The organism is Streptomyces sp. NPDC002680, from assembly GCF_042889145.1.
GTDB classification, from domain to species: Bacteria; Actinomycetota; Actinomycetes; order Streptomycetales; family Streptomycetaceae; genus Streptomyces; species Streptomyces adonidis.
In genome coordinates this window covers 112,042-169,712 of the sequence record NZ_JBIAQP010000025.1, presented here as the reverse complement: position 1 = coordinate 169,712, position 57,671 = coordinate 112,042, and the positions used below count along the sequence as shown (strand labels likewise).

Annotated in this window: 52 protein-coding genes (2 of these 52 only partly in view); 12 read left to right on the top strand and 40 right to left on the bottom strand. The window is 69.7% G+C overall.

What is annotated here, in order from left to right; translation table 11 throughout:
- Together ACFYXF_RS46170 and ACFYXF_RS46165 are read left to right on the top strand one after the other, a co-directional pair.
- Positions 1 to 2,067, top strand: the 3' portion of a protein-coding gene (locus ACFYXF_RS46170) for an MMPL family transporter (RefSeq protein ID WP_389359286.1). The gene continues 78 nt to the left of window position 1, outside the view; 2,067 of the gene's 2,145 nt are visible here — the last part of the coding sequence; its start codon lies beyond the left edge, outside the window; it ends in the stop codon at positions 2,065 to 2,067.
- Between the two features lie 27 nt (positions 2,068 to 2,094).
- Positions 2,095 to 2,580 (top strand): MarR family winged helix-turn-helix transcriptional regulator, encoded by a 486-nt coding sequence (locus ACFYXF_RS46165; RefSeq protein WP_389359284.1) that lies wholly within the window; start codon positions 2,095 to 2,097, stop codon positions 2,578 to 2,580.
- A gap of 28 nt (positions 2,581 to 2,608) precedes the next feature.
- On the opposite strand, the gene ACFYXF_RS46160 is transcribed toward ACFYXF_RS46165, so the two are convergent.
- Positions 2,609 to 3,391: a dioxygenase gene (locus ACFYXF_RS46160; RefSeq protein ID WP_389359282.1), complete on the bottom strand. Its 783-nt coding sequence runs from the start codon at positions 3,389 to 3,391 to the stop codon at positions 2,609 to 2,611.
- Between the two features lie 204 nt (positions 3,392 to 3,595).
- On the opposite strand from ACFYXF_RS46160, the gene ACFYXF_RS46155 reads away from it, so the two are divergent.
- Positions 3,596 to 4,261, top strand: a complete 666-nt coding sequence (locus ACFYXF_RS46155; RefSeq protein WP_389359280.1) for a hypothetical protein — start codon at positions 3,596 to 3,598, stop codon at positions 4,259 to 4,261.
- Positions 4,262 to 4,347: 86 nt separating this feature from the next.
- Positions 4,348 to 5,295, top strand: a complete 948-nt coding sequence (locus ACFYXF_RS46150) for an AraC family transcriptional regulator (RefSeq protein WP_389359278.1) — start codon at positions 4,348 to 4,350, stop codon at positions 5,293 to 5,295.
- 14 nt (positions 5,296 to 5,309) lie between these two features.
- Here the strand turns inward: ACFYXF_RS46150 and ACFYXF_RS46145 are convergent, their stop codons facing one another.
- Positions 5,310 to 6,737 (bottom strand): RsmB/NOP family class I SAM-dependent RNA methyltransferase, encoded by a 1,428-nt coding sequence (locus ACFYXF_RS46145; protein ID WP_389359276.1) that lies wholly within the window; start codon positions 6,735 to 6,737, stop codon positions 5,310 to 5,312.
- Between the two features lie 108 nt (positions 6,738 to 6,845).
- Positions 6,846 to 7,781 (bottom strand): methionyl-tRNA formyltransferase, encoded by a 936-nt coding sequence (fmt, locus tag ACFYXF_RS46140; RefSeq protein ID WP_389359274.1) that lies wholly within the window; start codon positions 7,779 to 7,781, stop codon positions 6,846 to 6,848.
- 213 nt (positions 7,782 to 7,994) lie between these two features.
- On the opposite strand from fmt, the gene ACFYXF_RS46135 reads away from it, so the two are divergent.
- Positions 7,995 to 8,555 (top strand): hypothetical protein, encoded by a 561-nt coding sequence (locus ACFYXF_RS46135; RefSeq protein ID WP_389359272.1) that lies wholly within the window; start codon positions 7,995 to 7,997, stop codon positions 8,553 to 8,555.
- A 259-nt stretch (positions 8,556 to 8,814) separates the two neighbouring features.
- Here the strand turns inward: ACFYXF_RS46135 and ACFYXF_RS46130 are convergent, their stop codons facing one another.
- The 14 genes from ACFYXF_RS46130 to pyrR all read right to left on the bottom strand — a co-directional run bounded on the left by ACFYXF_RS46130 (position 8,815) and on the right by pyrR (position 25,602).
- Complete coding sequence (locus ACFYXF_RS46130; protein WP_389359270.1) at positions 8,815 to 11,007, bottom strand: primosomal protein N'; 2,193 nt, start codon at positions 11,005 to 11,007, stop codon at positions 8,815 to 8,817.
- 255 nt (positions 11,008 to 11,262) lie between these two features.
- A complete protein-coding gene (gene metK / locus ACFYXF_RS46125) occupies positions 11,263 to 12,471 on the bottom strand; it encodes a methionine adenosyltransferase (protein WP_389359268.1) in 1,209 nt (402 codons plus the stop codon).
- 292 nt (positions 12,472 to 12,763) lie between these two features.
- Entirely contained in the window at positions 12,764 to 13,966 is a 1,203-nt protein-coding gene (gene coaBC, locus ACFYXF_RS46120) for a bifunctional phosphopantothenoylcysteine decarboxylase/phosphopantothenate--cysteine ligase CoaBC (RefSeq protein WP_389359266.1), read from the bottom strand.
- A gap of 108 nt (positions 13,967 to 14,074) precedes the next feature.
- Complete coding sequence (gene rpoZ / locus ACFYXF_RS46115) at positions 14,075 to 14,347, bottom strand: DNA-directed RNA polymerase subunit omega (protein WP_006382157.1); 273 nt, start codon at positions 14,345 to 14,347, stop codon at positions 14,075 to 14,077.
- A 38-nt stretch (positions 14,348 to 14,385) separates the two neighbouring features.
- Entirely contained in the window at positions 14,386 to 14,979 is a 594-nt protein-coding gene (gene gmk / locus ACFYXF_RS46110) for a guanylate kinase (RefSeq protein ID WP_389359263.1), read from the bottom strand.
- A 36-nt stretch (positions 14,980 to 15,015) separates the two neighbouring features.
- Positions 15,016 to 15,339, bottom strand: coding sequence for an integration host factor (locus ACFYXF_RS46105; RefSeq protein ID WP_003977346.1), 324 nt, complete (start codon positions 15,337 to 15,339; stop codon positions 15,016 to 15,018).
- Positions 15,340 to 15,615: 276 nt separating this feature from the next.
- Positions 15,616 to 16,461 (bottom strand): orotidine-5'-phosphate decarboxylase, encoded by an 846-nt coding sequence (pyrF, locus tag ACFYXF_RS46100; RefSeq protein ID WP_389359261.1) that lies wholly within the window; start codon positions 16,459 to 16,461, stop codon positions 15,616 to 15,618.
- Entirely contained in the window at positions 16,458 to 17,564 is a 1,107-nt protein-coding gene (locus ACFYXF_RS46095) for a quinone-dependent dihydroorotate dehydrogenase (RefSeq protein ID WP_389359259.1), read from the bottom strand. The genes pyrF and ACFYXF_RS46095 overlap by 4 nt, the downstream gene beginning before the upstream one ends.
- A gap of 54 nt (positions 17,565 to 17,618) precedes the next feature.
- Positions 17,619 to 20,927, bottom strand: a complete 3,309-nt coding sequence (gene carB / locus ACFYXF_RS46090; protein ID WP_389359257.1) for a carbamoyl-phosphate synthase large subunit — start codon at positions 20,925 to 20,927, stop codon at positions 17,619 to 17,621.
- Positions 20,920 to 22,077 carry a glutamine-hydrolyzing carbamoyl-phosphate synthase small subunit gene (gene carA, locus ACFYXF_RS46085; RefSeq protein ID WP_389359255.1) on the bottom strand — a complete coding sequence of 386 codons (1,158 nt, stop codon included), beginning with the start codon at positions 22,075 to 22,077 and terminating at the stop codon, positions 20,920 to 20,922. The genes carB and carA overlap by 8 nt, the downstream gene beginning before the upstream one ends.
- Positions 22,074 to 22,649: a hypothetical protein gene (locus tag ACFYXF_RS46080; RefSeq protein ID WP_389359253.1), complete on the bottom strand. Its 576-nt coding sequence runs from the start codon at positions 22,647 to 22,649 to the stop codon at positions 22,074 to 22,076. The genes carA and ACFYXF_RS46080 overlap by 4 nt, the downstream gene beginning before the upstream one ends.
- Complete coding sequence (locus tag ACFYXF_RS46075; protein ID WP_389359251.1) at positions 22,646 to 23,932, bottom strand: dihydroorotase; 1,287 nt, start codon at positions 23,930 to 23,932, stop codon at positions 22,646 to 22,648. Before ACFYXF_RS46075 ends, ACFYXF_RS46080 begins: the two co-directional genes overlap by 4 nt.
- A gap of 5 nt (positions 23,933 to 23,937) precedes the next feature.
- Positions 23,938 to 24,915, bottom strand: coding sequence for an aspartate carbamoyltransferase catalytic subunit (locus ACFYXF_RS46070; RefSeq protein ID WP_105975475.1), 978 nt, complete (start codon positions 24,913 to 24,915; stop codon positions 23,938 to 23,940).
- Positions 24,916 to 25,020: 105 nt separating this feature from the next.
- Positions 25,021 to 25,602 carry a bifunctional pyr operon transcriptional regulator/uracil phosphoribosyltransferase PyrR gene (gene pyrR / locus ACFYXF_RS46065; protein ID WP_389359249.1) on the bottom strand — a complete coding sequence of 194 codons (582 nt, stop codon included), beginning with the start codon at positions 25,600 to 25,602 and terminating at the stop codon, positions 25,021 to 25,023.
- Between the two features lie 265 nt (positions 25,603 to 25,867).
- Here pyrR and bldD point away from each other — a divergent pair, with 265 nt between their 5' ends.
- Positions 25,868 to 26,368 carry a transcriptional regulator BldD gene (gene bldD, locus ACFYXF_RS46060; protein ID WP_019059743.1) on the top strand — a complete coding sequence of 167 codons (501 nt, stop codon included), beginning with the start codon at positions 25,868 to 25,870 and terminating at the stop codon, positions 26,366 to 26,368.
- A gap of 244 nt (positions 26,369 to 26,612) precedes the next feature.
- Here the strand turns inward: bldD and nusB are convergent, their stop codons facing one another.
- From nusB to ACFYXF_RS45980, 16 genes are all read right to left on the bottom strand, one after another.
- Positions 26,613 to 27,053 carry a transcription antitermination factor NusB gene (nusB, locus tag ACFYXF_RS46055; RefSeq protein WP_389359246.1) on the bottom strand — a complete coding sequence of 147 codons (441 nt, stop codon included), beginning with the start codon at positions 27,051 to 27,053 and terminating at the stop codon, positions 26,613 to 26,615.
- Between the two features lie 2 nt (positions 27,054 to 27,055).
- A complete protein-coding gene (efp, locus tag ACFYXF_RS46050) occupies positions 27,056 to 27,622 on the bottom strand; it encodes an elongation factor P (protein WP_053744664.1) in 567 nt (188 codons plus the stop codon).
- A 60-nt stretch (positions 27,623 to 27,682) separates the two neighbouring features.
- A complete protein-coding gene (locus ACFYXF_RS46045) occupies positions 27,683 to 28,777 on the bottom strand; it encodes a M24 family metallopeptidase (RefSeq protein ID WP_389359244.1) in 1,095 nt (364 codons plus the stop codon).
- A 357-nt stretch (positions 28,778 to 29,134) separates the two neighbouring features.
- Positions 29,135 to 30,013, bottom strand: a complete 879-nt coding sequence (locus ACFYXF_RS46040) for a Pro-rich N-terminal domain-containing protein (RefSeq protein ID WP_389359242.1) — start codon at positions 30,011 to 30,013, stop codon at positions 29,135 to 29,137.
- A 165-nt stretch (positions 30,014 to 30,178) separates the two neighbouring features.
- Positions 30,179 to 31,273, bottom strand: a complete 1,095-nt coding sequence (gene aroB / locus ACFYXF_RS46035; protein ID WP_369032024.1) for a 3-dehydroquinate synthase — start codon at positions 31,271 to 31,273, stop codon at positions 30,179 to 30,181.
- Positions 31,270 to 31,752, bottom strand: coding sequence for a shikimate kinase (locus ACFYXF_RS46030; protein ID WP_369032127.1), 483 nt, complete (start codon positions 31,750 to 31,752; stop codon positions 31,270 to 31,272). The genes aroB and ACFYXF_RS46030 overlap by 4 nt, the downstream gene beginning before the upstream one ends.
- Before the next feature lie 29 nt (positions 31,753 to 31,781).
- On the bottom strand, positions 31,782 to 32,966 hold the full coding sequence (gene aroC, locus ACFYXF_RS46025) for a chorismate synthase (RefSeq protein ID WP_389359239.1): 1,185 nt from the start codon (positions 32,964 to 32,966) through the stop codon (positions 31,782 to 31,784).
- 167 nt (positions 32,967 to 33,133) lie between these two features.
- Positions 33,134 to 33,973, bottom strand: coding sequence for a shikimate dehydrogenase (locus tag ACFYXF_RS46020; protein ID WP_389359237.1), 840 nt, complete (start codon positions 33,971 to 33,973; stop codon positions 33,134 to 33,136).
- The gene (gene mltG / locus ACFYXF_RS46015) at positions 33,954 to 35,732 is read right to left on the bottom strand and encodes an endolytic transglycosylase MltG (RefSeq protein WP_389359235.1); all 1,779 of its coding nucleotides are present in this window, start codon (positions 35,730 to 35,732) and stop codon (positions 33,954 to 33,956) included. The genes ACFYXF_RS46020 and mltG overlap by 20 nt, the downstream gene beginning before the upstream one ends.
- 125 nt (positions 35,733 to 35,857) lie before the next feature.
- Positions 35,858 to 36,322: a Holliday junction resolvase RuvX gene (ruvX, locus tag ACFYXF_RS46010; protein ID WP_389359318.1), complete on the bottom strand. Its 465-nt coding sequence runs from the start codon at positions 36,320 to 36,322 to the stop codon at positions 35,858 to 35,860.
- A gap of 17 nt (positions 36,323 to 36,339) precedes the next feature.
- Complete coding sequence (gene alaS, locus ACFYXF_RS46005; protein WP_389359233.1) at positions 36,340 to 39,012, bottom strand: alanine--tRNA ligase; 2,673 nt, start codon at positions 39,010 to 39,012, stop codon at positions 36,340 to 36,342.
- Complete coding sequence (locus ACFYXF_RS46000) at positions 39,012 to 39,371, bottom strand: hypothetical protein (RefSeq protein ID WP_389359231.1); 360 nt, start codon at positions 39,369 to 39,371, stop codon at positions 39,012 to 39,014. Before ACFYXF_RS46000 ends, alaS begins: the two co-directional genes overlap by 1 nt.
- Positions 39,372 to 39,379: 8 nt before the next feature.
- A complete protein-coding gene (locus ACFYXF_RS45995; protein WP_369032018.1) occupies positions 39,380 to 39,826 on the bottom strand; it encodes a DUF948 domain-containing protein in 447 nt (148 codons plus the stop codon).
- A gap of 216 nt (positions 39,827 to 40,042) precedes the next feature.
- Complete coding sequence (rpsD, locus tag ACFYXF_RS45990) at positions 40,043 to 40,657, bottom strand: 30S ribosomal protein S4 (RefSeq protein ID WP_153291663.1); 615 nt, start codon at positions 40,655 to 40,657, stop codon at positions 40,043 to 40,045.
- 279 nt (positions 40,658 to 40,936) lie between these two features.
- The gene (locus ACFYXF_RS45985) at positions 40,937 to 42,292 is read right to left on the bottom strand and encodes a replication-associated recombination protein A (protein ID WP_369032017.1); all 1,356 of its coding nucleotides are present in this window, start codon (positions 42,290 to 42,292) and stop codon (positions 40,937 to 40,939) included.
- Positions 42,293 to 42,336: 44 nt separating this feature from the next.
- Complete coding sequence (locus tag ACFYXF_RS45980) at positions 42,337 to 42,993, bottom strand: vitamin K epoxide reductase family protein (protein WP_389359228.1); 657 nt, start codon at positions 42,991 to 42,993, stop codon at positions 42,337 to 42,339.
- 139 nt (positions 42,994 to 43,132) lie between these two features.
- Here ACFYXF_RS45980 and ACFYXF_RS45975 point away from each other — a divergent pair, with 139 nt between their 5' ends.
- The 4 genes from ACFYXF_RS45975 to ACFYXF_RS45960 are packed head-to-tail and all read left to right on the top strand — an operon-like array spanning position 43,133 to position 46,675.
- Positions 43,133 to 43,999 (top strand): ABC transporter ATP-binding protein, encoded by an 867-nt coding sequence (locus tag ACFYXF_RS45975; RefSeq protein ID WP_389359226.1) that lies wholly within the window; start codon positions 43,133 to 43,135, stop codon positions 43,997 to 43,999.
- Positions 43,996 to 44,844, top strand: coding sequence for an ABC transporter permease (locus ACFYXF_RS45970; RefSeq protein WP_389359224.1), 849 nt, complete (start codon positions 43,996 to 43,998; stop codon positions 44,842 to 44,844). The genes ACFYXF_RS45975 and ACFYXF_RS45970 overlap by 4 nt, the downstream gene beginning before the upstream one ends.
- Entirely contained in the window at positions 44,802 to 46,055 is a 1,254-nt protein-coding gene (locus tag ACFYXF_RS45965; RefSeq protein ID WP_389359222.1) for a sensor histidine kinase, read from the top strand. Before ACFYXF_RS45970 ends, ACFYXF_RS45965 begins: the two co-directional genes overlap by 43 nt.
- Positions 46,052 to 46,675 carry a response regulator gene (locus tag ACFYXF_RS45960; RefSeq protein WP_389359220.1) on the top strand — a complete coding sequence of 208 codons (624 nt, stop codon included), beginning with the start codon at positions 46,052 to 46,054 and terminating at the stop codon, positions 46,673 to 46,675. Before ACFYXF_RS45965 ends, ACFYXF_RS45960 begins: the two co-directional genes overlap by 4 nt.
- Before the next feature lie 203 nt (positions 46,676 to 46,878).
- Here the strand turns inward: ACFYXF_RS45960 and hisS are convergent, their stop codons facing one another.
- Positions 46,879 to 48,141, bottom strand: a complete 1,263-nt coding sequence (hisS, locus tag ACFYXF_RS45955; RefSeq protein ID WP_389359218.1) for a histidine--tRNA ligase — start codon at positions 48,139 to 48,141, stop codon at positions 46,879 to 46,881.
- A gap of 11 nt (positions 48,142 to 48,152) precedes the next feature.
- Positions 48,153 to 48,875, bottom strand: a complete 723-nt coding sequence (locus tag ACFYXF_RS45950; protein WP_369037677.1) for an MBL fold metallo-hydrolase — start codon at positions 48,873 to 48,875, stop codon at positions 48,153 to 48,155.
- A gap of 179 nt (positions 48,876 to 49,054) precedes the next feature.
- Here ACFYXF_RS45950 and ACFYXF_RS45945 point away from each other — a divergent pair, with 179 nt between their 5' ends.
- Both ACFYXF_RS45945 and ACFYXF_RS45940 read left to right on the top strand, forming a co-directional pair.
- Complete coding sequence (locus tag ACFYXF_RS45945; RefSeq protein WP_389359215.1) at positions 49,055 to 49,873, top strand: peptidylprolyl isomerase; 819 nt, start codon at positions 49,055 to 49,057, stop codon at positions 49,871 to 49,873.
- 134 nt (positions 49,874 to 50,007) lie between these two features.
- On the top strand, positions 50,008 to 51,237 hold the full coding sequence (locus ACFYXF_RS45940) for a DUF349 domain-containing protein (RefSeq protein WP_389359213.1): 1,230 nt from the start codon (positions 50,008 to 50,010) through the stop codon (positions 51,235 to 51,237).
- Positions 51,238 to 51,305: 68 nt separating this feature from the next.
- Here ACFYXF_RS45940 and ACFYXF_RS45935 read toward each other — a convergent pair whose 3' ends face one another.
- The 5 genes from ACFYXF_RS45935 to secD form a co-directional block, all read right to left on the bottom strand.
- Positions 51,306 to 53,837 carry a RelA/SpoT family protein gene (locus ACFYXF_RS45935; RefSeq protein WP_389359211.1) on the bottom strand — a complete coding sequence of 844 codons (2,532 nt, stop codon included), beginning with the start codon at positions 53,835 to 53,837 and terminating at the stop codon, positions 51,306 to 51,308.
- A gap of 233 nt (positions 53,838 to 54,070) precedes the next feature.
- Entirely contained in the window at positions 54,071 to 54,475 is a 405-nt protein-coding gene (locus ACFYXF_RS45930) for a hypothetical protein (protein WP_389359209.1), read from the bottom strand.
- A gap of 209 nt (positions 54,476 to 54,684) precedes the next feature.
- Positions 54,685 to 55,224: an adenine phosphoribosyltransferase gene (locus ACFYXF_RS45925; protein WP_389359207.1), complete on the bottom strand. Its 540-nt coding sequence runs from the start codon at positions 55,222 to 55,224 to the stop codon at positions 54,685 to 54,687.
- Positions 55,221 to 56,330 (bottom strand): protein translocase subunit SecF, encoded by a 1,110-nt coding sequence (gene secF, locus ACFYXF_RS45920; RefSeq protein WP_389359205.1) that lies wholly within the window; start codon positions 56,328 to 56,330, stop codon positions 55,221 to 55,223. The genes ACFYXF_RS45925 and secF overlap by 4 nt, the downstream gene beginning before the upstream one ends.
- A 1-nt stretch (position 56,331) precedes the next feature.
- Positions 56,332 to 57,671, bottom strand: partial view of a protein translocase subunit SecD gene (gene secD / locus ACFYXF_RS45915; protein WP_389359203.1) — the 3' portion only. It continues 421 nt past the right edge of the window; only the last 1,340 of its 1,761 coding nucleotides appear in the window; the start codon falls outside the window, past its right edge; its stop codon occupies positions 56,332 to 56,334.

Below are 57,671 nucleotides of genomic sequence, written 5' to 3'. Positions count from 1 at the left end.
GTGCTGTTTTTGACTGCGCCCTTTGCGCAGAAGCTCACCGATGCGCAGGACAATGACGCCGCCTCCTGGCTGCCTGGGTCTGCTGAGTCCACCCAGGTTCTGCATCTCTCCGAGGATTTCAGGCCGGAGCAGATTCCCGCAGTCGTCGTCTACGCGCGGGAGAGTGGGCTCACGGCGGCGGATCGGGCTCGTATCACCGAGGCCAAGGCGGAGATCGAGACGCTGCGGGACCATGGCATCCGGGGTGCGGAGACTCGGGGGCCGGTGTACGACCGGGCCGTCGATCCGCGGGCCGCGCAGATCTACGTACCCATCACGATGGACGAGAAGGGCTGGGAGCGGATCGCGCCCGCCGTCGACTCCATCCGGGACGCCGCCGGTACGGGTGCGGCGGGGCTGGCCGTGCACATCACGGGGCCCGGCGGTACGTCGGCCGACTTCTCGGAGGCCTTCGAGGGCATCGACTCGACGCTGCTGCTCTCGGCGATGGCCGTGGTCATCGTCATGCTCCTGCTCACCTACCGCAGTCCGACCCTGATCCTGGTGCCACTGCTCGGCGTGGTCGTGGCCCTGTTCACGGCGCAGGCACTCATCTACTTCCTCGCCGAACACGCGGGCCTGACGGTGAACGGCCAGAGCGCCGGCATTCTCACCGTGCTGGTGTTCGGCGCGGGGACGGACTACGCCCTGCTCCTGGTCGCTCGTTACCGGGAGGAGCTGCGCCGGCACGAGGACCGTCACGAGGCGATGGCGCTTGCCCTGCACCGTGCGGGGCCGGCCGTCATCGCGTCCGGCGCCACGGTCGTGCTGAGCATGCTGGTGCTGCTGGCCGCCGAGATGAACTCCACGAGCGGCCTGGGCCCGGTGGCGGCGATCGGGGTGGCGGTGGCCCTGCTGGTCATGATCACGCTCTTCCCCGCCCTGCTGGTGATCTGCGGGCGCTGGATCTTCTGGCCGGTGATCCCGCACAACGGCTCGCCCGATCCGACCGAACGCGGCCTGTGGGCCCGGATAGGCCGGAGCATCACCCCTCGCCCGCGCATGGTCTGGGGTGTCACGACGGCGGCGCTGATCGCCTGCTCGTTCGGCCTGATGCAGCTGCGCGCCGAGGGCCTGAGCAACGCCGACGCGTTCACCGACAAACCGGACTCGATCGTCGGCCAGGAGGTGTCCGCACAGTACTTCCCGGCGGGCAGCGGTGACCCGCTCGTCATCATCAGCAACCAGGAACAGGCCCGTCAGGTGGGCCAGGCGGTCGCGGAGACACGCGGGGTGGTGCCCACCTCCCTCGGCCTGCCGGAGGGCACGAAGCCCGCCTTCGAGGGCAAGGTCCTGTTCGAGGCCACGATGACCGCCCCGGCCGACAGCGAGGCCGCGAAACAGACGGTCGAGCGGGTCCGGGACGCCGTCCACGCGGTGCCGGACGCGGACGCCCAGGTGGGCGGCGGTACGGCGGCCCTCCTGGACATGGACAAGGCGACCACGCACGACAACATCCTGATCATCCCGCTGGTCCTGCTGGTGGTCCTGCTGATCCTGTGTGCGCTGCTCCGCGCCCTGGTCGCACCCCTCCTGCTCATCGGCACGGTGGTGCTGTCCTTCGCGGCGGCGCTGGGCATCAGCGCGCTCGCCTTCCGTCACCTGTTCGACTACGCGGGCGAGTCGACGGACTTCCCACTGTTCGTCTTCGTGTTCCTGGTGGCGCTGGGCATCGACTACAACATCTTCCTGACCACCCGTATCCGCGAGGAGGCGACCCACCAGGGCACCCGCAAGGGCGTGGTGACGGGCCTGTCAACGACAGGCGCGGTCATCACCTCGGCGGGCCTGGTCCTGGCCGGCACGTTCGCGGCCCTGGGCACGCTGCCCATGGTGGCGTTCGCGGAGATCGGCTTCGCGGTGGCCCTGGGCGTGGTCCTGGACACGTTCGTGGTCAGGTCGGTGCTGGTCCCGGCCCTGTTCCTGGACGTGGGCCCGAAGGTGTGGTGGCCCCACCGGCTGGCCCGGGAGGACGGCACACCGACGGCACCGGACTCCGCGGTGGGTTCAGGAGCCGACCGACCTTGACTTGATGTCTCAAGTTATGGTGCGGGGATGAGCGACGACGAACCCCGCTGGCTGAACACGGAGGAGAGCGAGGCCTGGTTCGCCCTCGCCCATGCACTTGTGCGGCTCCCGACCGCGCTGGACACCCAGCTCCAGCGGGACGAGGGGATCAGTCACTTCGAGTACCAGGTGCTGGCCGGGCTCTCCATGGCGCCGGAGGGCAACCTGCGGATGAGCGAACTGGCTCTCTTCGCGGACGGGTCGCTCTCCCGTCTGTCCCATGTGGTCAAGCGGCTGGAGCAGCGGGAGTGGGTCTGTCGCGTCCCGGATCCCGACGACGGCCGCTACACCCGCGCGATCCTCACCGACAAGGGCCGGCAGAAGGTCGTCGAGGCCGCCCCCGGCCATGTCGCCGAGGTGCGCCGCCTGGTCTTCGACCCGCTGACCAAGGGCCAGCAGAGGCAGCTGCGGGACATCGGCCGCCGCATCAACAACGCCATCGGCCCCGAGGACACCTGCCCCGGTCAGAGCTGAGCCCTGAGGGGCGAGGCCCGAGAGTCGTTCAGCCGATCTGCACGGATCGCTTCGCCATGCCGAGCCAGAAGCCCTCGATGACGCTTCGCTGGGTCTCCAGTTCGTCGAGTCCGGCTCCAAGGGTGACGAACAGCGGAGCCAGGTGGTCGCTGCGCGGGTGGGCGAGCCTACTCGACGGTGCCTTGCGCTCGAAGTCCAGCAGGCCGTCGATGTCGTGGGCGCCCAGGACCTCGCGGCCCCAGTCGTCGAACTCGGCCATCGCGGAGTGGACCCGGTTCTCCATGCTCATGGCACGCAGATTGTGGGTGAAGAATCCGCTGCCCATGATGAGCACACCCTCGTCGCGCAGCGGAGCGAGCCTGCGGCCCATGTCCAGCAGCCGGCGCGGGTCGAGAGTGGGCAGGGAGATCTGCAGGACCGGGACGTCGGCGTCGGGGTACATCTCCCTCAGCGGCACATAGGCCCCGTGGTCGAGTCCGCGATCGGGAAAGTCCTGCGTCGGCGCACCCGTGGTGCGCAGCAACCTGCGGACCCGCTCCGCCAGTTCCGGGGCACCGGGCGCGGGATAGGTGACCTGGTAGTAGTGCTGGGGGAAGCCGTAGAAATCGTAGATCAACGGGACGGTGACGGTGGCGCCGATCGCGAGCGGTGCGTCCTCCCAGTGCGCCGAGATCATCAGAACGGCCTTCGGCCTCGGCAGCTCGCCCGACCACGCGGCCAGCTGGGCGGGCCAGATGGGGTCGTCCGCCAGCAGCGGGGCGCCGTGGGACACATAGATCGCGGGCATTCGTTCGTCGATTGTGCCGGTCATGGGCTGAAAAGTAGAACCAATCACTTGAAGCGTCAAGTTAGATGACTTGACCCTTCAAGTGATTAGGCAGGAGGAAGAAACGTCCATGCATCGGCGATCCTCGTCCATGGCGGGCCGGACCCGACCGGCTGAGGCTGGGCCAGGACGAGGGCCGAGGGGCGGTTCCTGGCCCTTCGGCACACATTCGACACCCAGGAGAAGGCCATGGCAGACATCACTCGCAGGGGACTGATCGGCGCCGCGGCGGTCGGCGTTCCCGCGCTCGCCGCCCCCGCGCTCGTCACTCCGGCGGCCGCCGCATCACCCACGTCGTCGAGCGGCTGGAGCCGGTTCCAGCTGGAGCTGGCGAACACGAAGGACTTCCACATCGCGGACTTCGTCGCCTGGAACAACAAGGACATGGACATGCAGCGGCACTACCACGCCGCCGATGTCGTCGTGGAGTGGGGCGGGGTACGCACCGAGGGCGTCGAGCCGCACATCGAGGCCATGCACCAGTTCCAGGTGGAGGCCCCCGACGCCCTGGTCGTCACCCACCGGCCCAATGTGGCGCGGGGCGACTGGACGGCCACCATCGGCGGCATCCCCAGCATGGGGGTCCGGATGGCGACCGTCGCGCAGTGGCGGGGCGGCCAGATCGTCCGCGAGATCCTCTTCATGCGGGAGCTGTCCGCCGAGGAGGCACCCCGGCCGGCCGCGCGCCCCTCGCTCACGCTGTCCAACCCCGACGACGAGGGTCTCCGCCGCGCCGCAGGCGTGTACCCGGGCTGGAGCTGCGTCGTCCACGGCACCGCCCTCGGCGGGCGGACGGTCACCTTCGCCAGGCGGGACAGGGGCCTGGTCGTCGAGCGGTACGTCTTCGCGGAGTGAGCCCCGTCGGCACCGAGGCGTGGCGCCGTACCGTGGTCGTACCGTCGGCCACCGCGGCCGACGGCCGATCGCAGGAGCGTCCCGTCTTGACCGCCGAGTCGCAGTCCGCCGTATCCCCCGCGCCCGCCGTACTCGCCGCGCCTTCGCACAGCCGTTCCAGCAGCCGTCACGTCCGCCAACTGCCGGTCGACCACATGCCGGTGACACACCCGACGCTCCACGTGACGCTGTTCGAGAACGCCAGCTTCGTCTGCACGGCGTGTCCGGTCCCCAGCCCGCATCGGCACGCGTTCCACGAGCTGATCTGGACGGAGAGCGGAACCGGCCATCACCTCCTGGACGGCGAGCGCTCGGTCGTCGGCCCGAACACGGTGATGCTCGTCGAACGCGGCCAGATCCACCACTTCGAGCAGGGGCAGAACCTGTCAGGCGCGATCGTCTGCTTCGGCGACGAACTGCTGCACGACGGACCGGCCTCCTCCGCCAACCTCAAGTGGCTGTTCACGGGGAGCGCCGTCCCGGCCATCGAGGTACCCGCCGAAGACGCCGCACGCGTCGGCGCCGTGATCCACGCACTCGCCGAGGAGACCCGACGGCCCACGGACACCCGCAGTGCCGACGTGTACCGCCATCTGCTGTTGTCCCTGCTCCTGTGGGTCGAGCGCTGGCACGAACACAGCCGGCCGCACGAGCACGGACAGGACGAGTCCGACGTCGTGTTCCACCGGCGCTTCAGGAAGGTGCTCGAACGCGACTTCACACGGCATCACGAAGTCGGCCACTACGCCGACGAGTTGGGGGTCACACCCGGCGCGCTGTGGCGCACGCTGTCACGCGCCACGGGCAGCCCGCCAAGGGTGCTGATCACCGAGCGGGTGATGCTGGAGGCCGCACGCCTCCTGCGCTTCACCGAGCTGACCGTCGGCGAGATCGCCGCCCGGATCGGCGTCAACGACCCGCTCTATCTGTCGCGCGCCTTCAAACGCCACTACGGCGAATCACCACTCGCCTACCGCGACCGGCTCCCCCGGTAGCCCTCCCGGCCAGGTCACCCGGTCCGACGGATGAGCGCCAGATACATGGCGTCGGTCCCGTGCAGATGCGGCCACAGCTGTACGTCGGGACCGTCGCCGAGGTCGGTCACGCCCTCCAACAGGGGCCGGGCGTCGAGGAGTTCGGCGCGCGGGTGCTGCTTGAGCACGTCGTCGACGACGGCCCGGGTCTCGGCGAGGTGGGGCGAGCAGGTGGCGTAACCGACGACTCCGCCGACGCGGACCGACTCCAGCGCTGTGGTGAGCAGCGCGCGCTGGAGCGGCGCGAAGCCGTCCAGGTCCTCGGGCCGCCGCCGCCAGCGCGCCTCGGGCCGTCTGCGCAGCGCCCCGAGCCCGGTGCACGGCACGTCCATCAGCACCCGGTCGAAACTCCCGGCCCGCCACGGCGGCCGGGTCCCGTCCCCGACGACGACCTGGTACGGCCCGGGATTGCCGGCCAGCGCCTTCGCGACCAGCCCGGCCCGGTGCGGCTGTTTCTCGGAGGCGAGCAGCAGCGCGCCCCGCTCGGCGGCGAGGGCGGCGAGCAGCGCGGCCTTGCCCCCGGGCCCCGCACACCCGTCGAGCCAGGCACGGTCGGGCCCGTCGATCGGAGCGTTGGCGAGGGCCAGTGCGACAAGCTGACTGCCCTCGTCCTGCACACCCGCACGCCCGTCCCGTACGGCGTCGATGGCCCCGGGTTCCCCGCCTTCGGCGAGCCGCACGGCGTACGGCGACCAGGTCCCCGGCACCGCGGCCTCCTCGCGGAGCAGCTCCTCGGTGGTGGACCGCCCGGGCCGGGCGACCAGGGTGACCTCGGGCCGCTCGTTGTCGGCGGCGAGGAGTTCCTCGATGCCGCTCCGCCCGCCTCCGAGGGAGTCCCAGAGGGCGGAGACGACCCACCGGGGGTGCGAGTGCACGACGGCGAGGTGATCCTCAGGGTCCTCGTCGTAGGGCGGCGCGACGCGCTCGATCCAGCCGTCGAGATCGTGCTGGGCGACCTTGCGCAGCACGGCGTTCACGAACTTGGCCCGCCCGTCGCCGAGCACGACCCGGGCCAGCTCGACCGAAGCGGACACGGCGGCGTGCGTGGGAATCCGCGTCCCGAGGAGCTGGTGCACACCGAGGCTCAGCACATCGAGCACCGGCGGATCGACTTCCCTCAACGGCCGGTCGACGCACTCACTGATGACGGCGTCGTACGTCCCCTGCCGGCGCAGCGTCCCGTACACCAGCTCGGTCGCGAGGGCCGCGTCCCGCCCGTCGAAGTCCCCCTTCGCCCGGGCCGCCCGCAGCAGCGGCGGCAGCACCAGGTTGGCGTACGCGTCCCGCTCGTCCACGGCCCGCAACGCCTCGAAGGCGAGGATGCGGACGGGGTCCTTCTGGGGCCGACGGTAGGGCTTGCCTGGCTTGCCGGACCTCTGAGGCCGACGGGGCTGCTCGCTCACGAAAAAGGTGCTCCGGATATGGGAAAAGGGTGCGGTTTCCAGCGTACGTCGTGCGGGGCGGGCCCGGATCTCGCACGCGATGCGTGGGAACGGGCGGGGGGTGTCGGCTCAGGCGCCGCCGAGCACCTCGCCGTCGGCGATCCGCACGCCGCGTGCCCAGTCGGCGGCGCGCATCGGCTTCTTCCCCTGGGCCTGCACCCACAGCAGCTCGACGGCGTACGACCCGGTACCGACGTACACGTTGTTCTTGCCGACGGAGAGGACGCCGGGCGCGAGATCGGTGCGGTCGGGCACGGGCGTGACGTGGATGAGCTTGAGCCGCTCGCCCCGGAACACCGTCCAGGCGCCGGGCGCGGGAGTGCATCCGCGCACGACCCGGTCGACCCGCAGCGCGGGCGCGGACCAGTCGATGTGGGCGTCCTCGACGGTGATCTTCGGCGCGAGGGTGATGCCGTCGGCGGGCTGCGGTACGGCCTTCAGGGTGCCGTCCTCGATACCGTCCATGGTCGCGGCCAGCAGCCCGGAGCCGGCGAAGGCGAGGCGGGTCAGCAGGTCGCCGCTGGTGTCGGTGGGCCGGATCGTCTCGGTCACGGTGCCGTAGACGGGCCCGGAGTCGAGGCCCTCCTCGATGAGGAAGGTGGAGGCGCCGGTGATCTCGTCGCCGGCCATGATCGAGTGCTGCACGGGCGCGGCGCCGCGCCAGGCGGGCAGCAGCGAGAAGTGCAGGTTGACCCAGCCGTGGGCGGGGATGTCGAGGGCGACGCGGGGCAGCAGCGCGCCGTACGCGACGACGGGACAGCAGTCGGGCTCGATCTCCGTCAAGCGCGCGAGAAACGCCTCGTCCCGCGGCTTGGCGGGCTTCAGCACCTCGATCCCGGCCTCCTCGGCCCGCTGGGCCACGGGACTGGCGACCAGCCTCCGGCCGCGCCCGGCAGGAGCGTCGGGCCGCGTGACGACGGCGACCACTTCATGCCGTTCCGACCCGATCAGGGCATCCAGAGCGGGAACGGCGACCTCGGGGGTACCAGCGAAGACGAGCTTCATGGGTGGGCGTGGGCCTCTCGGACGGGGGTCGTGCGTGCAGCGCACCAGTCTATGACCGCACGTCGTAAAGCCCTGGGGGGCGTACGCATATGCCCCTACGCCCCCGCAGCGTGACCACTCACGCAAAATCGCGTTGGTCAAGAAAGAGTTGACCACAACGGGCCGCACACCGCGCGGCCCTTCCTTTTCAACGCCGGTTCGAGAGGCTTGTTCATGGCCGACCACGCAACCCACGACGCCCAGGCTCGGGCCAGCCTGCACTTGCTGGTGCGGGACATCGAGCGGGTCCGCCGGCAGGTGGACGCACTGCGCACCCTCACCGCCCAGTTGGGCAATGTCTACCGCCCGCGCCGCTCCGGCCCCTCCACGGGCTTCGTCGTCTACGGGCGCGCCCCCGCCCCGACCGTCCGCCTCGCCCAGGAGCTGCGGGACAGCGTCGAAACCCTGGTCACGGCCGCCGTGGACTTCGACCGCTCACTCGGCTTCTCGTGGGACGCGGTGGGCTCGGCGCTCGGGGTCACCAAGCAGGCCGTCCACCGCCGTTACGGCGCCCGCCGCGCCGCCGCCCAGGCAGCGGCCGACGCCGAACGCGCCACGGAGACCTCGGGCACCCGCCCGGTGGGCGTCGCCACGGTCACCGGCGTGGGCACCGCCCTCCCCACGGTCCCGACGGTCCCCGCGGCCCGCTCCATGCCGACCCAGCCGACGGCAGGCAGCCCAACCCTGCGCGACGAGGTACGCCCCACAGCTTTCCCGGGCCCACGAAACGGCTGACCGAAACCACCACCCCACCCCCGACCTCTGCCCTCCCGACCGCACCCGGGAGGGCAGAGGCATGCGTGCATGTGCTTGAAATCACCGAGGGCATTCACAGGGACGCACTCTTAAAACACCGGGCAACCTCAGGTCTTTCAGGGGCACGAGGATCCGCACTGGCTTCGAAACACCGGAACCGCAGATCCCTTAGGGGCGCGGGGAACTGCGCGACAAGCCCCCACCGGCCCGCAGCCAAAGAACCCAAAGAACAGACCCCTCACCCGATATCAGGCGGATCGATCCGCACCCACACACCCTCCTCCCCACCCCGCCCCGCCCGAGCCATCCGCGCAGCCTGAGCAGCCTTCAACGCAGCGGCCAACGCAGCCCCACTCCCGGGCGGCACCCGCACCAGCGCCCGCTCCCACCGCTCCCCCGCCGGCGGCGCCCCCACCCGCCGAGGCCGCCCCGCCGCAGTCACCGGCAACGGCACCGGCCCCAACACCTCGGCGTCCCCCGGTAGTTCGGCCGCTGCCAGGAACCCGGCGACGGCCTCCGCCGTCCCGGCCACGGACGCCATCCGCGACACCGGCGGAAACCCCAGCTCGGCCCGCTCCGCCAGCTCCCGCACGGCATGCCCCACGGGATCCCACCGCACGAGCGCCTGCACCGGCCGCAGGGTGGGCTCGGCGACCACGACGACCGTTCCCCCCGGCGCCCCCTCCCCCCGTACCCCCTGCCCCCGTACGAGCGCCGCAGCGGCCATCCAGCGACGCAGCGCGTCCTCCCCGGCCCGCAGATCGGGCCGCCCGAGCATCGCCCAGCCGTCCAGCAGCAGGGCAGCCGCATACCCGCCCTCGGCGACCGGCTCCGCGCCGGGCGTGCTGACGACAAGCGCCGGCGCCCCCGGCACCGTGTCCAGCACATGCTCACGCCCGGACGTCCGCACCGGCACGGCCGGAAACGCCCTCCCCAACTCCTCGGCGGTCCGCCGCGCACCCACGATCTGCGCCCGCAGCCGGAACCCGCCGCACTCCGGACAGTGCCAGCCGGTCTCCTCCCGCCCGCACCACACGCACCACGGCGCCCCGGCGTCCCGCGCCTCCATCGGCCCGGCACAGTGCCGGCACCGAGCGGGCTCCCGGCAGCGAGCACAGGCCAACCGAGGTACGTACCCCCGCCGGGGCACCTGCACCAACACCGGCCCGTGTTTCAGCCCGTCCCGCACGACCTGCCAGGCGAGGGTCGGCAGCCGCGCGGCCCGGGCGGCCTCGTCCCGGGCGAGATCCCCGTCCCCCACGGTCCGTACGAGCGGAGCGACCCCCCGAACCTGCTCCCGCCCCGCAACCAACGGCCGGGCCCACCCACTCTCGACGAGTTGCGCGGCCTCGACCGTGCAACTCCAGCTCCCCAGCAGAAACCCGCACTTGTCCTGCGCGGCCCGCAGCAACAGCACCTCACGCGCATGCGGCTGCGGGGCGTGCGGCTCACTGTGGCTGTCGTCCCCGTCGTCCCAGAGCGCGACGAGCCCCAGATCCCGGACGGGCGCGAACATGGCGGCCCGGGTCCCGACCACGGCCCGTACGGCCCCCCGCCGCACGGCGAGCCACTCCCGGTACCGCTTCTCCGGCCCGGCGTCGGCGGTGAGCACGGCGTGCCGCCCCTCCCCCAACAGGGCGGTCAGGGCGGCGTCGACCCGCGCGACGGCCCGCCCGTCCGGCACGACGACCAGCGCCCCGCGCCCGGAGGCGAGGGTCGCGCCGACGGCCCGCGCCAACTCCCCGCTCCACTCAGGCCCAGGCAGGGCGTTCCACACCGCACGCGGCGCACCCCCGGAGGCGAGCGCCTCAAGAAACGCCCCCCCGCGCTCGTACCGCCCCCAGGACCCGACCTCCGGCACCCCACCCACAGGCAGAGCGGCCGGAGAGACCGCCTTCTCGGCCCGGGCGTTCCGCGGCGGCACGGCCAGTTGCAGCACATCGGCGAGGCTCCCGGCATACCGGTCGGCAACAACCCGAGCCAGCGAAAGCAATTCCTCACTCAGCACAACCTCGGGCGACACGACCTGCGCCAGCGCGGCCAACGGCCCGGAGTAGTCGGACTCGGCGAGCCGCGCGACCAGAAACCCGTCAATAAGCCCCCCGCCCTCACGCCGCCCGTCCCGCACCCGATGCCGCCCGGCCCCGAACCGGACCCGCACCCGCACCCCGGGCTGCGCCTCGGCGTCCAGTTCCTCGGGCACGGCATAGTCGAAGTACCGGTCGAGATGCAGCACACCCTTGTCGACCAGCACTCGCGCGACGGGCAGCTCCTTGGCCAGCGCGGCCCCCCGCCAGGTCCGCGGCTTGGCCCGCGGCGCCTTGGCCTGCCGCACACTCTCCCGAATCAACGCAAGCTGCTCGGGCGGCGCACCCTCGGCACCCCGGGCCCCGTCGGCCCCGCCACTCCCCTGCCCGTTCTCGCTGCTCACGCTTGCATTCTTACCAAACGCCACTGACAACGGGCGGCGCCCGAACTCCCGAGATCAAGTCGGCAGCGGCACGAAATCCCAGATTCACCGCACGCCCAAGGGACGCACTCCACCGAAGCAACCGCGGCCTGCGCACCGGGAGATCGCCACATTACGAATCCGGACCCCGCCACCGCCAGCCATTTCCCGGCACGCCGAAGCCCGGCGCCCCTACAGGACGCCGGGCCTCGACAAGCAGTCGGTCCGCTACAAGCCTTACAGGCCCACGGCCTTCCGCAGCGCCTCCACCCGATCCGTCCGCTCCCACGTGAAGTCGGGCAGCTCACGGCCGAAGTGGCCGTACGCCGCCGTCTGGGCGTAGATCGGGCGGAGCAGGTCGAGGTCGCGGATGATCGCGGCCGGGCGGAGGTCGAAGACCGTCGTGATCGCGGCCTCGATCTTCTCGGCGTCGACCTTGGCCGTGCCGAAGGTCTCCACGAACAGGCCCACGGGCTCGGCCTTGCCGATCGCGTACGCGACCTGGACCTCGCAGCGCGAGGCAAGGCCCGCGGCGACGACGTTCTTCGCGACCCAGCGCATCGCGTAGGCCGCGGAGCGGTCGACCTTGGACGGGTCCTTGCCGGAGAAGGCACCGCCGCCGTGGCGGGCCATGCCGCCGTACGTGTCGATGATGATCTTGCGGCCGGTGAGGCCCGCGTCGCCCATCGGGCCGCCGATCTCGAAGCGTCCGGTGGGGTTGACCAGCAGACGGTAGCCCTCGGTCTCCAGCTTGATGCCGTCGTCGAGGAGCGCCTTCAGCTCCACCTCGACCACGAACTCGCGGATGTCGGGGGCGAGCAGGGAGTCCAGGTCGATGTCGCTCGCGTGCTGCGAGGAGACGACGACGGTGTCAAGCCGGACCGCCTTGTCGCCGTCGTACTCGATGGTGACCTGGGTCTTGCCGTCGGGGCGCAGGTACGGGATCGTCCCGTTCTTGCGGACCTCGGACAGGCGGCGCGAGAGACGGTGCGCGAGGTGGATCGGGAGCGGCATCAGCTCCGGGGTCTCGTCCGTCGCGTAGCCGAACATCAGGCCCTGGTCGCCGGCGCCCTGCTTGTCGAGCTCGTCCTCATCGCCTTCGACGCGGTTCTCGTACGCCGTGTCCACGCCCTGCGCGATGTCCGGCGACTGCGAGCCGATCGACACCGACACACCGCAGGAGGCGCCGTCGAAGCCCTTCTTCGAGGAGTCGTAGCCGATCTCCAGGATCTTGTCGCGCACCAGTTGCGGGATGGGCGCGTAGGCCTTGGTGGTGACCTCGCCGGCCACATGCACGAGGCCGGTGGTGATCAGCGTCTCGACGGCGACGCGGGACGTGGGGTCTTCGCGCAGAAGCGCGTCGAGAATGGTGTCGCTGATCTGGTCAGCGATCTTGTCGGGGTGACCTTCGGTCACGGACTCCGAGGTGAAAAGGCGACGGGACACAACGCTCCCTGTGGTTGCAGCGGCTGCTGGCTGATCATTGGCGGACGGCTCGGGAGCTGCGCCCGGTGCCGTCCAAGAACAGTTTATCGGTCGCGCTCGGCCAACGGCCCCTCCGTCTCGCCTCTCGGAAGCGCTGTGACCTGCGGCACGGGCATTCTGCCCAATCATGAGGGCTGAACGCCAGGGCCGCCACGCCCCGAAGTACGAGGTGGGATGGGCAGTCGAGGGGATACGGGCGGATACGGAGGGACACGAGAGATCTGTGCGATCCGTCGCCGCCCGAATGAACCATTCACTTCAGGCGGACGGCAACCAGGTCCCACACGATCTCGGCCAATGCCTCCTTCGGCCCGTGCGGCACGGGGGTCTCGCTGCCGTCGGCGCCCAGCACTACGGCTTCGTTCTCCTCGGAACCGAACGTCCGGCGCTCCCCCACCTCGTTCACGACCAGCAGGTCGCACCCCTTGCGCCGCAGTTTCGTACGGCCGTTGGCGAGGACGTCGTCCGTCTCGGCCGCGAAGCCGACGACCACCTGGCCGGCTCTGGCGCGGTCGGCCGAGATCTCCGCGAGAATGTCCGGATTCCGGACCAGGACGACGGGTTCCGGGTCCGCGCCGTCCTTCTTCTTGATCTTCCCGGCCGCGTAGACCGCCGGGCGGAAGTCGGCGACCGCCGCCGCCATCACCACGGCGTCGGCGTCCCCGGCCGCCTTCAGCACGGCCTCGCGCAACTGGACGGCCGTCCCCACGGGCACGACGTCCACGCCCGCCGGATCCGGCAGGCCGGTGTTCGCGGCGATCAGGGTGACCCGGGCGCCCCGGGCGGCGGCCGTACGGGCGAGGGCGTACCCCTGTTTGCCGGAGGAACGGTTGCCGAGGAAGCGGACGGGGTCCAGCGGCTCGCGGGTGCCACCGGCGCTGACGACGACATGCCGGCCGACCAGGTCGGGTTCCGTCACGCCCCGGGCCAACACGCGGCGGCAGACCTCGAAGATCTCGGCCGGGTCGGGCAGGCGCCCCTTGCCCGTGTCGACGCCGGTGAGGCGCCCGACGGCCGGTTCGATGACGAGGGCGCCGCGGCGGCGCAGTGTCGCCACGTTCTCCTGGGTGGCCGGGTGTTCCCACATCTCCGTGTGCATGGCGGGGGCGAAGACGACGGGACACCGGGCGGTCAGGAGGGTGTTGGTCAGCAGGTCGTCGGCGAGTCCGTGGGCCGCCTTCGCGAGCATGTCGGCCGTCGCCGGGGCCACGATCACCAGGTCCGCCTCCTGGCCGATGCGGACGTGCGGGACCTCGTGGACGTCGTCCCAGACCTCCGTCGAGACGGGGTGGCCGGAGAGCGCGGACCAGGTGGCGGCGCCGACGAAGTGCAGGGCCGAGGCGGTGGGCACGACCCGGACGTCGTGGCCCGACTCCGTCAGTCTCCTCAGCAGCTCACAGGCCTTGTACGCGGCGATACCGCCACTGACCCCCAGTACGACCTTCGGCTTGCCCACCGGGCCTCCCCTGACTCGATACGCGACTCGGTACGGCTCCATGACACACCACAGGCCCGACAGTCGCGCTGTCGGGCCTGTGGATAAATGAACCGAAAGTTGAAAATACTACTGCGCGGGGCCCTCAACGGCCTCGGACGTCAGCAGACCCGCGTTGATCTCACGCAGGGCGATCGAGAGCGGCTTCTCGTGGACATGGGTGTCGACGAGCGGACCGACGTACTCAAGGAGGCCCTCGCCGAGCTGCGAGTAGTACGCGTTGATCTGGCGGGCACGCTTGGCCGCGTAGATCACCAGGCTGTACTTCGAGTCGGTGGCTTCGAGGAGCTCGTCGATCGGAGGGTTGATGATGCCCTCGGGCGTGGAGATGGAAGAGGACACGCTCTGCCTTCCGAAAGGTGGGATGGGATCGGAAACGATCACACAACTTCCATCAAGGCTAGCAGCTCGCGCGCTACATCCTCGACGGAGGTGTTGACCAGGGTCTCGTCGAACTCGGGCTCGGCAGCCAGTTCGATCTTGGCCGCGTCCAAGCGGCGCTCGATCACCTCGGGCGGTTCGGTGCCCCGCCCGGTCAGTCTGCGCACCAGCTCCTCCCAGGAGGGCGGAGCCAGGAACACCAGCAGGGCGTCGGTCATGGACTCACGGACCTGCCGGGCACCCTGGAGGTCGATCTCCAGGAGGACCGACTCGCCGGACTCCAGTCGCTCCAGCACGGCCGCACGCGGCGTGCCGTAGCGGTTGCCGGCGAATTCGGCCCACTCCAGGAGCTCGCCGTTGGCGATCAGCTTGTCCATCTCCTCGTCGGTGACGAAGAAGTAGTGGACGCCGTGCTTCTCACCGGGGCGTGGCCTGCGGGTCGTCGCCGACACCGAGAGCCAGACCTCGGGGTGTGCCTTGCGCATATGGGCGACGACCGTGCTCTTGCCGACCCCCGAGGGGCCGGAGAGCACGGTCAGCCGCGGACGTACGTCCGGGGGCTCGGGGGTCGTCCCCCGGAATGTTGCAGCCATGCGGCGATTATTCCAGGAATCCCGGGGTGCCAGGACTCAGGAGCCGGTGCTGCCGAACTCGCGCTCCAGGGACGCGATCTGGTTGGACCCGAGGCCACGCACTCGGCGGCTCTCGGAGATACCGAGTCGCTCCATGATCTGCTTGGCGCGGACCTTGCCCACGCCCGGAAGCGATTCGAGCAGGGCGGAGACCTTCATCTTGCCGATGACGTCGTTCTCCTGGCCCTGCTTGATGACCTCGTGAAGGGAGGCGCCGGAGTGCTTGAGTCGATTCTTGACCTCGGCCCGCTCCCGGCGAGCCGCGGCGGCCTTTTCGAGCGCGGCTGCGCGCTGTTCAGGGGTAAGGGGCGGAAGAGCCACGCCTACGTCACCTCGGATGTCGAACTGTCGGATACGGACCGGTGAGGAACCTAGTCGCCCCTCACCTGGTGAGCTACGAACAACACACTTGCTCGTTGGCTCTGGTCGGAGACTAGCGGCCAAGGCCGCCAGAGTCAGCGAGAACAGCGGAAAAGTCCTGGTCAGCCTTCGGCAGGTCGGATATTTCAGGCATACTGCCCCTGATTTGAGAAAGTATTCAGTCTCAAGCCGACCCGGAGCCACTCATCGGAGGACTCCGCCGAACTGTGCGAATCCTCAGGTCGCGGCCACTGCGGCCCGGATCTCGTCGGCGAACCGGTCCGACGCGTCCCGCAGCGCGACGAGTTCGGGACCGTGACGCAGAACACCTCGGCTGATGTTCGGAACCACGTTGCGCAGGGCAGCCCCGAACACCCCGGGAAGGTCGGCCGGGGTCGCCCCCTGGGCACCGACTCCGGGTGCGAGGAGAGGTCCGTTGATGTCGAGGTCGTAGGACGAGAGGTCACCGAGCGTGGCCCCGACGACTGCCCCGAAGGACCCCATGGGCCGCTCCCCCGCGTTCTCCGCGGCGAGGTACGCCAGCATGGTCGCGCCGACGTTCAGCCCGTCCTCGCGGACGGCGTGCTGCACCTGGCCGCCCTCGGGGTTGGACGTCAGCGCCAGCACGAACAGGCCCGCGCCGCTCTCCCGCGCGAGCTCGACGGCCGGCTTCAGCGAGCCGTAGCCGAGATACGGCGACACGGTGAGCGCGTCGGAGAACAGCGGGGCGCCCTTCTCCAGGAAGGCTGCGGCATACGCGGCCATGGTGGAGCCGATGTCACCGCGCTTGGCGTCCATCACGACCAGGGCTCCGGCCTCCCGCGCCTCCTGGACCGACTTCTCCAGTACGGCGACCCCGCGCGACCCGAACCGCTCGAAGAACGCGCTCTGCGGCTTGAGCACGGCGACCCGCCCGGCCAGCGCCTCGACCACGGTGCGGCTGAACCGCTCCAGTCCGGCGACGTCGTCGTTCAGCCCCCAGTCGAGGAGCAGCGAGGAGTGCGGGTCGATGCCCACGCACAGCGGGCCGCGCTCGTCCATCGCGCGGCGCAGCCGGGCGCCAAAGGGCTCCAGGACTGTCATGCGGTCTTCCTTACGTCGGCGCCGACCGCGTCGGCGAGCGTGGCGTACGGGCTCGTACGGAGGCGGGCGGCGAGCCCCTTGTGGATCGCGCGGCCCCAGAAGGGGCCCTCGTAGACGAACGCGCTGTAGCCCTGGACGAGGGTCGCACCGGCGAGGATGCGCTGCCAGGCGTCCTCGGCGTTCTCGATGCCGCCGACGCCCACCAGGGTGATCCGGTCGCCCACGCGCGCGTAGAGGCGGCGCAGCACCTCCAGGGAGCGGGCCTTCAGGGGTGCGCCGGAGAGGCCGCCGGTCTCCTTCACCAGGGTGGGGTCGGAGGTCAGGCCGAGTCCCTCGCGCGCGATGGTGGTGTTCGTGGCGATGATTCCGTCCAGGCCCAGCTCGACGGCGAGGTCTGCGACGGCGTCCACGTCCTCGTCGGCGAGGTCGGGCGCGATCTTCACCAGCAGCGGGACCCGGCGCGAGGTCACCGTGCGGTCGGCGGCCTCGCGTACGGCGCTGAGCAGCGGGCGCAGCGCCTCGGTGGCCTGCAGGTTGCGCAGGCCGGGCGTGTTGGGCGAGCTGACGTTGACGACGAGGTAGTCGGCGTACGCGGCGAGCCGCTCGGTCGACTTCACGTAGTCGGCGACGGCCTCGCCCTCGGGGACGGCCTTGGTCTTGCCGATGTTGACGCCGACGACGGTCCGGAAGACCGCCTCCCGGCTCGCCAGACGGGCCGCCACGGCCAGCGAACCCTCGTTGTTGAATCCCATGCGGTTGATGAGCGCGCGGTCCGGCACAAGGCGGAACAGCCGCTTCCTGGGGTTGCCGGGCTGCGGCTCCCCGGTGACCGTGCCGATCTCGACGTGGTCGAAGCCGAGCATCGACATCCCGTCGATCGCGACCGCGTTCTTGTCGAAGCCGGCCGCGAGCCCGAAGGGTCCGTGCATCCGCAGCCCGAAAGCCTCGGTGCGCAGTTCCTCGTACCGGGGCGCGAGGGCGGCGGCGACGAACGTCCGCAGGACGGGGACGCGGACGGCGAGGCGGATCCAGCGGAAGGCCAGGTAATGGGCCTCTTCGGGGTCCATCCGGGTGAAGACCAGACGGAAGAAAAGCTTGTACACAGTGGTGTCCTCACGAAGAGGGGGACACCGTTTCCGGTGTCCCCCTCAGGGCTGCTAGTCGCGGGCCGCGGTCAGATGTTCGGCGTGTTCCTGGAGTGAACGCACGCCCACGTCACCCCGGTTGAGGGCGTCGATGCCCTGGACGGCCGCGGCGAGCGCCTGGACGGTCGTCAGACACGGCACCGAGCGCGCCACGGCCGCCGTACGGATCTCGTAGCCGTCGAGGCGGCCTCCGGTGCCGTACGGGGTGTTGACGATGAGGTCGACCTCGCCGTCGTGGATGAGCTGGACGATGGTCTTCTCGCCGTTCGGGCCCGTGCCCTCGTTCTGCTTGCGGACGACCTTCGCGTTGAGGCCGTTGCGCCGGAGGACCTCGGCCGTGCCGGAGGTGGCGAGCAGCTCGAAGCCGTGGGCGACCAGTTCACGCGCCGGGAAGATCATCGAACGCTTGTCCCGGTTGGCGACCGAGATGAAGGCCCGCCCCTTGGTCGGCAGCGGGCCGTACGCCCCCGCCTGCGACTTGGCGTACGCCGTGCCGAAGACGGAGTCGATGCCCATGACCTCGCCGGTGGACCGCATCTCGGGGCCGAGCACGGTGTCGACGCCCCGCCCGGAGGTGTCCCGGAAGCGGTTCCAGGGCATGACGGCCTCCTTGACGGAGATCGGCGCGTCCAGCGGCAGTTCGCCGCCGTCACCGGTCGCCGGGAGCAGTCCCTCGGCCCGCAGTTCGGCGACGGTCGCGCCGAGCGAGATCCGGGCGGCGGCCTTCGCCAGCGGTACCGCGGTCGCCTTCGAGGTGAAGGGGACCGTACGGGACGCGCGCGGGTTGGCCTCCAGGACGTAGAGGATGTCGCCGGCCAGCGCGAACTGGATGTTGATCAGCCCCCGGACGCCGACCCCGCGCGCGATGGCCTCGGTCGAGGTCCGCAGCCGCTTGATGTCGAAGCCGCCGAGCGTGATCGGGGGCAGGGCGCACGCCGAGTCGCCGGAGTGGATGCCGGCCTCCTCGATGTGCTCCATGACGCCGCCGAGGTACAGCTCCTCGCCGTCGTACAGGGCGTCGACGTCGATCTCGATCGCGTCGTCGAGGAAGCGGTCGACCAGGACCGGCCGGGAGGGGCTGATCTCGGTCGACTCGGCGATGTAGGACGACAGCCGGGTCTCGTCGTACACGATCTCCATGCCGCGCCCGCCGAGGACGTACGACGGGCGTACGAGGACCGGGTAGCCGATCTCGTCCGCGATGGCCTTGGCCTCGGCGAAGGTGGTCGCCGTGCCGTGCTTGGGGGCCGGGAGGCCCGCCTCCGCGAGGACGCGGCCGAAGGCACCCCGGTCCTCGGCGGCGTGGATGGCCTCGGGCGGGGTGCCCACGACCGGTACGCCGTTGTCCTTGAGGGCCTGCGCCAGGCCCAGTGGGGTCTGGCCGCCGAGCTGCACGATCACGCCCGCGATCGGCCCCGCCAGGGACTCCGCGTGGACGATCTCCAGCACGTCTTCCAGCGTCAGCGGCTCGAAGTACAGGCGGTCGGAGGTGTCGTAGTCCGTGGAGACGGTCTCGGGGTTGCAGTTGACCATCACGGTCTCGTAGCCCGCGTCGCTCAGCGCGAAGGAGGCGTGGACACAGGAGTAGTCGAACTCGATGCCCTGGCCGATGCGGTTGGGGCCGGAGCCGAGGATGATCACGGCCGGCTTCTCGCGGCTCGCGACCTCGGTCTCCTCGTCGTACGAGGAGTAGAAGTACGGCGTCTTGGCCGCGAACTCGGCAGCGCACGTGTCGACCGTCTTGTACACCGGGCGTACGCCCAGCGCGTGCCGTACCTCGCGCACGACGTCCTCGCGCAGCCCCCGGATCTCGCCGATCTGCTGGTCGGAGAAGCCGTGTCGCTTGGCCTCGGCCAGGAGTTCGGGGTTCAGCCGCTCCGCCTCGGCCAGCTCGTCCGCGATCTCCTTGATCAGGAACAGCTGGTCGACGAACCACGGGTCGATCTTCGTGGCGTCGAAGACCTCCTCGGGCGTGGCGCCCGCGCGGATGGCCTGCATGACGGTGTTGATGCGCCCGTCGGTCGGCCGGACGGCCTCGGCCAGCAGCTCGGCCTTGTCGCCGATCTCGCCGACGAACGTGAACTGGCTGCCCTTCTTCTCCAGGGACCGCAGCGCCTTCTGGAGGGCCTCGGTGAAGTTGCGGCCGATGGCCATGGCCTCGCCGACCGACTTCATGGTGGTCGTCAGCGTGGAGTCGGCGGACGGGAACTTCTCGAAGGCGAACCGCGGGGCCTTGACCACGACGTAGTCGAGCGTCGGTTCGAAGGACGCCGGGGTCTTCTCCGTGATGTCGTTCGGGATCTCGTCGAGCGTGTAGCCGACGGCCAGCTTCGCGGCGATCTTGGCGATCGGGAAGCCGGTCGCCTTGGAGGCGAGGGCCGAGGAGCGCGACACGCGCGGGTTCATCTCGATGACGATGATGCGGCCGTCGTCCGGGTTCACCGCGAACTGGATGTTGCAGCCGCCGGTGTCGACCCCGACCTCGCGGATGATCGCGATGCCGATGTCACGGAGGCGCTGGTACTCGCGGTCGGTCAGCGTCATCGAGGGCGCGACGGTGATCGAGTCGCCGGTGTGCACGCCCATGGGGTCGAAGTTCTCGATGGAGCAGACGACGACCACGTTGTCGTTCTTGTCGCGCATCAGCTCCAGCTCGTACTCCTTCCAGCCGAGGATGGACTCCTCCAGGAGCACCTCGGTGGTGGGAGACAGGGTCAGTCCCTGGCCGGCGATGCGGCGCAGCTCCTCCTCGTCGTGCGCGAAGCCGGAGCCGGCGCCGCCCATGGTGAAGGAGGGCCGGACGACGACGGGGTAGCCGCCGAGCGTGTCGACGCCCGCGATGACGTCGTCCATGGAGTGGCAGATGACGGAGCGGGCCGACTCGCCGTGCCCGATCTTCGCGCGGACGGCCTCGACGACGCCCTTGAAGAGGTCGCGGTCCTCGCCCTTGTTGATCGCCTCGACGTTGGCGCCGATCAGCTCGACGCCGTACTTCTCCAGCACACCCTGCTCGTGCATGGAGATCGCGGTGTTCAGGGCCGTCTGACCGCCAAGGGTGGGCAGGAGGGCGTCCGGGCGCTCCTTGGCGATGATCTTCTCGACGAACTCGGGGGTGATCGGCTCGACGTAGGTGGCGTCGGCGATCTCCGGGTCGGTCATGATCGTCGCCGGGTTGGAGTTGACCAGGATGACCCTGAGGCCCTCGGCGCGCAGGATGCGGCAGGCCTGGGTCCCGGAGTAGTCGAACTCGGCGGCCTGGCCGATGACGATCGGGCCGGAGCCGATGACCAGGACGGACTGGATATCGGTGCGCTTAGGCACGCTGGCCCTCCATCGGAACTGTGTCCATCAAGGACGTGAAGCGGTCGAACAGGTAGGCGGCGTCATGCGGACCCGCTGCCGCTTCGGGGTGGTACTGGACACTGAACGCGGGCCGGTCGAGCAGCTGGAGCCCTTCCACGACCTGGTCGTTCAAACAGACGTGCGAGACCTCGGCACGCCCGTAAGGGGTCTCGGAGACCTTGTCGAGCGGCGCGTCGACGGCGAAGCCGTGGTTGTGCGCGGTGACCTCGACCTTGCCGGTCGTACGGTCCTGCACGGGTTGGTTGATGCCCCGGTGCCCGTACTTCAGCTTGTACGTGCCGAAGCCGAGCGCCCGCCCGAGGATCTGGTTGCCGAAGCAGATGCCGAAGAGCGGCGTACCGCGCTCAAGGACGGCCTGCATGACGGCGACCGGGTGATCGGCGGTGGCCGGGTCACCGGGCCCGTTGGAGAAGAACACCCCGTCGGGATTGACGGCGTACACGTCCTCCACGGTCGCCGTGGCGGGCAGTACGTGCACCTCGATGCCGCGCTCGGCCATCCGGTGCGGAGTCATGCCCTTGATGCCGAGGTCGACGGCGGCGACGGTGTACTTCTTGGTGCCGATCGCGGGGACGACGTACGCCTCCTTGGTGGCGACCTCGGCCGAGAGGTCGGCGCCCGTCATCTCGGGGGCCTGGCGCACCTCGGCGAGCATCGTGCCGTCGTCGGGCAGGGCGTTGCCGGAGAAGATGCCGACGCGCATGGCGCCGCGCTCCCGCAGATGACGCGTCAACGCGCGCGTGTCGATGCCGGAGATGCCGACCACGCCCTGCTTGCGCAGCTCGTCGTCGAGGGAGCGCCGGGAGCGCCAGTTGGAGGGCACGCGCGCGGGGTCCCGTACGACATAGCCGGCAACCCAGATGCGGCCCGACTCGGGGTCCTCGTCGTTGACGCCGGTGTTGCCGATGTGCGGGGCGGTCATGACGACCACCTGGCGGTGGTACGACGGGTCGGTGAGGGTCTCCTGGTAGCCGGTCATGCCGGTCGAGAAGACGGCCTCTCCGAAGGTCACCCCCACGGCCCCGTAGGCACGGCCGCGGAAGATCCGGCCGTCCTCCAGGACGAGTACGGCGGGAGCCTTGCTGGCTCCCCTGGTGGAGGTCGTCATCGTGCGCCTTCCGTTTCCGTCTTGTTGATCATCTGGTTCAGCGTGCGGACCCACTCGTTGTGCTCGGCCGCGGTGTCGGAGCGGAACCCGGAGTCGATCAGCCGTTCGCCGTGCGCCCAGGTGACGACCAGCAGGCCGCCCTCGGTGAGGACCTTGCCGGCGATGCCCTTGTCGAGCCGGGCCTCGCGCAGGGCCGCCAGGGGGACGAAGAAGTCGGCCGCCCCGGGGCGTACGACGTCCAGTCCCGCGTCCGTCAGGGTCAGCTCGACCCGGCTGCGGGTGCCGAGGCCGTGCGCCACGATGCGGTCCAGCCACTGCCCCGCGGTGGTGGAGCCGTGGTAGCGCCCGCTCATCGTCAGTCTCGCCTCGCCGGGCTCGTCCGGCGCGTCAGGCAGCTCGGGCAGGTCGCCCTGGAGCGTGCCGCGCCACTTCCAGCCCTCGCGCATCAGCCAGTAGATGAGCGCGACGAAGAGCGCGAGCCCGACCAGCCAGCCCACGCGGGCGGCCCAGTCGGTCACCTCGGCCGACTTCTGTTCGGCGGCGATGTACGTCAAATCCGGCAGTGATGTCACGCGAGCTTCCCGTCGACGAGCGTGGCCTTGCCCCGGAGCCACGTGTGCGTGACACGGCCCGGCAGCTCACGGCCCTCGTACGGGGTGTTGCGGCTGCGGGAGGCGAAGCCCGCGGGGTCCACGGACCCACGGTATGCCGTGTCGACGAGCGTGAGGTTGGCGGGCTCACCTGCCGAGACGGGGCGGCCGTGGCCCGTCGCCCGCCCGATGCGCGCGGGGGCGAAGGACATACGGTCGGCGACGGTCGCCCAGTCCAGCAGTCCGGTGTCCACCATCGTCTCCTGGACCACTGACAACGCCGTCTCCAGGCCGACCATGCCCATGGCGGCGGCGGCCCACTCGCAGTCCTTGTCCTCGTGCGGGTGCGGGGCGTGGTCCGTGGCGACGATGTCGATCGTGCCGTCGGCGAGCGCCTCGCGCAGGGCCAGCACATCGCGCTCGGTGCGCAGCGGCGGGTTGACCTTGTAGACCGGGTTGTACGTCCGGACCAGCTCGTCGGTGAGGAGGAGGTGGTGCGGGGTCACCTCGGCGGTGACGTCGATGCCCCGGGACTTGGCCCAGCGGACGATCTCGACGGACCCGGCGGTCGAGAGGTGGCAGATGTGGACGCGGGAGCCGACGTGCTCGGCGAGCAGGACATCCCGGGCGATGATCGATTCTTCGGCCACCGCGGGCCATCCGCCCAGCCCCAGCTCGGCCGAGACGACACCCTCGTTCATCTGGGCGCCCTCGGTCAGCCGGGGCTCCTGCGCGTGCTGGGCGACGACTCCGCCGAAGGCCTTCACGTACTCCAGGGCGCGCCGCATGATCACGGCGTCGTCGACGCACTTGCCGTCGTCGGAGAAGACGGTGACCCCGGCCGCCGACTCGTGCATGGCGCCGAGTTCGGCGAGCTTCTTGCCCTCCAGGCCGACGGTGACGGCCCCGATGGGCTGGACGTCGCAGTAGCCGTGCTCCTGACCGAGCCGGTAGACCTGCTCGACCACACCGGCGGTGTCGGCGACCGGGAAGGTGTTGGCCATGGCGAACACGGCCGTGAACCCACCGCTCGCCGCCGCCCGGGTCCCGGTCAGCACGGTCTCGGAGTCCTCGCGCCCCGGCTCGCGCAGATGCGTGTGGAGATCGACGAGCCCCGGCAGCAGCACCTTGCCGTCGGCCTCGACGACCTCGGCGCCCTCGTCGGAGAGCCCTTGGCCCACCGCCTGGACGAGCGAACCGTCGATCAGGACGTCCTGCGGCTCGCCGCCGAGCACCCGCGCACCACGAATAAGGATCTTGCCCATGTGTCTTACTTCTCCTCGGTACGGGTGTGGGTGACGGCGGGTTCGTTGCCGCCGAGCAGCAGATAGAGCACGGCCATCCGGATCGAGACGCCATTGGTGACCTGCTCGATCGCCGTGCAGCGCTCCGAGTCGGCGACCTCGGCGGTGATCTCCATACCGCGGACCATCGGCCCGGGGTGCATCACGATGGCGTGCTCCGGCATCCGCGCCATGCGGTCGCCGTCGAGGCCGTAGCGCCGCGAGTACTCGCGCTCGGTCGGGAAGAACGCGGCGTTCATCCGCTCGCGCTGTACGCGCAGCAGCATCACCGCGTCGGACTTCGGAAGGGTGCTGTCCAGGTCGTACGAGACCTCGCAGGGCCAGGCCTCGACGCCGACCGGCACCAGGGTCGGCGGGGCGACGAGGGTGACCTCGGCGCCGAGGGTGTGCAGCAGGTCGACGTTGGAGCGGGCGACCCGGCTGTGCAGGATGTCGCCGACCAGGGTGATGCGCTTGCCGGCGAGGTCCTGGCCGATGCCCGCGTCCCGGCCGACGAGCCGGCGCCGCATGGTGAAGGCGTCGAGCAGGGCCTGCGTGGGGTGCTGGTGGGTGCCGTCACCGGCGTTGATGACGGCCGCGTCGATCCAGCCGGAGGTGGCGAGCCGGTACGGGGCCCCGGAGGCGCCGTGCCGGATGACGACCGCGTCGACGCCCATGGCTTCGAGGGTCTGGGCGGTGTCCTTCAGGGACTCGCCCTTGGAGACGCTCGACCCCTTGGCGGTGAAGTTGATCACGTCGGCGGAGAGGCGCTTCTCGGCGGCCTCGAAGGAGATCCGGGTCCGCGTCGAGTCCTCGAAGAAGAGGTTGACGACGGTACGGCCGCGCAGGGTCGGCAGTTTCTTGATCGGCCGGTCGGCGACCCGGGCCATCTCCTCGGCGGTGTCGAGGATCAGGACGGCGTCGTCGCGGGTGAGGTCGGCGGCCGAGATGAGATGACGCTGCATCTTTCAGGCTCCGTAAGGAAGTTCATCCGTAAGGAAGTTCGGGAGATTCCGGGCAGGCAGGGGCATCGCGAAGGGGCGTACGGCGCGGGGCCGCACGCGCGCGTGCTACTGCTGGGCGGTCCGCTTCACACCGAGCAGGACGGTGTCCCGACCGTCCTCCTCGGCGAGCTGGACCTTGACCGTCTCCCGCAACGACGTGGGGAGGTTCTTGCCGACGTAGTCGGCGCGGATGGGCAGTTCGCGGTGGCCCCGGTCGACGAGGACCGCGAGCTGCACCGCGCGCGGGCGCCCGATGTCGTTCAGGGCGTCGAGGGCGGCGCGGATGGTGCGGCCGGAGAAGAGCACGTCGTCGACGAGGACGACCAGTCTGCCGTCGAGGCCGTCGCCGGGGATGTCGGTGCGGGCCAACGCGCGCGGCGGGTGCATGCGCAGGTCGTCGCGGTACATGGTGATGTCGAGGGAGCCGACCGGGATCTTGCGGTCGGTGATCTCCGCGAGCTTGGCGGCGAGCCGCTGGGCGAGGAAGACGCCCCGGGTCGGGATGCCGAGGAGCACCACGTCGTCGGCGCCCTTGGCGCGTTCGACGATCTCGTGGGCGATGCGGGTCAGCACCCGCGCGATGTCGGGGGCTTCCAGAACGGGCCGTGCGTCGGCCTCGTACTGCTGCTTGTCCTGCTCAGAGTCCATAGGAAACGGACCTCCTTCTCCGCCTCACAGGACGGATCATTAAAGGACGTCGGAATTGCGCCAACCACGGTACCAGTCCGCGGAACATCCCAGTTCACCCCACTGGTGCCACACGTCACCCGTCTGCCGTAACCGCATGTCGCCCACCGAGGAAGAGCCGGGCAAGACCGTTCGGCTTGACGGGGAAGAGTAACGCTGCGTAACCTCACAGTGAGTCACCAGCCGCGCGGCTCGTCCGCACGTCGACACTGTGTCCGGGAGCTATATGTCCAGCGAATACGCCAAACAGCTCGGGGCCAAGCTCCGGGCGATCCGCACCCAGCAGGGCCTTTCCCTCCACGGTGTCGAGGAGAAGTCCCAGGGACGCTGGAAGGCGGTCGTGGTCGGTTCGTACGAGCGCGGCGATCGTGCCGTGACCGTACAGCGCCTCGCCGAGCTGGCGGATTTCTACGGGGTTCCGGTGCAGGAGCTGCTGCCGGGCACCACGCCGGGCGGGGCCGCCGAGCCGCCGCCGAAGCTCGTCCTCGACCTTGAGCGGCTGGCCCATGTGCCGGCCGAGAAGGCGGGCCCCCTTCAGCGCTACGCCGCGACGATCCAGTCGCAGCGCGGCGACTACAACGGCAAGGTGCTGTCGATCCGCCAGGACGACCTGCGCACCCTCGCCGTCATCTACGACCAGTCGCCCTCGGTCCTGACCGAGCAGCTGATCAGCTGGGGCGTCCTGGACGCGGACGCGCGCCGCGCCGTCTCCCACGAGGAGAACTGAGCCCGACGGCTTTCGGCCGTTGAGCAGAAACGTGCCGCCGGGGTGGCCGGAACCTATGGGTTCGGGCCACCCCGACGGCGTTCTACGGACTTCGGGGACCGCACGGGCACCGGGATGCCACGGGCCTTCCCGGCGCCCCTCCTGATCGCACGAAGCCGCACGAGCGACGCACGAACGCCGGTGGGCCCCAGCAGTGTGTCGCTGGGGCCCACCGGCGTTCGTACGTGTGCGTGTGCCGTGCGGCTCAGGCCTCGTCGCCGTCACGGCGCAGCGAGGACTTCAGGTCCTTGAACCGGCCGAGGAGGCCGTTGACGAACGAGGGCGACTCGTCCGTCGAGAACTCCTTCGCCAGCTGCACCATCTCGTCGAGGACGACGGCGTCCGGGGTCTCGTCGACCCAGATCAGCTCGTAGGCACCGAGGCGCAGGATGTTGCGGTCGACGACCGGCATCCTGTCGAGCGTCCAGCCGACCGAGTACTGCGAGATCAGCTCGTCGATGCGCTTCGCATGCTGCGCGTAGCCCTCGACGAGCTCCATCGTGTACTCGCTGACCGGGGGCTGGCGGGTGTCGGCCCGGGAGAGCCGGATCCAGTCCCCGAGGACCGTCTGGACATCGGCCCCGCGCTGGTCGCCTTCGAAGAGGATCTGGAAGGCACGCTTGCGGGCCGTGTTGCGGGCAGCCACGGTTAGCTGTTCACCCGGCCGAGGTAGTCGCTCGTACGGGTGTCGACCTTGATCTTCTCACCGGTGGTGATGAAGAGCGGGACCTGGATCTGGTGGCCGGTCTCCAGCGTGGCGGGCTTGGTGCCGCCGGTGGAGCGGTCGCCCTGGACACCGGGCTCGGTCTCCTGGACGACCAGCTCGACGGCGGCCGGCAGCTCGACGAAGAGCACCTCGCCCTCGTGCTGGGCGACCGTGGCGGTGAAGCCCTCGATCAGGAAGTTGGCGGCGTCGGCGACGGCCTTGCGGTCCACCATGAGCTGGTCGTACGTCTCCATGTCCATGAAGACGAAGTACTCGCCGTCCATGTACGAGAACTGCATGTCGCGCTTGTCGACAGTGGCCGTCTCGACCTTGACACCGGCGTTGAACGTCTTGTCGACGACCTTGCCGGAGAGCACGTTCTTCAGCTTGGTGCGCACGAAGGCCGGGCCCTTGCCGGGCTTGACGTGCTGGAACTCGACGACGGACCAGAGCTGGCCCCCGTCGAGCTTGAGCACCAGGCCGTTCTTGAGGTCGTTCGTGGAAGCCACGGTTGCGGAATCTCCTGGACTGACGTGGACGACCCCGGGGCAGACGCGACAGCTTCAAGGCTAGAGCGCGAGCAGTTCCTTGGTCGTGATGGTAAGTAGCTCGGGTCCGCCGTCCGCCTCGGGGCGTACGACGAGCGTGTCATCGATCCGGACACCGCCCCGGCCCGGGAGGTGGACCCCCGGTTCGACGGTGACCGGCACACAAGCGTCCAGTTTACCCATGGCTGCGGGGGCGAGCTGCGGGTCCTCGTCGATTTCGAGTCCGACACCGTGTCCGGTGAGGTCCGGAAGGCGGTCCGCGTACCCCGCGGAGTCCACTACCTGACGTGCCGCACGGTCCACGTCGCGGTAGGCGGCGCCGGGTGCCAGGGCCTCGCGTCCGGCCCGCTGGGCTGCGAAGACGAGGTCGTACAGCTCGATCTGCCAGTCGGCGGGCGAGGTGCCGATGACAAAAGTACGGCCGATCTCGCAGCGGTAGCCGCGATAGACGGCGCCGAGACAAACAGAGAGAAAGTCGCCTTCCTCCACGCGCCGATCGGTGGGCCGATGCCCCCTGCGGCCGGAATTCGGCCCGGTGGCGACGGCGGTGGCGAAGGCGGGCCCGTCGGCGCCGTGATCGACGAGGCGCCGCTCCAGTTCGAGGGCGAGATGCCGCTCGGTACGCCCGACGAGGATGGACTCGAGGAGTTCACCGAGCGCCTGGTCGGCGATCTCGGCGCCGATCCGGAGACAGGCGATCTCCTCCTCGTCCTTCACCACCCGGAGCTGCTCGACGGCGCCACCGAGGTCGGCCAGCCGCAGCCTGGGCGCGACGGACCCGATGGCCCGATAGCGGGCCACGGTCAGGTGATGCTCCTCGACGGCGAGGGACTCGGTCCCCTGGGCGGCGGCGAGATCGGCGGCGGCGACGGCCGGGTCACCGCCGGGCACGGACAGCGCGTGCACGCGCAGGGCGTCGTCGGGACGACCGCCCTCGACGGCTCCCGCGCACACGAGCAGATCTTCACGCTTTCCCAGCAGCAGTACGGCTCCCTGCGGGGCCGTGCCCGCGAGATACCGCACATTGGCGGCCCGGGAGACCAGCGCTCCCTCACTACCACCCGCGTGACACCGCTCCCGAAGCCGCGCTCGCCGCGCCGCGTACGCCTCTGACATGCCCCGAGCGTAAGAGCGCGGACGGCCAGCCGCCGGTCGGAGGGGGCCGAGTGAGCGGCACACGGACGCAACCGCAGACTTCTTCGCCCCCGCCGCCCTTACCCGTTCCCATCCCTCGGGGGCTGCCGCCCCCGAACCCCCGCTGTCGGCCCTGAACGGGCCTTGTCCTCAAACGCCGGACGGGCTGACCATCCAGCCCGTCCGGCGTTTGAGGACAAAGGGGGGTCTGGGGGCGCAGCCCCCAGGGATGGGAACGGGTAGGGGCGGCGGGGGCGATCACTCGTTCGGGCCAGCCGGAACCGGCCGTCGCCGCTCGGTGACCGGTGGGCGCGCGCCCTCAGACCGGCGTACCCTGCGCTACCACTTGGGCGGGCTCGCCAACAGCCGGGCGAGGACGTCGTCCAGGACACGGGCCGTCGCCGGTACGTCCAGCTGCGAGTTGTCGATGATCGGGAGGCCCGAGCCGTACCAGCCCGCCATCCGGCCGTGGATGCGGGCGACCTCCTCGTCCGTGAGGCGCCGGTTGCCGGAGCGTTCGGCATTGCGCTCCAGGACGATCTCCAGGCCGGGCAGGAGCACCACCGGGAGCAGACCGGGCCCCACGTGCCGCTTCCAGCCGCCCAGGCCGACCACCGGACGGTCCGGGAACACCGCGTCGTCGAGGATGCACGAGATGCCGTTGGCAAGGAAGTTGCGGGCGGCGAAGCCGCAGGTGCGGCGGGCGAGACGATACTGCGCCTCGGAGTGGTCGTTCCACCCCGACTGCGGATCGGCGAAGCCCGAGCGCACCCACTCGCGGACGTCGTCGAGGCTGATGTGCGCGGTCGGCACCCGCCGATGGTCCGCCCAGTACTTCGCGACGCTGGTCTTACCTGCGCCCGCGGGCCCGATCAGCAGCACGGCGAGCGGCGCGGAGGCCGGATCGACGGGGCCCGTGAGGGGCGGCGGGCCCGGCGTCGGGACGAAGTCGCCCTGCGGCAACGGCATATGGCCGGTGGTGTCCGGCGTGGGCGGCACCGGCGCGTGCTGCGGGACGGGCGGATGCGGCGCCTGCGGATACGGTCCCGAGGGGGCTCCGGGGTAGACGGGGGCCGGGGGGTGGCTCGGGGGTGCGGAACCCGGGTGCGCGCCCGGGGGCTGTTGCCCCGCGTGCGGCGCGGCCGACGACCAGTCGGCGTCCGGTCCTTGCCCCGGCTGGTGGGGCGGCGGCAGCGGAGACCCCACTGCGTGCTGCATCCGGTGCCACTCCGTCTCGTACAGGCAATTGGCGCTGGCCTGCGGGGCACGGACCCCGCACGCTACCGAACGGTACCGTCCCGGGCCGCCGTTTGGTGAACGGCCCGGGGCGGCCCGAAGTGCCCGTCGCCACAGGCAAATCGGGCCAAGCGCCCGAGCGGGGAGCTACTCCCCCACTTCGCCGTAGGCGGCGAGGAGGACGGCCGGGTCCGGTCCCTCCAGGACGGTCGGCTTGGCCAGTCCGTCCAGGACGATGAACCGCAGCAGGTCGCCCCGGGACTTCTTGTCGACCTTCATCGTCTCCAGCAGCTTGGGCCACTGGTCGTAGCGGTAGTGGAGCGGCAGGCCGACCGACTCCAGGACCGTGCGGTGGCGGTCCGCCGTCGCGTCGTCCAAACGGCCCGCGAGACGGCCCAGTTCAGCCGCGAAGTGCATACCGACGGAGACGGCCGCGCCGTGCCGCCACTGGTAGCGCTCGTTCTTCTCGATGGCGTGCGCGAGCGTGTGGCCGTAGTTGAGGATCTCGCGCAGGCCCGACTCCTTGAGGTCCGAGGAGACGACCTCCGCCTTCACCTTGATCGAGCGCTCGATCAGCTCGGCGGTGTGCGGACCGGCCGGGGTGCGGGCGGCCTGCGGGTCGGACTCGATCAGCTCCAGGATCACCGGGTCGGCGATGAAGCCGGCCTTGATGATCTCCGCGAGCCCGGACACGTAGTCGTTGACCGGAAGCGAGTCCAGCGCCGCGAGGTCGCAGAGCACACCGGCGGGCGGGTGGAAGGAGCCGACGAGGTTCTTGCCCTCGGCGGTGTTGATGCCGGTCTTGCCGCCGACGGCCGCGTCCACCATCGCCAGGACCGTCGTCGGGATGGCGATCCAGCGCACCCCGCGCAGCCATGTCGCGGCCACGAACCCGGCCAGGTCGGTGGTCGCCCCGCCGCCGACACCGACGATGACGTCGGTACGCGTGAAGCCGGACTGGCCGAGCGCCTTCCAGCAGTAGGCGGCCACCTCGACGGTCTTGGCCTCCTCCGCGTTCGGCACCTGGATGGCGACCGTCTCGAAGCCCTGGCCCGCCAGGTCGGCGCGCAGCGCCTCACCCGTCTCGGCGAGCGCCTCGGGGTGGATCACCGCGACCCGCTTCACCCGGGGCCCGATCAGCCCGCCCAGCTCCTCCAGGAGCTGCCGCCCGATCAGGACCTCGTACGGATCGCTGCCCGCCGTGCCGCCGACCTGGATCCGCGTCACTGCCTCGCTGCTCATGCTTCCTTCAACTCCAGTGCGTCCAGGACGGCTTGGGTGACCTCTTCGGGCGTACGGCCATCGGTGGGTACGACGGCCAGGGCGACCTCCGTGTACAGATGGCGGCGGGCCTCCATCAGCTCCCGCCACTGCCGGCGCGGATTGACCGCCAGCAGGGGACGGGCCGCGTTCAGGCCGGTGCGCTGGACCGCTTCCTCGACGTCCATCGAGAGGTAGACGACGCGGTGCCCGGCCAGCAGCTCGCGGGTGTCCTCGTCGAGGATCGAGCCGCCGCCGAGGGCGAGAACGCCGTCGTGCTCGGCCAGCGCCCGCTGGACCGCCTGCTTCTCGACGGCCCGGAAGACCGGCTCGCCCTCGTCGACGAAGATGTCGGCGATCGTGCGGCCCTGCTCGGCGACGATGTCGTCGTCGGTGTCCCGGTACGCGCAACCGAGCCGCTCGGCCAGCAGCCGTCCGACCGTGGACTTGCCGACGCCCATCGGCCCGACCAGCACAATCTGCACAGCGCTCACCGAACGATCAGGTGTTCGAGGTACGACTCCACGTTGCGACGCGTCTCGGGCACGCTGTCGCCGCCGAACTTCTCCACGACCGCGTCGGCGAGCACCAGGGCCACCATCGCCTCGGCGACGATGCCGGCCGCCGGGACCGCACACACGTCGGAGCGCTGGTGATGCGCCTGCGTCGCCTCGCCGGTCACGACATCGACGGTCTGCAGGGCGCGCGGCACGGTCGCGATGGGCTTCATCGCCGCCCGTACGCGCAGCAGTTCGCCCGTGGACAGACCGCCCTCGGTGCCACCGGAACGACCCGTGGCACGCCGGATGCCGTTGTCAGTGGCGATGATCTCGTCGTGCGCCTTCGAGCCGGGCACGCGCGCGAGGTCGAAGCCGTCACCGACCTCGACGCCCTTGATGGCCTGGATGCCCATCAGGGCGGCGGCGAGGCGGGCGTCGAGGCGCCGGTCCCAGTGCACGTGCGAGCCGAGGCCGACGGGAACTCCGTACGCCAGCACCTCGACCACACCACCCAGGGTGTCGCCGTCCTTGTGGGCCTGGTCGATCTCCGCGACCATCGCCTTCGACGCGTCCGCGTCCAGGCAGCGCACCGGGTCCGCGTCCAGCTTCTCGACGTCGGAGGGCTTGGGGTAGACGCCGTACGGGGCCTTCGCGGCCGCCAGTTCGACGACGTGCGAGACGATCTCGATCCCGGCCGCAGCCTTCAGGAACGACCGGGCCACCGCGCCCAGCGCCACCCGGGCCGCCGTCTCACGCGCGGAGGCGCGCTCCAGGATCGGACGGGCCTCGTCGAAGCCGTACTTCTGCATGCCCGCGAGGTCGGCGTGGCCGGGCCGGGGGCGGGTCAGCGGGGCGTTGCGGGCGAGGCCGGCCAGGATCTCCGGATCCACCGGGTCGGCCGCCATCACCTGCTCCCACTTCGGCCACTCGGTGTTGCCGACCATCACCGCGACCGGCGAGCCGAGCGACAGCCCGTGCCGCACACCGCCGAGGAAGGTGATCTCGTCCTGCTCGAACTTCATCCGGGCACCGCGCCCATAGCCGAGCCGCCGCCGCGCCAGGTGGTCCGCCACCAACTCGGTGGTAATGGGCACGCCGGCCGGCAGGCCCTCCAGCGTCGCGACGAGTGCGGGACCGTGGGACTCCCCCGCGGTCAACCAGCGCAACCTGCTCAACGGTGCTCCTCATACTCGCGCCCTGGTACTGCCCTGCGTACGCGCGTCCTCGCGTACGTCGACGGCGTGACCGGGTGCGCGGCCCTGGCCCGCCACCCCCGATCCTCCCACGTCCGGGCCGGACACCTGGTCGGCGGTCCAGCAGACGGACGCGGAACGCGGCAGGGTCAGCGGTCGGCGAGCGCCTTCTCGCCCGCCCTGCGCATTGCGCTCAGCGGGCCCGGAACACGTCCGGTCATCTGCTCGACCTGAAGCACCGCCTGGTGCACGAGCAGGTCGAGTCCGCTGACGACCGCCCCGCCGTACGCCGACCAGCGGGCCGCCAGATCGGTCGGCCAGGGGTGGTAGAGCACGTCGAAGAGGGTCGCGGGCCGTTCCGGTACGGCACCGGACAGCGCGTCCGTCGCTCCGGCCGGGGTGGTGGCGATCACCAGCGGGGCGTGCAGCGCCCGGGCCGCGTCCGCCCAGTCCGCCGTACGGACCTCGATGTCGAGGCGTTCGCCCCACTGCCGCATCTCGACGGCCCTGGCCTCGTTACGGACGTACACGACGACCTCGCCGGTGCAGATCCGGGCGAGCGCGGCGAGCGCGGAGGAGGCGGTGGCACCAGCGCCGAGGATCGCGGCGGAGTCGACCTGTTCGATGCCGTGCTCACGCAGGGCGCCCACGATCCCGGGGATGTCGGTGTTGTCGCCGACGCGCCGTCCGTCCGCCTCGAACACAACGGTGTTGACGGCCTCGACCGACGCGGCCGTCTCGCTGATCCCGTCGAGCAGCGGGATGACCGCCCGCTTCAGCGGCATCGTGAGCGACAGCCCCGCCCACTCGGACCCGAGCCCACCCAGGAATTCCGGCAACGCCGTCTCGTCGACCTCGAAGCGGTCGTACGTCCACCCTGTGAGCGCCAGTTCCCCGTAGGCGGCGCGGTGCAGCACCGGGGAGAGGGAATGGGCGATGGGGGAACCGAGTACTGCTGCCCGGCGGGCGTCAACTGCCCGTTCTTGCATCGAACTTGTCCTTGAGCTTGAGGAATGCATCGTGCGTCTTGGCGAATTCGGTCGTCTTCACACCGTCGGTGGCCACGAAGTAGTACCAGCCCTCGTCGGTCGGATTCAGCGTCGCCTTGATCGCCACTTCACCCGGGTTTCCGATCGGTCCGGGCGGCAGACCCTTGTTGGTGTACGTGTTGTACGGATCCTTGTCGCTGTTGATCTCCGACTCGCTGATGTCGATGTTGCTCTCGTTCTTCGCGTAGTTGAAGGTCGAGTCGAACTGAAGGGCGCCATAGGTCTCGGGGTTCGCGAGATTGAGGCGGTTGTAGACCACCTCCGCCATCTTGCGGTAGTCGTCGCTGGTCTTGCCCTCGGCCTGGACGAGGCTCGCGACGGTGATGACCTGGAGCGGGTTGTCGAGGTCGAGCGCCTTGGCCTTGGCTTCGAGGTCGAGCACGTCGTACTTAGCGGCGGCCTGCGTGACCATTTCCTTCAGGACATCCGCGGGCTTCATGCCCTTGGCGGCGGGATAGGTCGCCGGGTAAAGGAAACCTTCCAGCGGGTCCTTGATGTCCTTGTTGTCGTTCGCCCAGTCCGGCAGACCCAGGGTCTTGTAATCCTTCTTGGCGACCTTCGCGGTCGTGCCCTTGGAAAGGCCGAGCTGTTTGTCGATCGCCGCGTACACCACGATGTTGCGCTGCCCGGGAGCGACGATCAGATTGTTCTGGCTCTTCGGGTCGAGCATCATCGCGACGGCACTCTTGGCGGACATCTCCTTGTTCAGGACATACACGCCGGCCTGGATCGTCTTCCCCTTGGGATTCTCCGACTGGGCGGAGACAAAGGCGTCGACGCTCTTGACGACACCTTTCTCCTTCAGTGCCTGGCCGATGGCGTAGCCGCCAGCGCCCTTGGGGATCTCGACGGTCACCGTCGCGCTCGTGCCGTCGCCGGCGAAGTCGGGCGCCGCGCCGAAACGATTTTGGTAGAACTGGTAACCGAAATACCCGATTCCGGCGATGCCACCACCGAACACCAGGACGACCACCAGGCAGGCCATGCCGCTGCGGCCCTTCTTGGTCTTGCCGCTCTTCCCGCTCTTGTCGCCGTCCCGGCCCTTCCGGTCGCCGCGGCCCCGACGCCCCTCCGCCTCGTCGTCGGGCTCGTCGTCATCGTCACCGCCGCCCGCGAAGAAGGCGTGCTCGCCCTGGTCGGGGCCGGGGTCCCAGCCGGTCTGCGGTTCCGGCTCGGGTTCGGGTTCCGGCTCGGGACGGCGCCTGGCCGGCGGTTCCGGCGGCGGGTACGCGTCAGGAGTGCCGTAGTAGTCGGGCTGCTGACCGCCGTACGCGGCGGCCTGCTGGGCGTACGGGTCCATCGGGTCGGCGGTGTAGGGGACCTGCGCCTGCTGACCGGCGTCCCAGCCGCCGCCCGCGTACTGCTGCTGACCCTGATCGACGTACTGCTGGTGGGCCTGTCCGCCGTACTGCTGCTGTGGGTAGTGCTGCTGCTGGTACTGCTGGTGCTGGGCCTGCTGCTGGTACTGCTGTTGCGCGTACTGCTGCTGCGCCTGGTCGTACGCGGCCTGCTGGCCGTCGGTGCCCCAGTCGCCGTACTGCGACTGCTGCTGCGGCTGCTGCTGGGGGTAGTGCTGGTGCTGGCCGTCGTAGGAGGACTGGTCGGCCTGGGCCTGCTGTCCTTCCCATCCGCCGTCCCCGTACAACGGGTCCTCCGGATGCCACGGTTCGGAGCCTGGGCCCCGGCCATACTCAGTCATCGATCCCCTAGAGCCGCGAGGCGGCCGATCACGCGGCGCCCACATCACCGCTACCGTTCCGCCTCTTATCGTGCGGCTACTGTTCGAACAGAGCCACAATCGCGCGGAACGTTACCGTATCGCGATCAGATGACCACTTCGACGCCCTCGCCGGGTGCTTTACCTGACACCCGTTCGGAATCGAGGGCCTGTTGCAGGATGATCACGGCCGCTGCCTGGTCAATGACCGATCTGCCCTTTTTCGATTTCACGCCCGAGGCACGCAGTCCCTGACTGGCCGTCACCGTCGTCATCCGCTCGTCCACCAGGCGTACCGGGACGGGCGCGATCAGACGGGCCAGCTCCTGGGCGAAGCCACGCACCTTCACTGCGGCGGGGCCCTCGCCCCCCTTGAGGGAGCGAGGGAGACCGACGACGACCTCGATCGGTTCGTACTCGTCGACGAGCTGCTTCAGCCTGCGGTGAGCTGCGGGAACGTCCCGGCCGGGGACCGTCTCCACCGGGGTGGCGAGGATCCCGTCGGGGTCGCACGAGGCGACCCCGATCCGGGCGTCCCCGACATCGATCGCGAGTCGACGGCCGCGGCGCAGAGTGCTTCCGTCGTCGCTCACTTGGCCGTTTCCGCCACAAGGCGTTCGACGGCGTCGACGGCCTCGCCGATGGCGGCCGGGTTCTGGCCGCCGCCCTGGGCGACGTCCGGCTTGCCGCCACCGCCGCCGCCGAGGGTCTTGGCGGCCGTACGGACCAGGTCGCCGGCCTTGAGACCGCGCTCGCGGGCGGCCTCGTTGGTGGCGATGACCGTCAGCGGCTTGCCGTTGGCCGTGGTGAAGAGGGCGACGACGGCGGCCCGGCCGCCCTGGATGCGGCCGCGCACGTCGAGGACCAGCTTGCGCAGGTCGTCGGCGCTCGTGCCGTCCGGCACCTGACCGGTGACCAGGGCGACGCCGTTGACGTCCTTGGCGCCCTGGGCCAGCCCGGCGGCGGCCTGGAGGACCTTCTCGGCGCGGAACTTCTCGATCTCCTTCTCGGCGTCCTTAAGCTTGCCGAGCATGGCGGAGATCTTCTCCGGAAGCTCCTCCGGACGTCCCTTGACCAGCTCCTGGAGCTGGGCGACGACCGTGTGCTCCCGGGCGAGGAAGTTGTAGGCGTCCACGCCGACCAGGGCCTCGATACGGCGCACGCCCGAGCCGATGGACGACTCACCGAGCAGCTTGACCAGGCCGAGCTGGGCGGTGTTGTGGACGTGCGTACCGCCGCACAGCTCCTTGGAGAAGTCGCCGATGGTCACGACGCGCACGCGCTCGCCGTACTTCTCGCCGAACTCGGCGATGGCGCCCTGCTTCTTGGCCTCGTCGAGGCTGAGGATCTCGGCGTGCACGTCGAGGTCGCGGGCGAGCACCTCGTTGATCTGCTGCTCGACGTCGGTCATCACGGCCGTCGGCACGGCGGACGGCGAACCGAAGTCGAAACGGAACCGGCCGGGCTGGTTCTCGGAACCGGCCTGGGCGGCCGTCGGGCCGAGGGCGTCGCGAAGGGCCTGGTGGGTGAGGTGGGTGGCCGAGTGGGCGCGGGCGATGGCCGTGCGGCGGCGCACGTCGATGGCGGCCTGGGCCTTGGCGCCGACGGTCACCTCGCCGACCTGGACGACGCCCTTGTGGACGTACACACCGGGAACGGGCTTCTGGCAGTCACGGATCTCGATCACGGCACCCGTGTCGATCCTGATGCGCCCGGTGTCGCCGATCTGGCCGCCGCCCTCGGCATAGAACGGGGTGCGGTCGAGGACGATCTCGACCTCGTCGCCCTCGGTGGCGGCGGGCGACGAGACACCGTCGACGAGGATGCCGACGACCGTCGACTCGCCCTCGGTACGGTCGTACCCGACGAACTCGGTCTCGCCGGCGGCGTCGGCGATCTCGCGGTAGGCGCCCATGTCGGCGTGGCCGGTCTTCTTGGCCTTGGCGTCGGCCTTGGCGCGCTCCCGCTGCTCTTTCATCAGGCGCCGGAAGCCGTCCTCGTCCACGGAAAGGCCCTGTTCGGCGGCCATTTCGAGGGTGAGGTCGATCGGGAAGCCCCAGGTGTCGTGGAGCAGGAACGCCTTCTCACCGGCGAGGATCTTGCCGCCGGACTGCTTGGTCTCGGTGACGGCCGTGTCGAGGATGTTGGTGCCGGCCTTCAGCGTCTTGAGGAAGGCGGCCTCCTCGGCGAGGGCCACGGTCTCGATGCGCCTGCGGTCGCTGACCAGCTCGGGGTACTGCTGGCCCATCATCTCGATCACGACGTCGATGAGGTCCTGGACCACCGGTCCGGTGGCGCCCAGCAGCCGCATGTTGCGGATGGCGCGGCGCATGATGCGGCGCAGCACATAGCCGCGGCCCTCGTTGCCGGGCGAGACGCCGTCACCGATGAGCATCACGGACGTACGCATGTGGTCGGTGACCACGCGCAGGGAGACGTCGGAGTCGTGGGCGGCGCCGTACTCGACGCCCGTCAGCTCGGTGGCCTTCTTGATGACGGCCATGGAGGTGTCGATCTCGTACATGTTCTGCACGCCCTGCAGAATCATGGCGAGCCGCTCCAGGCCGAGGCCCGTGTCGATGTTCTTGCTCGGCAGGTCGCCGAGGATCTCGAAGTCCTCCTTCGAGGTGCCCTCGCCCCGCTCGTACTGCATGAAGACGAGGTTCCAGATCTCCACGTACCGCTCGTCGTTGACGGCCGGGCCGCCCTCGACGCCGAACTCGGGACCGCGGTCGTAGTTGATCTCGGAACACGGACCGCACGGCCCGGGCACGCCCATGGACCAGTAGTTGTCCTTCTTGCCGAGGCGCTGGATGCGCTCGGCGGGGACGCCGATCCTGTCGCGCCAGATCGTCTCGGCCTCGTCGTCGTCCAGGTAGACCGTGATCCACAGGCGCTCCGGGTCGAGCCCGTAACCACCCTTGTCCTGGGGCGAGGTGAGCAGCTCCCAGGCGTAGGTGATGGCGCCTTCCTTGAAGTAGTCACCGAAGGAGAAGTTGCCGCACATCTGGAAGAAGGTGCCGTGCCGGGTGGTCTTGCCGACCTCTTCGATGTCCGGCGTGCGGACGCACTTCTGAACGCTGGTGGCGCGCGACCACGGCGGCTTGACCTCACCGAGGAAGTACGGCTTGAAGGGGACCATTCCCGCGGGGACCAGCAGCAGAGTCGGGTCGTCCGCGATGAGCGACGCCGAAGGGACGACGGTGTGCCCGCGCTCCTCGTAGAAGCTCAGCCAGCGGCGGCGAATCTCGGCCGACTCCATTAGTGGTCCTCATTCCGGTTGTACGAGTGCTTGTTGTCCAGCATCCCGTAGTGCTTCTCATCGTGCTTCAGGTTTTCCGGCCCGCGGTCGAGGGCGGCGAGCCGCCGCTGCGCGGGCAGGCCGCGGCCCGGGGGTTCGGCGATCCCGAGGGCCTCGCCTAGCTCGGCCTCGCGCTGGACCATCCCGGCCCGTACGTCGAGGGCGAAGTCCTTGACCCGGTGCCCGGCCTCGATCGCCTTGTTGGCGGCCTGCGCGGCCAGATGCTCAGGGGTCAGCTGCCGGAGCTTGCGGTTGACCTTGGTGGTGGCCCACACACCGGCCGCGGCACCCGCGGTGAACCAGAACGTACGGCGGAACATCGCGGGGTTCAGCCCTTCTGCCTGCGGCGCTTGGAGCCCTTCGGGGCCGGTACGGTACGGCCGACGACGACCGTGCGCCGGACCCGCTCGGGCGCGGGCACCTCGTCGGTCCTGGTGCGGGTCATCGCCCGGCGTACGCCGTATCCGAACGCGGCGACCTTGACGAGCGGGCCGCCGAAGGTCGAGGCGACGGTGGTGGAGAGCGCCGACGCGTTGGAGGTGACCTCCTGGACGTCGGTGGCGATGGCGTCGACCCGGTCGATCTGTGTCTGCGCGGAGCGCACGGCCTGGGAGGCGTCGGCCAGCAGCGGCACGGCCTGTTCCGTCACCTCCGCGACCAGCTTGGTGGTCGCCCTGAGCGTCTGGGCCAGCCTCACCAGCGCCACGGCGAGGAAGGAGACCAGGATCGCCCAGAAGACGGCCACCAGGATCCCGGCAACCTCTCCACCGGTCACACCGCACCGCTCTCTGCGCTCGTAGATCGACTGTGTTCTGGGGGGACGTCACATGCGTTCTGGATACTTCGAAAGTCGCTCCGACCCTATCGCGCCGGAGGCGGCCCTCCGTACGCGAGGCCGTACGCGAAGACCCGCCGCTCCCCCACCGGTGAGGGCGGGGAAACGACGGGCCGAAGGCGCGAAGCCGGTGGTGCAGGTACTACAGCCGCTGGATCAGCGGGCGTAATACTCGACGACGAGCTGCTCGTCGCAGATCACCGGGATCTCCTTGCGGTTCGGCTCGCGGTCCAGGCGGAACGCCAGGGCGCCGAGGTTCACCTGGAGGTAGCGCGGGGTCTCGCCGTCGGGGGCGAAGCCACCGGCGCGGGAGACCTCGAACAGCGTCTTGCTGCGGCTGCGCTCGCGGACCATCACGACGTCGTCGGGACGGACACGGAACGAGGGCTTGTCGACCTTCTGGCCGTTGACCTCGATGTGGCCGTGGACGACCATCTGGCGGGCCTGGTAGATCGTGCGGGCGATGCCCGAACGCAGGACCAGCGCGTCGAGGCGACGCTCCAGCTCGATGATCAGGGCCTCACCGGTCTTGCCCTGGACCTTGGAGGCACGCTCGTAGGCGCGGACGAGCTGACGCTCGGACACGTCGTACTGCGCGCGCAGACGCTGCTTCTCCAGCAGACGGACCTTGTAGTCCGAGTTCTGCTTGCGGCCACGACCGTGCTCACCCGGCGGGTAGGGACGGGCCTCGAAGTACTTGACGGCCTTCGGGGTCAGCGCGATGCCGAGGGCACGCGACTTCTTGACCTTGGGGCGGGACTGGTTCGCCACGATCTCTCATTTCTCGGTGTTCGGCTTGTCAGAGTTATGGGAGGTCGCATCCGCAGCCGGGGAAACCCGCCAGGTCCGCGAAGGATCTGGTGGGCAGCCGCTCCCCTGGTCTGGGCACAACGTGCAGTACGCGAGTGGCCCACCAACCGTGAACGGTGATGGGCTGCCCGCGACACCAAGCGAAAGGTGCGCGACGCTCCTGGAACCCGCAAGGGGTTCCGGCTGACCGTCCCGTTCTGACTGCACGGGACACAGCACTTCGAGGATTCTACAGGCTGCTCAGGACCGCTTACGACCGAGGTGTTTCCTGGTCCACTCCACCGCGTCCGCGTACCGGGCCTCGGCGCCGTGCCGGGTCGGTTCGTAGTACCGGCGGTCCTTCAGCTCCTCCGGGGCGTACTGCTGCTCGGCGATGCCCTCCGGCAGGTCGTGCGGGTACACGTATCCCTGCGCGTGGCCGAGTTTGGCGGCGCCCTTGTAGTGCCCGTCCCGCAGATGCATCGGCACAGGTCCCGCATGGCCCTTGCGTACGTCCTCCATGGCGGCGCCGATCGCCGTGGTCGCCGCGTTGGACTTGGGGGCCAGGGCGAGGGCGATGGTGGCGTGGCTGAGGGTGAGGGCGGCCTCCGGGAAGCCGATCATGGCGACGGCCTGCGCGGCGGCGACGGCTATCGGCAGGGCGTTCGGATCGGCGAGGCCGATGTCCTCGCTGGCGGAGATCATCAGGCGGCGGGCGATGAAACGGGGGTCCTCGCCGGCCTCGATCATGCGGGCAAGGTAGTGCAGGGCCGCGTCGACGTCCGAGCCCCGGATGGACTTGATGAGGGCACTGGCCACGTCGTAGTGCTGGTCGCCGTCGCGGTCGTACTTCACGGCCGCGCGGTCGACGGTCTCCTCCAGCGTCTGGAGCGCGATCTCCGCGTCGCCCTTGTCGAGCGCGGCTCCGGCGGCGGCCTCCAGGGCGGTCAGGGCCCGCCGGGCGTCTCCGCCGGCGATCCGCAGCAGGTGTTCCTCGGTGTCCTCGGGCAGGGTGACGGCGCTCTTGAGGCCGCGCTCGTCGGTGAGCGCCCGGCGCAGCAGACCGCGCAGGTCGTCGTCCGTGAGGGGTTCGAGGGTGAGGAGGAGGGAACGGGAGAGGAGGGGCGAGATCACCGAGAAGTACGGGTTCTCGGTGGTCGCCGCGATCAGGGTCACCCAGCGGTTCTCGACGGCGGGGAGCAGGGAGTCCTGCTGGGCCTTGCTGAAGCGGTGGATCTCGTCGAGGAAGAGGACGGTCTCCTTGCCGAAGCCGCCGGTGGCGCGGCGGGCCCCGTCGATGACCGCACGGACCTCCTTGACGCCCGCGGTGATCGCCGACAGCTCGACGAAGCGCTTGTTGGTGGCCTTGGAGACGACATACGCGAGTGTCGTCTTCCCGGTGCCGGGCGGCCCCCAGAGGATCACGGACGAGGGTCCGGCAGGTCCGCCGTCGCTCTCGCCGACGAGCCGGCGCAGGGGCGACCCCGGCTTCAGCAAATGCTGCTGGCCCACGACCTCGTCGAGGACACGCGGGCGCATCCGCACGGCCAGGGGGCTTCCGGACGGGTCCTTCTCCTGGCGTGCTTCCGCTGCGGCGGTGAACAGGTCGGGCTCCACGTCCAAAACCCTATGTCACACCACTGACAGTCCGGCCGACGAGGTCAGCTGGTCCAGAAGTCCCACCAGCGGGTCAGGACCAGCATGCCGATGATGCCGATGTGCAGAACCGGCACGACCCAGGTGAACTCGCCGAAGAAGCTCTTGAGGAACTTCGGCGCGGGGATGAAGCCGTTCCTGACATTGAACGAGGTCACGTACCAGAACATGATGATCGTCGCGACCCAGGCCAGGGAGCACCACAGGCACAGCGCGTTGATCCGGTACAGGGACTGGAACTGCAGCCAGGTGCAGAATCCGACGCCGAACAGGGTGCCCGCGTTGAAGGTGAGCCAGTACCAGCGCGGGAAGCGGGCCCGGCCGAGCAGGCTCATGCCGACGCAGATGACGATGCCGTAGGCGACGAGGCCGAGCATCGGGTTGGGGAACCCGAAGGCGGCGGCCTGCTTGCTCTCCATCACGCTGCCGCAGGACACCACGGGGTTGAGGCTGCACCCGGGGGTGAACGTCTTGCCCTCGACCTTGGCTTCGAGCAGCTTGAACTTGTCGATCGTGATGACCCATGCGGCGAGCAGTCCGGCCGCGCCGGTGAGCAACAGCATCACGGCGAACGCACGGCTGGCGCCGACCGAGCGCGCGGCCTCGGCAGGGGGCTCGGGCTGGTCGGTGGAGACGCCGTCCTTCATCATCGTCTTGGTCATCACGCCGTTCCGTTGCTTCGAGGGGGGTTGGCGGGCACGGTCATTGTGCCGCACGCGGGCGCGTGTCCACCGTTCGGTGGACATAAGGAGGTACGCCTGGTCGTCCCGGAGGCTTCGGTTCGGGACGAGGCTCGACGGCATGACAACAGACGCGAAAGACCTCGCGGTGGCCGTACGGGGACTGCGCAAGCGGTACGGGGACGTGACCGCCGTCGACGGCATCGATCTCGGCATCCGGCGGGGCGAGGTGTTCGGCCTGCTGGGGCCCAATGGCGCGGGCAAGAGCACCACCGTGGAGATCCTCCAGGGCAACCGGTCCCGGGACGAGGGAGAGGTCCTGGTACTGGGTTCGGATCCGGCGACGGGCACGCGCGCGTGGCGCTCACGTGTCGGAATCGTCTGGCAGGACGAATCGGCACCCGCCGAGTTGACGGTCCGCGAAACCGTACGTCATTTCGCCCGTTACTACCCGGCGCCGCGGGACCCGGAGCAGGTGATCGGGCTGGTCGGTCTGGAACAGAAGGCGGGCAGCCGGATCAAGGAGCTGTCGGGCGGCCAGCGGCGCCGTCTCGACGTGGCGCTCGGTGTGATCGGCGGCCCGGAACTGCTGCTCCTGGACGAGCCGACGACGGGTTTCGACCCGGCGGCCCGCCGCCAGTTCTGGGACCTGATCCGCACCCTCGCCGACGAGGGAACGACGATCCTCCTCACCACGCACTATCTGGAGGAGGCCGAGGCCCTGGCGGACCGGCTGGCGATCGTCTCGGCGGGCCGGGTGGTCGCCGAGGGCGAGCCGGCCGCGCTGCGGGAACGCCACGGCACCGAGGCGACCGTCGAGTGGACGGAGACCGACGGCACCACGCGCGTCACCCACACGAAGACACCGACCCGCACGGTCACGGAACTCACGCACCGCTTCGACGGCGAGATCCCCGGCTTGCGGGTGAGCCGCCCGACCCTGGAGGACGTCTACCTCCGGCTGACCGGACAGGAGGACACGCGATGACGACGGCGGCCGTACGAGCGCACGCGGGGAGGGACACGGACGTCCGCCTCCCCTCGGCCTGGAGCCTGGGCCTGCAACGGGGCGGGCTGGAGATCAAACAGTTCTTCCGGATGCGCGACCAGGTGGTGTTCACGTTCGCCTTCCCGGTCGTGTTCCTGTTCCTCTTCGCGTCGATCTTCAGCGACGACATCGACTCGGCCGGTATCACCGCCTCGCAGCTGTACGTCCCGGCGATGATGGCCGCCGGCATCATGTCGACGAGCTTCCAGTCGCTGGGCATCTCGATCGCGATCGAACGCGACGAACGGGTGCTGCGCCGACTGCGCGGGACGCCGATGCCCCCGGCCGCGTACTTCCTCGGCAAGATCTGGCTGGTCCTGGTCACCGGCTTCCTGGAGACGGTGATCCTGCTCCTGGTCGGCACCACGCTGTACGACGTGGACCTCCCCTCGGACCTCACCAGGTGGGCGGAGTTCGCCTGGATCTTCGTCCTCGGCCTGACGGCGTGCGCGCTGCTCGGCATCGCGATCAGCTCCGTCCCGAAGTCCGGGAAGAGCGCGACCTCCGTGGTCGTACTCCCGTTCCTGGTACTGCAGTTCATCTCCGGGGTGTACATCGCGATCGACACGATTCCCGACTGGATGCTGAACGTGGGCGCCCTGTTCCCGCTGAAGTGGATGTGCCAGGGTCTGCGCGGGGTGTTCCTGCCCGACTCGGCCCGCGTCCTCGAACAGACGGGGAGTTGGGAGTTCGGACGCATCGCTCTGGTCCTGGGGGCGTGGTGCATCGGAGGACTGCTGCTGTGCCTGCTGACCTTCCGCTGGAAGACCCGGCGCGACGGGTGAACGGTTCCGAGCCTCGCGGCGCGTACACCTGGGACCGCTCGTTCCGGCTCTGGGACACGTACTTCGCCGTCGTCTGGCTGGCCACCCTGGTGTTCGTGCTCGGCACGAACTACCCCGGGTGGCCGGTACGCGTGACGGCGGCCGCGCTGCTGTTCCCCCTGATCCCGATGTACGTGGGCTGGGGCCGAGGGATCCTCCAGGACGACCCGCCGGACGAACACCGCTCGCTGCGCTACCTGCTTGCCGCCCTGACCCTGTTCCTCCCCTCGGCGATCCTGGTCGGCGAGACGCGCCTGATGACCTTCGCGCTGGTCCCGCAGTGCTTCATGACCCTGCGGCTGCGCCGGGCGCTGGCGGCCGTGACCGTCATCAACATCGCGCCGGTGGTGGGCTGGGCGATGCTGTGGTGGCCCAGCGACCACGACGTGTTCTTCAACGCGGTGTTCGCGCTGGTGACGCTGGTCTTCTCGGTGGCGGTGGGCAGCTGGGTCATCAAGGTGATCGAACAGAGCCAGGAACGGGCGGAGTTGATCGCGGAGTTGGACGCGAGCCGCCACGAGTTGTCCCGCCTGTCGACGGCACACGGAGCCCTGGCCGAGCGAGAACGCATGGCCAGGGAGATCCACGACACGCTCGCGCAGGGCTTCACCAGTCTGCTGATGCTGGTCCAGGCGGTCGAGGCGGAGCTGGACGACGACATCCCGCAGGCCCGCCGCCATCTCTCCCTGATGGCGGAGACGGCCCGCCAGAACCTCGCCGAGGCCCGCGCCCTGGTGGCCGGCGGCGCCCCGGCCGACCTGGAGGGCGCCACGCTCCCGGACGCCCTGCACCGCCTGGCCGGCCGCAACGAGGCGACGCTGACCGTGACAGGCCCCGTACGCCCCCTCCCGGCCGCCCAGGAGGTGGTGCTGCTGCGCGCCTGCCAGGAGGCCCTGGCGAACGCGCGCAAGCACGCGGGCAGTGGAGCGGCGGTCGCCATCGAGCTGACCTACGAGGAGGAACGGCTCGCTCTCGCCGTACGGGACGAGGGGTGCGGCTTCGACACGGACGCCGTACGGGACGGTTACGGTCTGGCGGGGCTGAGCGCGCGGGCGGCGGAGGCGGGCGGAACGGTACGCATCCGCAGCGCACCGGGCGAGGGCACGACGGTGACGGTCGGACTGCCCGTACCTTCACCTCGTTCGCCTACTTCTGTGAGGAGCGAGCCATGATCCGCATCATCCTGGCCGACGACCATCCCGTCGTACGGGAGGGCCTGCGCGCGATGCTCAGCGCCGAACCCGACCTCGATGTGATCGCCGACGCGTCGAGCGGGCCCCAGGCGGAGGCGCTGGCGGCGGAGTTGCGCCCGGACATCGTGCTGATGGACCTGCGGATGCCGGGCGGTGGGGGCGTGGACTCGATCGTCCGGATGAGCGAGGCCGGTCTGCCGTGCCGCGTGATCGTCCTGACGACGTACGAGACTGACCGGGACATCCTGCGGGCCGTGGAGGCGGGAGCGGCGGGCTATCTGCTGAAGGATCTGCCGCGCGGTGAACTGGCGGACGCGGTACGGGCGGCGGCGCGCGGCGAGACGGTACTGGCGCCGACGGTGGCGGCGAGGCTGGTGGACCAGCTCCGGACGCGGCCGGAGCGGCCGCGGCTGTCGGAGCGGGAGACGGCGGTGTTGCGGCTGGTGGCGGAGGGGTGCACGAACGCGGAGATCGGGCGGCGGTTGTACATCGGGGAGTCGACGGTGAAGACGCACCTACTACGGGCCTTCGGAAAACTGGGCGTGGACGACCGCACGGCGGCAGTCACGAGCGCGATGAGGCACGGCCTGCTGGACTGACCCCGGCATCTTCTCGCCCCCGCCGCCCCTACCCGTCCCATCCTCGGGGGCTCCGCCCCCGAACCCCCGCTCCTCAAACGCCGGAGGGGCTGGATACCCAGGCATATCCAGCCCGTCCGGCGTTTGAGGACAAAGGGGGTCTGGGGGCGCAGCCCCCAGGGATGGGTATGGGTAGGGGCGGCGGGGGCGAAGAAAACCCGCCCTCAGCCCAACCTCGACTCCAGTTCCGCCACGATCTCGTTCACGCCGATCGCCGTCTGCTCACCGGACTCCATGTCCTTCAGCTGGACCACACCCTCCGCGAGATCCCGCTCACCGGCGACGATCGTGTACCGCGCCCCACTCCGGTTCGCGTTCTTCATCGCACCCTTCAAGCCCTTCGCCCCATACGAGAAGTCCGCCGCGACCCCCACCTTGCGCAGCTCCGTGACCTTCCCGAACAGCACCCGCCGAGCCTCCTCCCCCAACGGCACCGCGAACACACTCGTCGCGGACGGGAGTTCGAGCTCCACGCCCTCCGCTTCCAGGGCAAGGACCGTACGGTCCACGCCCAGCGCCCAGCCCACCGACGGCAGCGCGGGACCGCCGATCATCTCGGACAGACCGTCGTAGCGCCCACCACCGCCCACCGCGGACTGCGAGCCCAGCCCGTCGTGGACGAACTCGAAGGTCGTACGGGTGTAGTAGTCCAGGCCACGGACCAGCTTCGGATCGTCCTCGAAGGCGACGCCCGCCGCCGTGATCAGCTCGCGGACCTCCTCGTGGTACGCCTTGCACGCATCGCACAGGTAGTCCCGCAGCAGGGGCGCGCCCACGAGCTGCTTCTGGACGTCGTCCCTCTTGTCGTCCAGTACCCGCAGCGGGTTGATGTCGGCCCGACGCAGCGTCTCCTCGTCCAGGTCGAGGCCCCGGAGGAAGTCCTGAAGCGCCGACCTGTACACCGGTCGGCACTCCTTGTCGCCCAGCGAATTCAGCAGGATGCGGAAGTTCCTCAACCCCAGCGCCCGGTACGCCTGGTCCGCCAGGATGATCAGCTCGGCGTCCAGCGCCGGATCCTCCGCGCCGATCGCCTCCGCGCCCACCTGCGAGAAGTGACGGTAACGGCCCTTCTGGGGGCGCTCGTAGCGGTAGTACGAGCCCGAGTACCAGAGCTTGACCGGGAGGTTGCCCAGCTTGTGGAGGTTGGCCTCAAGGGCCGCGCGCAGGACCGACGCCGTGCCCTCGGGGCGCAGGGCCAGCATGTCGCCGCCCTTGGTCTCGAAGGCGTACATCTCCTTCGTCACGATGTCCGTCGATTCGCCCACACCCCGGGCGAACAACTCGACGTTCTCGAAGCCCGGCGTCTCGATGTAGCCGTAGCCGGAGTTGCGCAGCGGCGCCGCGATCGCTTCCCGTACCGCCAGGTACTTCGCGCTGTCCGGCGGGATCAGGTCGTACGTGCCCTTGGGGGCCTTGAAGGTGCTCACGGAAGGTCTCGTCACATTCCTCGTCGGTGAGGGGGGTTCGAACCCTCGCCGCGATCTTGAAGGCCGGCCGCCACCTGCCGCAGATACGGGTTGGTGGCGCGCTCCTGGCCGATGGTCGTCTGGGCGCCGTGGCCGGACAGCACCACGGTCGAGTCGTCGAGCGGCAGGCACACACGGGCCAGCGAGTCGAGCATCTCGGCCATGTCACCGCCGGGCAGGTCGGTGCGTCCGATGGAGCCGGCGAAGAGCAGGTCGCCAGAGAAGAACACGGACGGGATGTCCGTGGTCTCCGGCATCCTGAACGTCACCGACCCCTTGGTATGGCCCGGTGCGTGCGCCACGCCCAGCTCCAGGCCCGCCAGTTCCAGCCGCGCGCCGTCCGTCAGCTCCTTGACGTCGTCCGGTTCCCCGATGGTCAGCTCGCCGAGCAGCGGCATCCCGATGGAGCGGCCGAGGGCCTTCTCCGGGTCGCTCATCATGTAGCGGTCGTCGGGGTGGATCCACGCCGGGACACCGTGCGCGCCGCACACCGGGACGACCGAGGCGACGTGGTCGAGATGTCCGTGAGTGAGGACGACCGCTACGGGCTTGAGCCGATGCTTCTTGAGCGTCTCCTCGACTCCCTGGGCGGCCTGATGGCCCGGGTCGATGATCACGCACTCCTCACCGGCGGCGGGGGCGACGAGATAACAGTTCGTCCCCCAGGCGCCGGCCGGGAACCCGGCAATGAGCACGATCGTCCTTCGATATGTGGCGTACGTGGTCGTACGGGGTGGGTGGCAGTGCCCCAGAGCCTACCGGCGCTGCCGTTTCCTCAGCGAACCCATATACGGTACGGGGCACACACAGGCGGTCGGCTCACAAGACGCACGCGTCCCAGTCGACGTACGAGACGCATGAGGAGAAGAACCCGGTGGTCACCCAGGAACAGCGGAAGCGTCAGCTCGCGCGGGAGAAGTTCTTGCGGCAGCAGCAGCGGCGCACGGCCGCGCGACGCAAGGCGAACGTGCGCAACTCGGTGATCGCGTCGGTCCTCGGCGTGATCGTCGTGGGCAGCGTGGTGTCGTATGCGACCGGGGTCTTCAAGAACGACGACAGCAAGGCGAACGCGAGCGCCGAGGTCACCCCGAGCGCCTCGCCCAGCAAGGCCGCGGACCCCTGCGAGAAGGCTGCCGAGGGTGCGGTGAAGTCGCTGAGCTGGAAGAAGGAGCCGGCGATGACCATCGACAAGTCGGCGAAGTACGAAATGAAGCTCGCGACGACCTGCGGCGACATCGACATCGCCCTCAAGACGTCCGCGGCGCCGCACACGGTCAACTCGTTCAACTTCCTGGCGAGCAAGGGCTACTTCGACCACACCAAGTGCCACCGGCTCACCACGAACGGCATCTACGTGCTGCAGTGCGGTGACCCGAAGGGCACCGGTATGGGCGGCCCCGGCTACACCATCCCGGACGAGAACCTGAAGGACAAAACCCTCAAGAACAACATCTACCCGGCGGGCACGATCGCCATGGCCAACACGGGCCAGGCGCACACCGGCGGCAGCCAGTTCTTCCTGGTCTACCAGGACAGTCAGCTCCCGCCCAGCTACACACCGTTCGGAACGGTTTCCGCGTCGGGGATGAAGGTTCTGAAGAAGATCGCCGCGGCCGGTGAGGCCACGGGACAGGGCGACGGCGCACCGAATGCGACCGTTGTGATCAACAAGGCGACCGTAACGAAATCCTGACCGCCAACTGCGAAACTTCGGTCGCGCGGGATGCGGACAGCATCCCTGCCGGTCGCCTATGTTGGCCGTGACGAAACTGTGGACGATGCCCGGGGGTGCAGAGCCCTCCGCAGGCATCATGTGGAGGAGGCGCTGTGAGCAGCGACCCGTGGGGCCGCGTCGACGAGACGGGGACCGTGTACGTGCGTACGGCCGACGGCGAGCAGGTCGTCGGTTCCTGGCAGGCCGGCTCCCCCGAGGAGGCGCTGGCCTACTTCGAGCGCAAGTACGAGGGCCTGGTTGTCGAGATCGGCCTCCTCGAAAAGCGAGTCAAGACCACCGACCTGTCCGCGAAGGACGCCCAGGTGGCCATCGACCACATCCGCGAGCAGGTGGACGCCCACCACGCGGTCGGTGATCTGGCCGCGCTGAAGGTCCGGCTGGACAAGCTCGTCGAGACCGTCGAGACCCGGCGCGAGGAGCGCAAGCAGCAGCGCGCCAAGCAGTCCGACGAGGCCAGGCACGCCAAGGAGGCGCTGGTCGTCGAGGCGGAGGAGCTGGCGCAGTCCGACCAGTGGCGGTCGGCCGGTGAGCGGCTGCGCGCGCTGGTGGACACCTGGAAGGGGCTGCCGCGGCTCGACCGTAAGTCGGACGACGAGCTGTGGCACCGCTTCTCGCACGCCCGCTCGGCGTTCTCCAAGCGCCGCAAGGCGCACTTCGCGTCCCTGGACGCGCAGCGCGAGGACGCCCGCAAGGCCAAGGAGAAGCTGGTCGCGGAGGCCGAGGCACTGTCGGCGTCGACCGACTGGGGTCCGACGGCGGCGCGCTACCGCGAGCTGATGACGGACTGGAAGGCCGCGGGCCGCGCCCAGCGCGAGCACGAGGACGATCTGTGGAACCGCTTCCGCGGCGCCCAGGACGTGTTCTTCGCGGCGCGCAGCTCGGTCTTCGCCGAGCGGGACGCGGAGCAGACCGAGAACCTCAAGCTCAAGGAGGGGCTGGCCGAGGAGGCCGAGAAGCTCCTGCCGATCACGGACCTGAAGGCGGCGCGGGCCGCCTTCCGTTCGATCAACGAGCGCTGGGAGGCCATCGGGCATGTGCCGCGCGATGCCCGCCCGAAGGTCGAGGGCCGGATGCACACGGTCGAGCGGGCTCTTCAGGAGTCCGAGGAGACCGAGTGGCGCCGGACGAACCCGGAGGCACGCGCGCGTGCCGAGGGTCTGACCGGTCAGCTCCAGGCGGCCGTGGACAAGCTCACCGGCCAGATCGAGACGGCCAGGACGCAGGGCAACAACGCCAGGGCCGACAAGCTCCAGAAGGAGCTGGAAGGCCGCCAGGCGCTGCTGGACCAGGCGCTCAAGGGTCTTCAGGAGTTCGGCGGCTAGTTCCCGCCAGTACCACGCAGAGGGGCTCCCGTACGAGATGTACGGGAGCCCCTCTGCGTGTTCTCCGACTACGGTCTGCGGGCCGAGGTCACCCGGTACACGTCGTACACGCCCTCGACGCCCCTGACGGCCTTCAGGACGTGTCCCAGGTGCTTGGGGTCGCCCATCTCGAAGGTGAAGCGGGAGGTGGCCACGCGGTCCCTCGACGTCTGGACGGCCGCCGACAGGATGTTGACGTGCTGGTCGGACAGGACGCGGGTGACGTCCGAGAGGAGACGGGAGCGGTCCAGGGCCTCCACCTGGATGGCGACCAGGAAGACCGAGGACTGGGTGGGCGCCCACTCGACTTCGAGGATGCGCTCGGGCTCACGGGACAGTGACTCAATGTTCACGCAGTCATTGCGGTGAACCGATACGCCGCTACCGCGCGTGACGAATCCGATGATCGGATCGCCGGGTACGGGCGTACAGCAGCGGGCGAGCTTCACCCAGACGTCGTCGACACCCTTGACCACGACACCCGGGTCGTTGTTGCTGCGCCGCTTGCGGCCCCGGCCACGGGTGGACGGAACGGCCTCGTCGATCTCCTCGGTGGCCGCCTCCTCGCCGCCGAGCGCCTGGACAAGCTTCTGTACGACGTTCTGCGCGGCCACATGGCCCTCGCCGATCGCCGCGTACAGGGACGAGATGTCGGGGTAGCGCATCTCGTGCGCGAGGGTGACGAGGGAGTCGCCGGTGAGGATCCGCTGGATCGGCAGGTTCTGCTTGCGCATCGCGCGGGCGATGGCGTCCTTGCCCTGTTCGATCGCCTCGTCGCGCCGCTCCTTGGAGAACCAGGCGCGGATCTTGTTGCGGGCGCGCGGCGACTTGACGAAGCCGAGCCAGTCGCGAGAGGGCCCGGCGCCGGGTGCCTTGGAGGTGAAGACCTCGACCAGGTCGCCGTTGTCCAGGGTGGATTCGAGCGGTACGAGGCGGCCGTTGACCCGTGCCCCTATGGTCCGGTGGCCGACCTCGGTGTGCACCGCGTACGAGAAGTCGACCGGTGTCGCCCCTGCCGGCAGCGCTATCACGTCGCCCTTGGGCGTGAAGACGAAGACCTCGTTGCGCGACAGGTCGAAGCGCAGGGACTCCAGGAACTCCCCGGGGTCCTCGGTCTCCTTCTGCCAGTCGAGGAGCTGGCGCAGCCACGCCATGTCGTTGAGGTGGTCGTCCTTGCCGGTGGTCCGCGGCTGGTCCGAGCGGACCTTGGAGGCGCCGGCGACGGCCTCCTGCTTGTACTTCCAGTGCGCGGCGATGCCGTACTCGGCGCGGCGGTGCATGTCGAACGTACGGATCTGGAGTTCGACCGGCTTGCCGTTGGGTCCGATGACCGTCGTGTGCAGCGACTGGTACATGTTGAACTTGGGCATCGCGATGTAGTCCTTGAACCGGCCGGGGACCGGGTTCCAGCGCGCGTGCACGGTGCCGAGGGCGGCGTAACAGTCGCGCACCGTGTCGACAAGTACCCGGATACCCACGAGGTCGTAGATCTCCGCGAAGTCGCGGCCTCGTACGATCATCTTCTGGTAGACGCTGTAGTAGTGCTTCGGGCGGCCGGTGACGGTGGCCTTGATGCGGGCCGCGCGCAGATCGCTCTGCACCTCGTCGGTCACTATGGCCAGGTACTCGTCACGCTTCGGTGCCCTCTCGGCCACCAGCCGGACGATCTCGTCGTACATCTTGGGGTAGAGGATCGCGAACGCGAGGTCCTCCAGCTCCCACTTGATGGTGTTCATGCCCAGGCGATGGGCGAGCGGCGCGTAGATCTCCAGCGTCTCGCGCGCCTTCTTCTCCTGCTTCTCGCGCTTGAGGTAGCGCATGGTGCGCATGTTGTGCAGCCGGTCGGCGAGCTTGATGACCAGGACACGCGGGTCCTTGGCCATGGCCACGACCATCTTGCGCACGGTCTCAGCCTGCGCCGCCTCGCCGAACTTGACCTTGTCCAGCTTGGTGACGCCGTCGACGAGGAGCGCGACGGAGTCGCCGAAGTCTCGGCGCAGCTGGTCGAGGCCGTACTCGGTGTCCTCGACCGTGTCGTGCAGCAGGCCCGCCATCAGGGTCGCCGGGTCCATGCCAAGCTCGGCGAGGATCGTGGTGACGGCCAGCGGGTGCGTGATGTACGGGTCGCCGCTCTTGCGCTTCTGGCCGCGGTGCCAGCGCTCGGCTACCTGGTAGGCCTTCTCGATCTGGCGGAGGGTCGCCGTCTCGATCTTCGGGTCGTTGCCGCGCACCGCCCGCAGCAGCGGCTCCAGGACCGGGTTGTACGGATTGGAGCGCTGGACGCCGAGCCGGGCAAGCCGGGCGCGTACGCGGTTGGGGGAGGCGGAACGGGCGGGCTGGCCGGAGGCAGGGCGGACGGCGGGCGCGGGGGCCGGGGTGGGAGCGGGCTCGGGCGTGGCCGGCTTGGGGCGCGGAGGCTCGGCCGCCCGGTCGACGGGTGCGGACTGGGCGTGCTCGACCGGCCCGTGCGCGTCGTTGTTCGCGGTCCGCGCGGGCGTGGCCGCGGGCTCCGAGCCGGGCTCGGGCTTGGCGGCGGTCAGGGGCTGGGCCTCGTCTGCCAAGAGGACTCCTCGTGCGCGATCCGGGTCCCCCGGTCAGGCTCCGGAGTGCCCATGGTAGCGATCCCGGGCTCCGGCATCGCCTCCAGGCCGCTGAGACGGCCTTCTACAGAAGAAACACGAGAGGCGGACACCGGATTCCTCCGGTGTCCGCCTGGGCAGGTCTCATGATTGCCGGGGAAGCCCGATCGAGCGCCCGACAAGAACCACGTCACACCTTTCGAACAAGTCGCCCGTCAGGCGACCGTGTCCTCCGTCTTGCAGTTCTTCGGGGTGGCACCGGCCTTCGTGTTGCACGCCTTGACCCTCACCTTGGCATTCTCGGTGAGATTACCGGTCGCCCAGGGGCTGCAGTAGTCGGAAGCGTGACCGTTGGTGGTGGAGGTGCGGTCCCAGGTCCCGTTCCTGCCGACGTCCAGGTAGGTCGTCACAGCCCACCCGTCCGCCGTCCAGTCACAGGCTCGGATGGCATCACCCGGAGTGTCGGTACTCGATACCGGGTCCTGGTTGAAGTTGCCCCAGTCGTCGAAGTTGTTGATCTGCACCGCGATGAGCAGGCCGGTACCGGCCTGAGCAGGGCTCGCGGCAGCTCCGAGGAACGTGGCCGCGGCGATCGCAGTAACCGCCGGAATAGCACGCAAACGCAAAGTAATTCCCCCTACGCATGTACACCACAGGTTCGGGCGGTCTACCCGAACCCGTAAATCAGCGCCGGTGGTCAGCCGACACCTCATGATCTAATCCGAGTGATCGGCACATGTCAACGGTGTTTCCTGGGGCTCAACGAACGATGCTTGTGTGAAGCACCGGTTCCGGTGCTTCACACAAGCATCCTCATCGTTTCGTCGAATCAGACCAGGATCAGCGACTCCAGCGGAGCACCGACCAGGGCCGACTCCAGCCGGGCTCGGCCACCCAGGAAGCCCAGCTCCATCAGTACGGACACGCCGGCGACCTCGGCACCTGCCCGGCGGATCAGATGGAGCGCGGCCTCGGCCGTGCCACCAGTGGCCAGGACGTCGTCGACGACCAGGACGCGGTCGCCCGCGCTCAGGTCCTCGGCGTGGACCTCGATCTCGGCGGAGCCGTACTCCAGGTCGTACGCCTGGCTGAGTGTCGCTCCGGGGAGCTTGCCCGCCTTGCGTACGGGGATGAAGCCCAGGCCGGCCCGGACCGCGACCGGGGCGCCCAGGATGAAGCCGCGGGCCTCCAGGCCGACGATCTTCGTGGCACCGCTGCGCACGGCGATGTCGGCCAGGGCGTCGGTGAGCGCCGCGAAGGCCGCGGGGTCCGCCAGAAGCGGGGTGATGTCCTTGAACATCACACCCGGCTCCGGGTAGTCCGCCACATCGCGGATACGGCTGAGCAGCAGCTCCTTGACCTCGGTCATCGGCGCTTGCCCGAGGGCCGGCCGCGACCGCGGTTGCGGGAAGCGGGCTGGTTGCGCGGACCGACGACCGCGGGTGCGGCATCGTCGTCCTCGTCGTCGTACGGCCGCTCGTCGCTGACCTGGGCTGTCACCGGGGTCTCGCCCTGGGCGCGCTTGGCGAGGACGCGCTTCTTGAGGGCCTTCATCTGCGGCTCGCGCTCCTTGAGGTCGGCGACGAGCGGCGTGGCGATGAAGATCGACGAGTACGCACCGGCCGCGAGGCCGACGAACAGCGACAGCGAGATGTCGTTGAGCATGCCCGCGCCCAGGACACCGCCACCGATGAACAGCAGACCGGCGACCGGGAGAAGCGCGACCACCGTGGTGTTGATGGAACGCACCAGGGTGCCGTTGATCGACCGGTCGGCGATCTCGCTGTACGTCCAGCGGGTCTGCTTGGTGATGTCCTTCGTCTGCTCCTTGAGGCTGTCGAAGACGACGACCGTGTCGTAGAGCGAGTAACCGAGGATCGTGAGCAGACCGATCACCGTGCCTGGCGTGACCTCGAAGCCGACGAGGGCGTAGATGCCGACGGTGATGGTGATGTCGTGGATCAGTGCCACCAGGGCGGCCAGGGCCATGCGCCACTCGAAGGCGATGGCCAGATAGATCACCACCAGGATCATGAAGATCACCAGGCCCTGCCAGGCCTTGTTCGCGACCTGGTCACCCCAGCTGGGGCCGACCAGCTCGCCGGTGATGTTCTTCTCCGGAATGCCGAGGTCGGTGGCGAGCTTCGCCGAGACCTTGTCCGCCGCCCCGGTGTCGATGGTGGCGACCTGGATGCGCAGGCCGTCCTTGCCCAGCTTCTGGACGATCGCGTCGTGGCCGGCGGCCTCTTCCGCGTACTTCTCGGCCTGACTCACCGAGACGCTGGTCTTCTCGATGGTGAAGACGGCGCCTCCCTCGAACTCGATGCCCATGTTCAGGCCGCGCACCGACAGACCGAGGATGGCCGTGATGGTGATCAGGATCGAGATGCCATACCAGATGAAACGCTTGCCGACGAAGTCGTAGCCGATCTCGCCGCGGTGGAGCCGGGCGCCGAGGGTGCCGAGTTTCGACATCTCACGCCTCCTTCATGTCGACGGGCGCGGACGGACGACGGGTGCGACGGAGCGGCGGTTTGGCGCCCAGGCGCTGCGGGTCGAGGCCGGACCAGCGGTGACCCTCCGCGAAGAACTTCTTGCGGGCGAGGATCGTCATCAGCGGCTTGGTGAAGAAGAAGACGACGACCACGTCGAGCAGGGTGGTCAGACCGAGCGTGAACGCGAAGCCCTGGACCTTGCCGACGGTGACGATGAAGAGCACCGCGGCGGCGAGGAAGGACACGAAGTCGGAGACCAGGATGGTGCGCCGGGCGCGCGGCCAGCCGCGCTCGACTGCGGGCCGCAGCGAACGGCCCTCGCGGATCTCGTCCCGGATGCGTTCGAAGAACACGATGAACGAGTCCGCGGTGATACCGATAGCGACGATCGCACCACAGACGGCCGGCAGGTTCAGCGCGAAGCCGATGGCGGGACCGAGCAGCGACATGATCACGTAGGTGAGGGCGGCGGAGACCAGCAAGGAGGCGATGGCGACGGTCGACAGGCCCCGGTAGTAGACCACCAGGTAGATGACGACCAGGGCCAGGCCGATCGCGCCCGCGATCAGACCCGCGTGCAACTGCTCGCCACCGAGCGCGGGGCTCACCGTGCTGACGCTCGCCGTCGTGAAGGTCAGCGGCAGGGCACCGTACGACAGCATGTTCGCCAGATCCTGGGCCTCGGTCTGGTCGAAGCTGCCGGAGATCTGCGCGGAGCCACCCGTGATCGACGTGCTCACGTAAGGGTTGGAGACGACCTCGCCGTCCAGGACGATGCCGAACTCGTTCTGCGGGGCCTGGTTCTGGGAGAGGCGGCCGGTGACGTCCGCGAACTGCTTGCTCCCCTTGGACGTGAAGTCCATGGTGACCTGCCAGCCCGAGGCACCCTGTGTGTCGAAGACGGCCTGGGCCTTCTTGACCTCGGTGCCGGACACCTCGGCCGGGCCGAGGATGAACTTCTGCCACTGGCCCTGCGAGTCCTGGCCACATGCCACCGTGGGGTCGGTGGGCTTGACGCCGTCACCGGTGACGGCGCGGACCGCCTTCTTGGTGCAATCGAGCGCCGCGTACTTCGCCTGGAGCGCCGCGGTCGCCGCGTCGGCGGTGGCGCTGGCCGAGGGCGACGCGCTGGTGGCCGCAGACGCCGAGGTACTCGGCGTCGGGGTCGCGTCGGCCTTCAGGGCGTCGGTGACCGGGCGGCCCTGCGAGGTCGCGCTGGCCGACGCACTGGGCGAGGCGGACGACGAAGAGGTCGCCTTGTCGCCCGTCTGAGAGGCCGACGGCGAGGGGCTGCCGGACGTGCTCGTGCTCGGCGTGGGTG

What these genes read in the sequence shown, in the direction of transcription:
- ACFYXF_RS46165 (WP_389359284.1), top strand. Translation starts at nt 2,095, where the DNA reads ATGAGCGACGACGAACCCCGCTGGCTGAACACGGAGGAGAGCGAGGCC.
- ACFYXF_RS46160 (WP_389359282.1), bottom strand. Translation starts at nt 3,391, where the DNA reads ATGACCGGCACAATCGACGAACGAATGCCCGCGATCTATGTGTCCCAC.
- ACFYXF_RS46155 (WP_389359280.1), top strand. Translation starts at nt 3,596, where the DNA reads ATGGCAGACATCACTCGCAGGGGACTGATCGGCGCCGCGGCGGTCGGC.
- fmt (WP_389359274.1), bottom strand. Translation starts at nt 7,781, where the DNA reads ATGAAGCTCGTCTTCGCTGGTACCCCCGAGGTCGCCGTTCCCGCTCTG.
- ACFYXF_RS46135 (WP_389359272.1), top strand. Translation starts at nt 7,995, where the DNA reads ATGGCCGACCACGCAACCCACGACGCCCAGGCTCGGGCCAGCCTGCAC.
- gmk (WP_389359263.1), bottom strand. Translation starts at nt 14,979, where the DNA reads ATGGCTGCAACATTCCGGGGGACGACCCCCGAGCCCCCGGACGTACGT.
- pyrF (WP_389359261.1), bottom strand. Translation starts at nt 16,461, where the DNA reads ATGACAGTCCTGGAGCCCTTTGGCGCCCGGCTGCGCCGCGCGATGGAC.
- carA (WP_389359255.1), bottom strand. Translation starts at nt 22,077, where the DNA reads ATGACGACCTCCACCAGGGGAGCCAGCAAGGCTCCCGCCGTACTCGTC.
- ACFYXF_RS46075 (WP_389359251.1), bottom strand. Translation starts at nt 23,932, where the DNA reads ATGGGCAAGATCCTTATTCGTGGTGCGCGGGTGCTCGGCGGCGAGCCG.
- ACFYXF_RS46070 (WP_105975475.1), bottom strand. Translation starts at nt 24,915, where the DNA reads ATGCAGCGTCATCTCATCTCGGCCGCCGACCTCACCCGCGACGACGCC.
- pyrR (WP_389359249.1), bottom strand. Translation starts at nt 25,602, where the DNA reads ATGGACTCTGAGCAGGACAAGCAGCAGTACGAGGCCGACGCACGGCCC.
- bldD (WP_019059743.1), top strand. Translation starts at nt 25,868, where the DNA reads ATGTCCAGCGAATACGCCAAACAGCTCGGGGCCAAGCTCCGGGCGATC.
- ACFYXF_RS46045 (WP_389359244.1), bottom strand. Translation starts at nt 28,777, where the DNA reads ATGTCAGAGGCGTACGCGGCGCGGCGAGCGCGGCTTCGGGAGCGGTGT.
- ACFYXF_RS46040 (WP_389359242.1), bottom strand. Translation starts at nt 30,013, where the DNA reads ATGCAGCACGCAGTGGGGTCTCCGCTGCCGCCGCCCCACCAGCCGGGG.
- aroB (WP_369032024.1), bottom strand. Translation starts at nt 31,273, where the DNA reads ATGAGCAGCGAGGCAGTGACGCGGATCCAGGTCGGCGGCACGGCGGGC.
- ACFYXF_RS46030 (WP_369032127.1), bottom strand. Translation starts at nt 31,752, where the DNA reads ATGGGCGTCGGCAAGTCCACGGTCGGACGGCTGCTGGCCGAGCGGCTC.
- ACFYXF_RS46020 (WP_389359237.1), bottom strand. Translation starts at nt 33,973, where the DNA reads ATGCAAGAACGGGCAGTTGACGCCCGCCGGGCAGCAGTACTCGGTTCC.
- mltG (WP_389359235.1), bottom strand. Translation starts at nt 35,732, where the DNA reads ATGACTGAGTATGGCCGGGGCCCAGGCTCCGAACCGTGGCATCCGGAG.
- alaS (WP_389359233.1), bottom strand. Translation starts at nt 39,012, where the DNA reads ATGGAGTCGGCCGAGATTCGCCGCCGCTGGCTGAGCTTCTACGAGGAG.
- ACFYXF_RS46000 (WP_389359231.1), bottom strand. Translation starts at nt 39,371, where the DNA reads ATGTTCCGCCGTACGTTCTGGTTCACCGCGGGTGCCGCGGCCGGTGTG.
- ACFYXF_RS45980 (WP_389359228.1), bottom strand. Translation starts at nt 42,993, where the DNA reads ATGACCAAGACGATGATGAAGGACGGCGTCTCCACCGACCAGCCCGAG.
- ACFYXF_RS45975 (WP_389359226.1), top strand. Translation starts at nt 43,133, where the DNA reads ATGACAACAGACGCGAAAGACCTCGCGGTGGCCGTACGGGGACTGCGC.
- ACFYXF_RS45970 (WP_389359224.1), top strand. Translation starts at nt 43,996, where the DNA reads ATGACGACGGCGGCCGTACGAGCGCACGCGGGGAGGGACACGGACGTC.
- ACFYXF_RS45960 (WP_389359220.1), top strand. Translation starts at nt 46,052, where the DNA reads ATGATCCGCATCATCCTGGCCGACGACCATCCCGTCGTACGGGAGGGC.
- ACFYXF_RS45925 (WP_389359207.1), bottom strand. Translation starts at nt 55,224, where the DNA reads ATGACCGAGGTCAAGGAGCTGCTGCTCAGCCGTATCCGCGATGTGGCG.
- secF (WP_389359205.1), bottom strand. Translation starts at nt 56,330, where the DNA reads ATGTCGAAACTCGGCACCCTCGGCGCCCGGCTCCACCGCGGCGAGATC.